46 protein-coding genes (1 of these 46 running past the window's edge) are annotated in these 57,671 nt (G+C 45.9%); 17 read left to right on the top strand and 29 right to left on the bottom strand.

The window, feature by feature from the left end:
• The first annotated feature begins 250 nt into the window (after positions 1-250).
• From secE to rpoC, 8 genes are all read left to right on the top strand, one after another.
• Positions 251-628, top strand: coding sequence for a preprotein translocase subunit SecE (secE, locus tag AB4161_RS09070; RefSeq protein WP_010435558.1), 378 nt, complete (start codon positions 251-253; stop codon positions 626-628).
• A gap of 13 nt (positions 629-641) precedes the next feature.
• Complete coding sequence (gene nusG, locus AB4161_RS09075) at positions 642-1,190, top strand: transcription termination/antitermination protein NusG (RefSeq protein WP_010435556.1); 549 nt, start codon at positions 642-644, stop codon at positions 1,188-1,190.
• Positions 1,191-1,403: 213 nt separating this feature from the next.
• On the top strand, positions 1,404-1,832 hold the full coding sequence (gene rplK, locus AB4161_RS09080) for a 50S ribosomal protein L11 (protein ID WP_010435555.1): 429 nt from the start codon (positions 1,404-1,406) through the stop codon (positions 1,830-1,832).
• A 4-nt stretch (positions 1,833-1,836) separates the two neighbouring features.
• Positions 1,837-2,541: a 50S ribosomal protein L1 gene (gene rplA, locus AB4161_RS09085; protein ID WP_017063651.1), complete on the top strand. Its 705-nt coding sequence runs from the start codon at positions 1,837-1,839 to the stop codon at positions 2,539-2,541.
• Between the two features lie 250 nt (positions 2,542-2,791).
• Entirely contained in the window at positions 2,792-3,286 is a 495-nt protein-coding gene (gene rplJ, locus AB4161_RS09090; RefSeq protein WP_017060524.1) for a 50S ribosomal protein L10, read from the top strand.
• A 57-nt stretch (positions 3,287-3,343) separates the two neighbouring features.
• Positions 3,344-3,712, top strand: a complete 369-nt coding sequence (gene rplL / locus AB4161_RS09095) for a 50S ribosomal protein L7/L12 (RefSeq protein ID WP_017060525.1) — start codon at positions 3,344-3,346, stop codon at positions 3,710-3,712.
• Between the two features lie 235 nt (positions 3,713-3,947).
• Positions 3,948-7,976, top strand: coding sequence for a DNA-directed RNA polymerase subunit beta (gene rpoB, locus AB4161_RS09100; protein ID WP_017060526.1), 4,029 nt, complete (start codon positions 3,948-3,950; stop codon positions 7,974-7,976).
• 92 nt (positions 7,977-8,068) lie between these two features.
• Positions 8,069-12,271, top strand: coding sequence for a DNA-directed RNA polymerase subunit beta' (gene rpoC / locus AB4161_RS09105; protein ID WP_017060527.1), 4,203 nt, complete (start codon positions 8,069-8,071; stop codon positions 12,269-12,271).
• A 330-nt stretch (positions 12,272-12,601) separates the two neighbouring features.
• Here rpoC and AB4161_RS09110 read toward each other — a convergent pair whose 3' ends face one another.
• Positions 12,602-13,099 (bottom strand): Rsd/AlgQ family anti-sigma factor, encoded by a 498-nt coding sequence (locus AB4161_RS09110; protein ID WP_032546263.1) that lies wholly within the window; start codon positions 13,097-13,099, stop codon positions 12,602-12,604.
• A 165-nt stretch (positions 13,100-13,264) separates the two neighbouring features.
• On the opposite strand from AB4161_RS09110, the gene nudC reads away from it, so the two are divergent.
• Positions 13,265-14,074, top strand: a complete 810-nt coding sequence (gene nudC, locus AB4161_RS09115) for an NAD(+) diphosphatase (protein WP_017060529.1) — start codon at positions 13,265-13,267, stop codon at positions 14,072-14,074.
• Positions 14,075-14,373: 299 nt separating this feature from the next.
• Positions 14,374-15,441, top strand: coding sequence for a uroporphyrinogen decarboxylase (hemE, locus tag AB4161_RS09120; protein WP_017060530.1), 1,068 nt, complete (start codon positions 14,374-14,376; stop codon positions 15,439-15,441).
• Between the two features lie 103 nt (positions 15,442-15,544).
• On the opposite strand, the gene AB4161_RS09125 is transcribed toward hemE, so the two are convergent.
• Positions 15,545-16,138, bottom strand: a complete 594-nt coding sequence (locus AB4161_RS09125; RefSeq protein ID WP_137001876.1) for a uracil-DNA glycosylase family protein — start codon at positions 16,136-16,138, stop codon at positions 15,545-15,547.
• The gene (locus AB4161_RS09130) at positions 16,138-17,064 is read right to left on the bottom strand and encodes a D-2-hydroxyacid dehydrogenase (RefSeq protein ID WP_017063654.1); all 927 of its coding nucleotides are present in this window, start codon (positions 17,062-17,064) and stop codon (positions 16,138-16,140) included. Before AB4161_RS09130 ends, AB4161_RS09125 begins: the two co-directional genes overlap by 1 nt.
• A gap of 71 nt (positions 17,065-17,135) precedes the next feature.
• On the opposite strand from AB4161_RS09130, the gene AB4161_RS09135 reads away from it, so the two are divergent.
• Positions 17,136-17,723: a YjaG family protein gene (locus tag AB4161_RS09135; protein ID WP_017062699.1), complete on the top strand. Its 588-nt coding sequence runs from the start codon at positions 17,136-17,138 to the stop codon at positions 17,721-17,723.
• Positions 17,724-17,803: 80 nt separating this feature from the next.
• Here AB4161_RS09135 and AB4161_RS09140 read toward each other — a convergent pair whose 3' ends face one another.
• Positions 17,804-18,970 carry a CNNM domain-containing protein gene (locus AB4161_RS09140; RefSeq protein ID WP_017068860.1) on the bottom strand — a complete coding sequence of 389 codons (1,167 nt, stop codon included), beginning with the start codon at positions 18,968-18,970 and terminating at the stop codon, positions 17,804-17,806.
• 270 nt (positions 18,971-19,240) lie between these two features.
• Between AB4161_RS09140 and hupA the strand changes: the two genes are divergently transcribed.
• Together hupA and AB4161_RS09150 are read left to right on the top strand one after the other, a co-directional pair.
• Positions 19,241-19,513: a nucleoid-associated protein HU-alpha gene (hupA, locus tag AB4161_RS09145; protein ID WP_004729753.1), complete on the top strand. Its 273-nt coding sequence runs from the start codon at positions 19,241-19,243 to the stop codon at positions 19,511-19,513.
• Positions 19,514-19,560: 47 nt separating this feature from the next.
• Positions 19,561-20,259 carry a DUF1481 domain-containing protein gene (locus tag AB4161_RS09150; protein WP_372083250.1) on the top strand — a complete coding sequence of 233 codons (699 nt, stop codon included), beginning with the start codon at positions 19,561-19,563 and terminating at the stop codon, positions 20,257-20,259.
• A 181-nt stretch (positions 20,260-20,440) separates the two neighbouring features.
• On the opposite strand, the gene purD is transcribed toward AB4161_RS09150, so the two are convergent.
• Both purD and purH read right to left on the bottom strand, forming a co-directional pair.
• Positions 20,441-21,730, bottom strand: coding sequence for a phosphoribosylamine--glycine ligase (purD, locus tag AB4161_RS09155; protein ID WP_017062702.1), 1,290 nt, complete (start codon positions 21,728-21,730; stop codon positions 20,441-20,443).
• A 133-nt stretch (positions 21,731-21,863) separates the two neighbouring features.
• Entirely contained in the window at positions 21,864-23,474 is a 1,611-nt protein-coding gene (purH, locus tag AB4161_RS09160) for a bifunctional phosphoribosylaminoimidazolecarboxamide formyltransferase/IMP cyclohydrolase (RefSeq protein WP_372083251.1), read from the bottom strand.
• Between the two features lie 325 nt (positions 23,475-23,799).
• Between purH and zntR the strand changes: the two genes are divergently transcribed.
• A complete protein-coding gene (zntR, locus tag AB4161_RS09165) occupies positions 23,800-24,240 on the top strand; it encodes a Zn(2+)-responsive transcriptional regulator (protein ID WP_017062704.1) in 441 nt (146 codons plus the stop codon).
• An 88-nt stretch (positions 24,241-24,328) separates the two neighbouring features.
• Here the strand turns inward: zntR and fis are convergent, their stop codons facing one another.
• The 9 genes from fis to AB4161_RS09210 all read right to left on the bottom strand — a co-directional run bounded on the left by fis (position 24,329) and on the right by AB4161_RS09210 (position 34,117).
• Positions 24,329-24,625, bottom strand: a complete 297-nt coding sequence (gene fis, locus AB4161_RS09170; protein WP_004729744.1) for a DNA-binding transcriptional regulator Fis — start codon at positions 24,623-24,625, stop codon at positions 24,329-24,331.
• Positions 24,626-24,648: 23 nt separating this feature from the next.
• The gene (gene dusB, locus AB4161_RS09175) at positions 24,649-25,617 is read right to left on the bottom strand and encodes a tRNA dihydrouridine synthase DusB (RefSeq protein WP_086775595.1); all 969 of its coding nucleotides are present in this window, start codon (positions 25,615-25,617) and stop codon (positions 24,649-24,651) included.
• A gap of 140 nt (positions 25,618-25,757) precedes the next feature.
• Positions 25,758-26,645, bottom strand: coding sequence for a 50S ribosomal protein L11 methyltransferase (prmA, locus tag AB4161_RS09180; RefSeq protein WP_017055901.1), 888 nt, complete (start codon positions 26,643-26,645; stop codon positions 25,758-25,760).
• A gap of 170 nt (positions 26,646-26,815) precedes the next feature.
• Positions 26,816-28,159 (bottom strand): acetyl-CoA carboxylase biotin carboxylase subunit, encoded by a 1,344-nt coding sequence (gene accC, locus AB4161_RS09185; protein WP_017062706.1) that lies wholly within the window; start codon positions 28,157-28,159, stop codon positions 26,816-26,818.
• Between the two features lie 15 nt (positions 28,160-28,174).
• Positions 28,175-28,627, bottom strand: coding sequence for an acetyl-CoA carboxylase biotin carboxyl carrier protein (gene accB / locus AB4161_RS09190; RefSeq protein ID WP_017062707.1), 453 nt, complete (start codon positions 28,625-28,627; stop codon positions 28,175-28,177).
• Positions 28,628-28,704: 77 nt separating this feature from the next.
• Positions 28,705-29,151: a type II 3-dehydroquinate dehydratase gene (gene aroQ / locus AB4161_RS09195; protein WP_372083252.1), complete on the bottom strand. Its 447-nt coding sequence runs from the start codon at positions 29,149-29,151 to the stop codon at positions 28,705-28,707.
• Positions 29,152-29,473: 322 nt separating this feature from the next.
• Positions 29,474-31,423, bottom strand: a complete 1,950-nt coding sequence (gene acs, locus AB4161_RS09200) for an acetate--CoA ligase (protein WP_009844693.1) — start codon at positions 31,421-31,423, stop codon at positions 29,474-29,476.
• Between the two features lie 218 nt (positions 31,424-31,641).
• Positions 31,642-32,274, bottom strand: a complete 633-nt coding sequence (locus AB4161_RS09205) for a 3'-5' exonuclease (RefSeq protein WP_102320310.1) — start codon at positions 32,272-32,274, stop codon at positions 31,642-31,644.
• A 10-nt stretch (positions 32,275-32,284) separates the two neighbouring features.
• The gene (locus AB4161_RS09210) at positions 32,285-34,117 is read right to left on the bottom strand and encodes a DUF294 nucleotidyltransferase-like domain-containing protein (RefSeq protein WP_372083271.1); all 1,833 of its coding nucleotides are present in this window, start codon (positions 34,115-34,117) and stop codon (positions 32,285-32,287) included.
• 232 nt (positions 34,118-34,349) lie between these two features.
• On the opposite strand from AB4161_RS09210, the gene AB4161_RS09215 reads away from it, so the two are divergent.
• The gene (locus tag AB4161_RS09215) at positions 34,350-35,546 is read left to right on the top strand and encodes a 3-phenylpropionate MFS transporter (protein WP_017062710.1); all 1,197 of its coding nucleotides are present in this window, start codon (positions 34,350-34,352) and stop codon (positions 35,544-35,546) included.
• 118 nt (positions 35,547-35,664) lie between these two features.
• Entirely contained in the window at positions 35,665-39,096 is a 3,432-nt protein-coding gene (locus tag AB4161_RS09220; RefSeq protein WP_102320316.1) for a PAS domain-containing hybrid sensor histidine kinase/response regulator, read from the top strand.
• 116 nt (positions 39,097-39,212) lie between these two features.
• Here AB4161_RS09220 and AB4161_RS09225 read toward each other — a convergent pair whose 3' ends face one another.
• From AB4161_RS09225 to AB4161_RS09240, 4 genes are all read right to left on the bottom strand, one after another.
• Positions 39,213-40,598 carry a class II fumarate hydratase gene (locus AB4161_RS09225; protein ID WP_372055020.1) on the bottom strand — a complete coding sequence of 462 codons (1,386 nt, stop codon included), beginning with the start codon at positions 40,596-40,598 and terminating at the stop codon, positions 39,213-39,215.
• A 12-nt stretch (positions 40,599-40,610) separates the two neighbouring features.
• Positions 40,611-40,997, bottom strand: a complete 387-nt coding sequence (locus AB4161_RS09230) for a hypothetical protein (protein ID WP_137001886.1) — start codon at positions 40,995-40,997, stop codon at positions 40,611-40,613.
• A gap of 200 nt (positions 40,998-41,197) precedes the next feature.
• Positions 41,198-42,901 (bottom strand): sodium:solute symporter family protein, encoded by a 1,704-nt coding sequence (locus AB4161_RS09235; RefSeq protein ID WP_017062715.1) that lies wholly within the window; start codon positions 42,899-42,901, stop codon positions 41,198-41,200.
• A 10-nt stretch (positions 42,902-42,911) separates the two neighbouring features.
• On the bottom strand, positions 42,912-43,178 hold the full coding sequence (locus AB4161_RS09240) for a DUF4212 domain-containing protein (protein WP_010435433.1): 267 nt from the start codon (positions 43,176-43,178) through the stop codon (positions 42,912-42,914).
• A gap of 448 nt (positions 43,179-43,626) precedes the next feature.
• Here AB4161_RS09240 and AB4161_RS09245 point away from each other — a divergent pair, with 448 nt between their 5' ends.
• Positions 43,627-45,378, top strand: a complete 1,752-nt coding sequence (locus tag AB4161_RS09245; RefSeq protein ID WP_372083253.1) for a potassium/proton antiporter — start codon at positions 43,627-43,629, stop codon at positions 45,376-45,378.
• Here the strand turns inward: AB4161_RS09245 and AB4161_RS09250 are convergent.
• The 10 genes from AB4161_RS09250 to AB4161_RS09295 all read right to left on the bottom strand — a co-directional run.
• The gene (locus AB4161_RS09250) at positions 45,375-46,004 is read right to left on the bottom strand and encodes a response regulator transcription factor (protein WP_017062717.1); all 630 of its coding nucleotides are present in this window, start codon (positions 46,002-46,004) and stop codon (positions 45,375-45,377) included. The two genes, AB4161_RS09245 and AB4161_RS09250, sit on opposite strands and share 4 nt — an antisense overlap.
• A 212-nt stretch (positions 46,005-46,216) precedes the next feature.
• A complete protein-coding gene (locus AB4161_RS09255) occupies positions 46,217-48,067 on the bottom strand; it encodes a protein-disulfide reductase DsbD (protein ID WP_372083254.1) in 1,851 nt (616 codons plus the stop codon).
• 175 nt (positions 48,068-48,242) lie between these two features.
• Positions 48,243-48,731: an arginine repressor gene (locus AB4161_RS09260; protein ID WP_017063664.1), complete on the bottom strand. Its 489-nt coding sequence runs from the start codon at positions 48,729-48,731 to the stop codon at positions 48,243-48,245.
• Positions 48,732-49,058: 327 nt separating this feature from the next.
• Positions 49,059-49,523, bottom strand: a complete 465-nt coding sequence (pyrI, locus tag AB4161_RS09265) for an aspartate carbamoyltransferase regulatory subunit (RefSeq protein ID WP_059021942.1) — start codon at positions 49,521-49,523, stop codon at positions 49,059-49,061.
• 15 nt (positions 49,524-49,538) lie between these two features.
• Entirely contained in the window at positions 49,539-50,468 is a 930-nt protein-coding gene (gene pyrB, locus AB4161_RS09270; protein WP_372083255.1) for an aspartate carbamoyltransferase, read from the bottom strand.
• Positions 50,469-50,958: 490 nt separating this feature from the next.
• Positions 50,959-51,969 carry an ornithine carbamoyltransferase gene (locus AB4161_RS09275; protein ID WP_017062722.1) on the bottom strand — a complete coding sequence of 337 codons (1,011 nt, stop codon included), beginning with the start codon at positions 51,967-51,969 and terminating at the stop codon, positions 50,959-50,961.
• A gap of 141 nt (positions 51,970-52,110) precedes the next feature.
• On the bottom strand, positions 52,111-53,022 hold the full coding sequence (gene arcC, locus AB4161_RS09280) for a carbamate kinase (protein WP_017062723.1): 912 nt from the start codon (positions 53,020-53,022) through the stop codon (positions 52,111-52,113).
• A gap of 73 nt (positions 53,023-53,095) precedes the next feature.
• Complete coding sequence (gene arcA, locus AB4161_RS09285) at positions 53,096-54,319, bottom strand: arginine deiminase (RefSeq protein WP_372083256.1); 1,224 nt, start codon at positions 54,317-54,319, stop codon at positions 53,096-53,098.
• Between the two features lie 805 nt (positions 54,320-55,124).
• Positions 55,125-56,573, bottom strand: coding sequence for a YfcC family protein (locus AB4161_RS09290; protein ID WP_081229736.1), 1,449 nt, complete (start codon positions 56,571-56,573; stop codon positions 55,125-55,127).
• 510 nt (positions 56,574-57,083) lie between these two features.
• Positions 57,084-57,671, bottom strand: partial view of an anaerobic C4-dicarboxylate transporter gene (locus AB4161_RS09295; protein WP_017061168.1) — the final stretch only. The gene runs 720 nt beyond the window's last position; the window shows 588 of its 1,308 coding nt (coding positions 721-1,308); its start codon lies off the right edge, out of view; its stop codon occupies positions 57,084-57,086.

Here is a 57,671-nt window from a genome sequence, read left to right on the forward strand (position 1 = left end):
GGTGTTGTAGCTAAAATCTTTGCATAAGATTTGACGAACCACTAGTAAAAAGGGCATCATTTGATGCCCTTTTTCTGCGCTAAAAAAAGAGTTGGATGTTTTGACATCGATTTTTGCTCTTAGCAAAGAATTAAACGGTCTTTTTGACTAAAATGACTGTTAGATGTGTTGTTTTGCAACGCAAAGGAATGTGCCCTGCAACAGCGGGGTTATTGTCGTCTATATTTAAGACTTATCACAGGTTGGTTTTATGAAAGCAAACGCTGAAACTCCTGATAGCTCAGGTGCAGCAGATACAATGAAGTGGATTGTCGCTTTTGTTCTGTTGGCTGCTGCTGTTGTGGGTAATTACCTGTATGGTGAATTGTCTGTTGTAATTCGCGCTGCAGGTGTAGTTGTGCTGATTGCTGCCGCACTAGGCGTTGCAGCAACAACAACTAAAGGTAAAGCTGCGATCGATTTTGCAAAAGAATCTCGTATGGAGATTCGTAAAGTTGTTTGGCCTACTCGCCAAGAAACTATGCAAACTACATTGATCGTTTTAGCTGTATGTATTGTTATGTCTCTAGTGCTTTGGGGAATTGACGGCATTATGGTCCGTCTAGTTTCTCTAGCAACTGGGGTGTAGAGGGTTCTGATTCATGAGTGAAGCTCCAAAAAAACGTTGGTATGTAGTTCAAGCCTTTTCTGGCTTTGAAGGTCGTGTTGCACAGTCGCTACGCGAGCATATTAAAATGCACAACATGGAAGAACTATTTGGCGATGTGCTAGTACCTACTGAAGAAGTAGTGGAAATGCGTGCAGGCCAACGCCGTAAAAGTGAACGTAAATTCTTCCCTGGCTACGTATTAGTTCAAATGATCATGAATGATGAATCATGGCACTTAGTACGCAGCATTCCGCGTGTTATGGGCTTCATTGGTGGTACCTCTGATCGTCCTGCACCAATCACTGATAAAGAAGCTGATGCTATCTTGAACCGTCTAGAGAAAGCGAGCGAGTCTCCACGTCCTAAGACAATGTTCGAAGCGGGTGAAGTGGTTCGTGTGAACGATGGTCCATTTGCTGACTTCAACGGTACTGTTGAAGAAGTAGATTACGAGAAAAGCCGCATTAAGGTATCTGTATCGATCTTTGGTCGTGCAACACCGGTTGAGCTTGAATTTGGTCAGGTTGAAAAACTGGACTAAAACTCTAAGTTTTGAACAAGCTGTGGATAAATACTTCATAAGTTGTTCAAAATAAAAGAGTATAAAAAATCACCTTTTTAGGGTTGTTAAAGGCGCGAATTATGATTATAATTTCGCGCCTTTTTGCTTCTGTGGAAGTGAAAAAGAGTTAATTGAATTTATGGGGAGCTCGCCTTGCGGCTAGCGCATGTACCCAAAATATTAGGAAATATCATGGCTAAGAAAGTTGAAGCTTATATCAAACTGCAAGTTGCAGCTGGTATGGCAAACCCAAGTCCACCGGTTGGTCCTGCTCTAGGTCAACACGGCGTGAACATCATGGAATTCTGTAAAGCGTTCAACGCAAAAACAGAATCTGTTGAGAAAGGTCTACCTACTCCAGTAGTTATTACTGTTTACAACGACCGTTCTTTCACGTTCGTAACTAAGACTCCACCTGCTGCTGTTCTTCTTAAGAAAGCTGCTGGCGTTAAGTCTGGTTCAGGTCGTCCAAACACTGAGAAAGTTGGTACTGTTACTGACGCTCAAGTTCAGGAAATCGCAGAAACTAAAGCTGCTGATATGACTGGTGCTGACATCGAAGCAATGAAACGTTCTATTGCTGGTACTGCTCGTTCAATGGGCCTAGTGGTAGAGGGATAAGATCATGGCTAAACTTACTAAGCGTATGCGCGTAATCCGCGACAAAGTTGACTCAACTAAAGAATACGAAATCAGCGAAGCTGTTGCTCTTCTTAAAGAACTAGCGACTGCTAAATTCGTTGAGTCTGTAGATGTTGCTGTTAACCTAGGCATCGATGCTCGTAAATCTGACCAAAACGTTCGTGGCGCAACAGTGCTACCTCACGGTACTGGCCGTGACATCCGCGTTGCTGTTTTCACTCAAGGTGCAAACGCAGAAGCTGCTAAAGCTGCTGGCGCAGATATCGTTGGTATGGAAGATCTTGCTGAGCAAGTGAAAAAAGGCGAAATGAACTTCGACGTAGTTGTTGCTTCTCCAGATGCAATGCGTGTTGTTGGTCAACTAGGTACAATCCTAGGTCCACGCGGCCTTATGCCAAACCCTAAAGTTGGTACTGTAACTCCTAACGTTGCTGAAGCGGTTAAGAACGCTAAAGCTGGTCAGGTTCGTTACCGTAACGACAAGAACGGCATCATCCACACTACTATCGGTAAAGCATCTTTCGAAGCTAACCAGCTTCAAGAGAACCTAGAAGCACTTCTAGTTGCTCTTAAGAAAGCTAAGCCTTCTTCAGCTAAGGGTTCTTACCTGAAGAAAGTAAGCATCTCTACTACGATGGGTGCTGGTGTTGCTGTTGATCAAGCTAGTCTTGATACTCAAGCAAACTAATTTGCTTAGGCGCAGATTTAGTGTATACTTCTGCGCCTAATATTTGTGGTTGGGTGGTTTTAAAGCAATTTGAAATCATCTATCCCAAGACCGTAGGCGCTGTCGATTTTCATTAGATTATTGATAGCTTAATAAAACCTACGTAGGCGATGTTGTGGTTTGAAGTGGATTTATTCATTTTTAAATAACATCGTAAACGCTCAATACATTTTGTATTGGGTGCTGTAATCACAACCAGAGGTTAATCCAAATGGCTTTAAATCTTCAAGACAAAAAAGCAATTGTTGCTGAAGTCAACGAAGCTGCCAGTGGTGCACTTTCTGCAGTTGTAGCTGATTCTCGTGGCGTTGAAGTTGGCGCAATGACTTCTCTACGTAAACAAGCTCGCGAAGCGGGTGTTTACATGAAAGTTGTTCGTAACACACTAGCACGCCGTGCGGTTCAGGGTACAGACTACGAGTGTCTAGTAGACACTTTCACTGGTCCAACTCTGATCGCGTTCTCTAACGAGCACCCAGGTGCTGCAGCGCGTCTTTTCAAAGACTTCGCTAAAGAGAACAAAGATTTCGAGATCAAAGCTGCTGCATTTGAAGGCGCAGTTACTGATGCTGAAGTACTAGCGACACTACCAACTTACGACGAAGCTATCGCACGCCTAATGATGTGCATGAAAGAAGCTTCTGCTGGCAAGCTGGTTCGTACTATCGCTGCACTACGTGACCAAAAAGAAGAAGCAGCGGCTTAAGCCTTGCTTTTCACTGGTTGCAAATTAAACTTATTGTTGACTTAAAAGAGAATTGTTATGTCTATTACTAACGAGCAAATCCTAGACGCAGTTGCAGAAATGTCTGTAATGCAAGTTGTTGAGCTTATCGAAGCTATGGAAGAGAAATTCGGCGTTTCAGCTGCAGCTGCAGTTGTAGCTGGTGGCGCAGCTGGCGGCGACGCTGCTGCTGAGCAAACTGAATTCGACGTTATCCTAACTGCTGCTGGCGCTAACAAAGTACAAGTTATCAAAGCTGTACGTGGCGCAACTGGCCTAGGTCTTAAAGAAGCTAAAGGTCTTGTAGACTCAGCTCCTGCAGCGCTTAAAGAAGGCGTTGACAAAGCTGAAGCTGAAGCTCTTAAAGCACAGCTAGAAGAAGCTGGCGCTTCTGTTGAAATCAAGTAATTATTACTTAATTTCATAGCCGCAAGGCTAATGGCTGGTGGTTTATTAACCACCGGCCTTTTTGCGCTGTAGGGCTATGACGAAATTTCCGCTGTTTAACCGTCATAATCCGAGCAAAAAAACAGTCATTTTTTCGAAATGATTGTTCACTACCACTAAACAGCTGTTTGTCACCACCCCCTCTGAAGAGTGTTTTGGGTGGTTTGGGTCACTTATCAGCGAGCTGAGGAACCCCATGGTTTACTCTTATACCGAGAAAAAGCGCATCCGTAAGGATTTTGGTACTCGTCCACAAGTTTTGGACATTCCATACCTGTTATCGATCCAGCTTGATTCTTTCGACAAATTCATCGAACAGGATCCAGAAGGTCAATACGGTCTTGAAGCTGCTTTCCGTTCTGTATTTCCAATTCAGAGCTACAACGGCAATTCTGAGCTGCAATACGTTAGCTACCGTCTTGGTGAGCCAGTTTTTGACGTTAAAGAATGTCAAATCCGCGGTGTTACTTACTCAAAGCCACTACGCGTAAAACTACGTCTAGTTATCTTTGATCGAGATGCACCAGCAGGTACTGTAAAAGACATTAAAGAACAAGAAGTCTACATGGGCGAAATTCCGCTTATGACAGACAATGGTACTTTCGTAATTAATGGTACCGAGAGGGTTATCGTATCCCAGCTGCACCGAAGCCCAGGCGTGTTCTTCGACAGTGATAAGGGTAAGACCCACTCATCAGGTAAAGTTCTTTATAACGCACGTGTAATTCCTTACCGTGGCTCATGGTTAGACTTTGAGTTCGATCCTAAGGATAACTTATTCGTACGTATCGACCGTCGTCGTAAGCTACCAGCATCGATTATTCTTCGTGCACTTGGTAAATCGACTGAAGAGATCCTAGATCTGTTCTTCGACAAGGTGAACTTCGAAGTTAAAGACCAAACTCTTCTTATGGAGTTGGTTCCTGATCGTCTACGTGGTGAAACTGCGTCATTCGACATCGAAGCAAACGGTAAAACTTACGTTGAGACTGGTCGTCGTGTTACTGCTCGCCATATCCGTCAACTTGAAAAAGATGGCGTTGAGCACATCGAAGTACCAGTAGAGTACATCGTTGGTAAAGTTGCATCTAAAGATTACATCAACGAAGCAACTGGCGAGATCATCGTTGGCGCGAACCAAGAGATTAGCCTAGAAGCTCTTGCTAACCTGTCTCAAGCAGGCCACAAGGCTCTACAAACTCTGTTCACGAATGACCTAGATCACGGTCCATTCATGTCAGACACTCTACGTGCAGATAGCACAGTAGATCGCATCTCTGCATTGGTAGAAATCTACCGCATGATGCGTCCTGGCGAGCCACCAACGAAAGAAGCTGCAGAGTCTCTATTCGAAAGCCTATTCTTCTCTGAAGAACGTTACGACCTATCAACTGTAGGCCGTATGAAGTTCAACAGCTCTATCGAGCGTGAAGAAGAAGAAGAGCGCGGTACTCTGGATGAATCAGACATCATCGAAGTGATGAAGAAACTGATTGGTATCCGTAACGGTATTGGTGAAGTGGACGATATCGACCACCTTGGCAACCGTCGTATCCGTTCTGTAGGTGAAATGGCAGAAAACCAATTCCGTGTTGGTCTAGTTCGTGTAGAACGTGCCGTTAAAGAGCGCCTAAGCCTTGGTGACCTTGATGCAATCATGCCTCAAGATCTTATCAACGCTAAGCCGATCTCTGCTGCAGTTAAAGAATTCTTTGGCTCTTCACAGCTTTCACAGTTCATGGACCAAAACAACCCATTGTCAGAAGTTACGCACAAACGTCGTATCTCTGCTTTAGGTCCTGGTGGTCTTACTCGTGAGCGCGCAGGCTTCGAAGTACGTGACGTTCACGTAACTCACTACGGTCGTCTATGTCCGATCGAAACGCCTGAAGGTCCAAACATCGGTCTAATTAACTCACTATCTGCGTTTGCACGTTGTAACGATTACGGTTTCCTAGAAACTCCGTACCGTCGTGTAGTAGATGGTGTAGTAACAGAAGAAGTTGATTACCTGTCTGCAATCCAGGAAGGTCAATTCGTAATCGCGCAAGCAAACACCATTCTTACTGAAGAAGGTACGTTTGCAGATGAGCTAATCACAGCTCGTCAAAAAGGTGAATCTGGTCTTCACCCACGCGATCACGTTGACTACATGGACGTTGCGACAAACCAAGTAGTATCTATCGCTGCTTCGCTTATCCCGTTCCTAGAACACGATGATGCGAACCGTGCATTGATGGGTGCCAACATGCAACGTCAAGCTGTACCAACACTTAAGGCTGATAAGCCTCTAGTAGGTACTGGTATCGAACGTAACATCGCAGTTGACTCTGGTGTTACAGCGGTTGCTAAACGTGGTGGTCAAGTTCAGTCTGTAGACGCTTCTCGTATCGTAGTTAAGGTTAACGAAGATGAATTGGTACCTGGCGAAGCTGGTATCGATATCTACAACCTAACTAAGTACACGCGTTCGAACCAAAACACATGTATTAACCAACGTCCAACTGTACTTCCTGGTGAACCAGTTGCACGTGGCGATGTTCTTGCTGATGGTCCTTCAACAGACCTTGGTGAACTAGCTCTTGGCCAAAACATGCGTATCGCATTCATGCCTTGGAACGGTTACAACTTCGAAGACTCGATCTTAGTATCTGAGCGCGTAGTTCAAGAAGACCGTTTCACGACAATCCACATCCAAGAACTATCTTGTGTGGCTCGTGATACTAAGCTGGGTTCTGAAGAGATCACAGCTGATATTCCAAACGTAGGTGAGTCTGCTCTGTCTAAACTAGACGAGTCAGGTATCGTTTACATTGGTGCTGAAGTTAAGGGTGGCGACATCCTAGTTGGTAAAGTAACCCCTAAAGGTGAAACTCAACTGACTCCTGAAGAGAAGCTACTACGTGCTATCTTCGGTGAGAAAGCATCTGATGTTAAAGATACTTCTCTACGTGTACCAAACTCTGTTTCGGGTACTATCATCGATGTACAAGTCTTCACTCGCGATGGCGTAGAGAAAGACAAGCGTGCACTTGAAATCGAACAGATGCAGCTTAAAGAAGCTAAGAAAGACCTAACTGAAGAGTTCCAAATTCTTGAGGGTGGTCTTCTTAACCGTGTTAAAGCTGTACTTCTGTCAGGTGGTTACTCTGAAGCTAAGCTTGATACTATCGGTCGTAAGCAATGGCTAGAGCAAGTTCTAGAAGACGATGCGCTACAAACACAGCTTGAGCAACTTGCTGAGCAGTGGGATGAGCTAAAAGCAGACTTCGATAAGAAGTTTGAAACTAAGCGTCGTAAAATCACTCAAGGTGATGATCTAGCGCCTGGCGTTCTTAAGATTGTTAAAGTTTACCTAGCGGTTAAACGTCGTATCCAGCCTGGTGATAAGATGGCCGGTCGTCACGGTAACAAAGGTGTAATCTCTAAGATTAACCCTGTTGAAGACATGCCATACGATGAGAAAGGTCAGCCTGTAGACATCGTACTTAACCCGCTGGGTGTACCATCGCGTATGAACATCGGTCAGATCCTAGAAGTTCACTTAGGTTTGGCTGCGAAAGGTATCGGTGACAAGATCAACCAAATGGTTAAGGAACAACAAGAACTGCATAAGTTCCGTGAGTTCCTACAGAAGGTTTACGATCTTGGTGATACTCGTCAGAAAGTTGATATTGCTGAACTGTCTGATGATCAAGTTCGTACACTGATCAAGAACCTACGTGGCGGTCTACCGATTGCTACTCCTGTGTTCGACGGTGCTTCTGAGTCTCTAATCAAAGAACTACTTAAACTGGGTGATCTGCCAGAATCTGGTCAGCTTAAACTGTTTGATGGTCGTACTGGTGATTCGTTTGAGCGTCCTGTAACTGTTGGTTACATGTACATGCTGAAACTGAACCACTTGGTTGATGACAAGATGCATGCGCGTTCAACTGGTTCTTACAGCCTAGTAACTCAGCAACCACTTGGTGGTAAAGCTCAGTTCGGTGGTCAGCGTTTCGGTGAGATGGAAGTATGGGCACTAGAAGCATACGGTGCTGCATATACTCTACAAGAAATGCTAACAGTTAAGTCAGATGACGTTAACGGCCGTACTAAGATGTATAAGAACATCGTAGACGGTAACCATAGCATGGAACCTGGTATGCCTGAGTCGTTCAACGTACTGTTGAAAGAGATTCGCTCGCTAGGTATCAACATCGAGCTAGAAGACGAAGAGTAATCCCTCCTTCTTTTTAAAAGAAGATAGGATTATTTGGTAAAAGGGAGCTTGCTACAGCAGTGAGCTCCTTTAACTCCTTACAGGAGCTGAATGTGAAAGACTTATTAAACTTTCTAAAAGCACAGCATAAGACCGAAGAATTTGATGCAATCAAAATCGGTCTATCTTCACCAGACATGATCCGTTCATGGTCTTTTGGTGAAGTTAAAAAGCCGGAAACAATTAACTATCGTACGTTCAAACCTGAACGTGATGGTCTGTTCTGTGCACGTATTTTTGGTCCAGTTAAAGACTACGAATGTCTTTGTGGCAAATACAAGCGCCTGAAGCACCGTGGTGTTATCTGTGAGAAGTGTGGCGTTGAAGTTACACAAACTAAAGTTCGTCGTGACCGCATGGGCCACATCGAGCTAGCTTCACCAGTTGCTCACATCTGGTTCCTAAAATCACTGCCGTCTCGTATCGGTCTACTAATGGATATCCCTCTACGTGATATCGAACGTGTTCTTTACTTCGAGATGTACGTAGTAACTGAACCAGGTATGACTGATCTAGAAAAATCTCAGATGCTTACTGAAGAAGAGTATCTGGATCGTCTAGAAGAGTGGGGTGACGAATTTACTGCTAAGATGGGTGCTGAAGCGATCAAAGATCTGCTTGCAACAATGGACCTTCATCAAGAAGTGGAAGAAATGCGCGAAGAGTTAGAAACGACTAACTCAGAAACTAAGCGTAAAAAAGTTACTAAGCGCCTGAAGCTAGTTGAAGCGTTCATTGCATCGGGTAACGATCCGCAATGGATGATTCTGACTGTACTTCCGGTTCTGCCGCCAGATCTACGTCCTCTAGTACCACTAGATGGCGGTCGTTTTGCGACTTCAGATCTGAACGACCTTTACCGTCGTGTGATTAACCGTAACAACCGTTTGAAGCGCCTTCTAGAGCTAGCTGCTCCGGACATCATCGTACGTAACGAAAAGCGTATGCTGCAAGAGTCTGTTGATGCACTTCTAGATAACGGTCGTCGTGGTCGTGCTATCACTGGTTCTAACAAGCGTCCTCTGAAATCTCTTGCTGATATGATCAAGGGTAAACAAGGTCGTTTCCGTCAGAACCTTCTAGGTAAACGTGTAGACTACTCTGGCCGTTCTGTAATCACAGTAGGTCCATACCTTCGTCTACATCAGTGTGGTCTTCCTAAGAAGATGGCACTTGAGCTATTTAAGCCGTTCATCTACAGCAAGCTAGAAACTCGTGGCATGGCTACGACAATCAAAGCTGCTAAGAAGATGGTAGAGCGCGAAGAAGCTATCGTTTGGGATATCCTGGACGAAGTAATCCGCGAACACCCAGTACTGCTTAACCGTGCACCTACACTTCACCGTCTAGGTATCCAAGCGTTTGAACCAGTACTAATCGAAGGTAAAGCGATTCAGCTTCACCCACTAGTGTGTGCGGCATACAACGCCGACTTCGATGGTGACCAAATGGCGGTACACGTGCCTCTAACTCTAGAAGCACAGCTTGAAGCACGTACACTGATGATGTCGACGAATAACATTCTGTCGCCAGCGTCAGGTGATCCGATCATCGTACCTTCTCAGGACGTTGTATTGGGTCTTTACTACATGACACGTGACAAGATCAACGTGAAAGGCGAAGGTATGTACCTTGCTGGCCCTGCTGAGGCTGAAAAGGCATACCGTACTAAGACTGCTGAGCTACACGCTCGCGTTAAAGTACGTATCACCGAAACTGTAGTAGACGAAGATGGTAACAGCACTACTGAAACGAAGATGGTTGATACAACTGTCGGCCGTGCAATGCTATGGCAAATCGTTCCAGCTGGCCTACCGTACAGCATCGTTAACCAAAAGTTAGGTAAGAAGCAGATCTCTACTCTTCTTAACGAGTGTTACCGTAAGCTTGGTCTAAAAGATACAGTAGTATTTGCTGACCAAATCATGTACGCAGGTTTTGCATACGCTGCACTTTCTGGTGTTTCTGTAGGTATCGACGATATGGTTGTACCTCAAGCGAAATACGATGAAATTGAATCTGCTGAAGAAGAAGTTCGCGAAATCCAAGAGCAATTCCAATCTGGTCTTGTTACTGCGGGTGAGCGTTACAACAAAGTTATCGATATCTGGGCATCTACGAATGACCGCGTTGCGAAAGCAATGATGGATAACCTATCTTCTGAAACAGTTATCAACCGTGACGGCGAAGAAGAACAGCAAGAATCGTTCAACAGCATCTACATGATGGCCGACTCGGGCGCACGTGGTTCTGCAGCTCAGATTCGTCAGCTAGCAGGTATGCGTGGTCTGATGGCGCGTCCAGATGGTTCAATCATCGAAACGCCGATCACAGCGAACTTTAAAGAAGGTCTAAACGTCCTTCAGTACTTTATCTCAACGCACGGTGCTCGTAAGGGTCTTGCGGATACAGCACTGAAAACAGCAAACTCGGGTTACCTAACTCGTCGTCTAGTAGACGTTGCTCAAGACGTTGTAGTACACGAACATGACTGTGGCACGCATGAAGGTATCGACATGATGCCTCACATCGAAGGTGGTGACGTTAAAGTTGCACTTTCTGAGCTTGCTCTAGGTCGTGTAGTAGCTGAAGACGTTCTTAAGCCTGGTACTGAAGATGTACTGATTCCACGTAATACTCTGATTGATGAGAAGTGGTGTCAAATCATGGAAGACAACTCAGTAGATAGCATGAAAGTGCGCTCTGTTGTTACCTGTGATGCAGACTTCGGTTGTTGTGCACAGTGTTACGGTCGTGACCTAGCACGTGGTCACCTAGTGAACCAAGGTGAAGCAGTTGGTGTTATCGCTGCACAATCTATCGGTGAACCGGGTACACAGCTAACGATGCGTACGTTCCACATCGGTGGTGCGGCATCTACTGCAGCAGCAGAGAACAGCATCCAAGCTAAGACAACTGGTACTGTGAAACTTCACAATGCTAAGTTCGTAGTTAACAAAGATAAGAAACTGGTTATCACTTCTCGTGCATCTGAGATGACGATTATTGATGAATTCGGCCGTACTAAAGAGAAGCACAAACTTCCTTACGGTTCGATGCTAACCAAAGGCGACAACGCAGCAGTTACTGCTGGTGAAGTTGTAGCTAACTGGGAAGCGCATACCATGCCAATCATCACTGAAGTGGCAGGTCGTATCCAATTCGTAGATATGATCGATGGTATTACAGTTTCTCGTCAAACTGACGATCTAACGGGTCTTTCTTCAAGTGAAGTTACAGACGCAGCAGCTCGCCCAGCAGCAGGTAAAGATATGCGTCCAGCTATCAAACTTGTTGATGAGCAAGGTAACGACGTAATGATCCCTGGTACTGATATGCCAGCTCACTACTTCCTACCTGGCAAAGCGATTGTAAACATCGAAGATGGCGCTGAAGTTGGCATCGGTGACACACTATCTCGTATCCCTCAAAAATCGAGCGGAAACAAAGATATCACCGGTGGTCTACCACGCGTAGCTGACCTATTCGAAGCTCGTAAGCCTAAAGAGCCTGCGATCCTTGCTGAGCACACAGGTACTGTGTCTTTCGGTAAAGAAACGAAAGGTAAGCGTCGTCTAGTAATCACTCGTGAAGGCGGTGACGCTTACGAAGAGATGATTCCTAAGCATCGTCAATTGAACGTGTTCGAAGGTGAGAAGATTGAACGTGGTGATGTAATCGCCGACGGTCCTGAAACTCCACACGATATCCTGCGTCTACGTGGTATCCACGCAGTAACTCAGTACATCGCGAACGAAGTTCAAGAAGTTTACCGCTTACAAGGCGTAAAGATTAACGATAAGCACATCGAGACTATCGTTCGTCAAATGCTACGTAAGTGTACAATCACTCATTCTGGTGACTCTCCGTTCCTACCTGGCGAACAAGTTGAGTACCACAATGTTAAGATTGCTAACCGTAAGCTAGAAGCTGAAGGTAAAGAACTAGTACGTTTCGAACGTGATCTACTAGGTATTACTAAAGCATCTCTTGCAACTGAGTCATTCATCTCAGCTGCATCGTTCCAAGAAACGACTCGCGTACTAACAGAAGCTGCGGTTTCTGGTAAGCGTGATGACCTTCGCGGTCTGAAAGAGAACGTAATTGTTGGTCGTCTGATCCCAGCTGGTACTGGTTTCGCATACCACCAAGAGCGTCAAAAACAACGTGAAGAAGAGCAAGAAGGTCCTTCAGCTGAACAAGCTACTGACAATCTAGCAGCACTTCTAAACGCTGGTTTCTCTTCAGAAGAGTAAGCTCTACGAGTAGTCTCTAAGAGATAAGAAAAAGGCACCTTCGGGTGCCTTTTTTGTATCTGGCGTATTGGTATTTAGCTATGACTTATAAAGTGATAGGTGTGCTTATCTAGCTGGTGAGGTTGGATTTATGTCCTGAAGAGTGCTCTTTGAGGCCAGTAAGATAAAGGGTAGAGATGACTAGGCTGATTAGGGCTGTAACCATATGCTTATGGCTAAAGGTCAGGGCGAGCGAGTAAGCTCTGTCTGAAAGGTTCTGGGTAGTTTGGATAACCTTACAGACAAAACAAAAAGCTTGCACAGAGGCAAGCTTATTAAGGATTCGGCTAACTAAGCGCCTGGTGGAATAGCTAAACTGTCTGCAATAAGCTGGATAAGATTATCTTCTACTTCAAAACGTAGTTCGAGTAGTTCACCTACTTTGGACATATCTCCTTCGAAGTTAGGCAACTCATCGTCTGCATTTACTTTAACGTACTTATCATTGAATTCTAGAAGCGGCTCGGTTGTAAGTACGATCTTCGCGTAAGTTGTATCAATCTCGTCATTGGTTTTAAAGCCTGTTGCTTGCCATTTTTTCATGACCATATCGTAGATCTTAAAATGACCCTCTGAGATATAATCGACAACATGATCACAGAATGAGCTTATTTCTTTAGGGGAAGGGAGTTCAACAACGTTTGATTGCCCGTTGCTAGCTGGCTGCAAGGCACCTAGCTTACAATACTCAACGATTAGAGACTGTCGAGTTTCGAGCCAATGATCGATGACCTCATTAGAGCCACCCCATTGTTCTTGTATTTGTTTGAATTTATTTAGCATGACCATGTCCTCATGATCTGATCACAACCTTGTGATCAAGTAATTGCCTAAGCAGGGTCCGTTTTATTGGTAGCTACTAAAAGTAATAGCTTGAAATATTCTCTGCTACAACTCTAGTATGAAATTAGATTGCCAGTAAAATGAACGAACTGCAAGCAATGAGGCATAGGGATGTTAAAAAAAAGTGATAACAAAATGACAGAGCAAGCTTATTGGTGCGTCGTTTCTGGTAGTGATATTTGGGTTAATAATGATCAGTTTCCGTTTGGCTCTGCTGAAGAGCTTGGGCTGAGTGTGGAGCATGCAATCTGTATTGGTCAGCATCAAGGTCGCAAGGTGTATTGGCTCAACGATTGTGATGTGGAGAATGAGCTGAGCATGGTCAGCCTAAGAGAGTTACTGCACTGGCCTGAAGTGAGTTTCTTGACTGCAAGCAAAGCCATCCAATATGGGCATATGACTCAAAGTATGCGTTTTTGCCCTCAGTGTGGTGGTCGAAATCATCTCAACCATAACCAGGTGGCGATGCAGTGTGGAGATTGCCGCACACTTCATTATCCTCGTATCTTCCCGTGCATCATTGTCGCTGTACGAAACGACAACAAGATATTGCTTGCGCAGCACCCAAGACATAAGACAGGTATGTATACCGTGATAGCGGGCTTCCTAGAGGTCGGAGAGACCTTAGAGCAGTGTGTGGCAAGAGAAGTCAAAGAAGAAACGGGTATCGATGTCGATAATATTCGTTATTTTGGCAGCCAGCCATGGGCGTTTCCATCGAGTATGATGATGGGCTTTCTCGCAGATTATGCTGGTGGTACGCTCAAGCCTGACTACAGCGAGCTATCGGATGCTCAATGGTTTGACGTAACAAGCCTGCCTGATGTTGCTCCTGTTGGAACCATTGCGAGACAGTTGATTGAGAAAACCGTTGATGACGTGATGAAAGATGGTGTGACTGAGCAGATACTAGAGCACTAATTTGCCTGTGATAGTATTTGGCCTATGGGTGATCAAAAGCTAAAAAAAACCCTCCACAAGTGGAGGGGGTAAGTAAGATGTCGTTATGAGATGCTGAGTAGTGACTACTCAGATGTTATAATTGTAATTTTCGCTAGCGAACAAATTTTTAACATGCTCCCGTAATTGGGTGCAAATTAAGCATTGATTTAAAAGTTAATAACTTGATCTAGGTTGCAAAGCACAAAGCTTTTACCCTTCAATCAGTGTTAGAATACTTGCCATCAAAACTAGACAAGATTGAATTGGAATTTAACGGAATGACCGAATTAAAAAACGATCGCTATTTACGCGCACTTTTAAAACAGCCTGTTGATTACACACCGGTATGGATGATGCGCCAAGCTGGCCGCTATCTTCCTGAATACAAAGCAACGCGCGCTGAAGCGGGCGATTTCATGTCTTTGTGCAAAAACGCGGAACTGGCATCAGAAGTAACACTTCAACCTTTACGTCGTTTCCCGCTTGATGCGGCAATCTTGTTCTCAGACATCCTAACTATCCCTGATGCAATGGGCTTAGGTTTGTACTTTGAAACAGGTGAAGGTCCTAAGTTTGAGCGTCCTATCACGTGTAAAGCTGACGTAGAGAAGATTGGCCTACCTGATCCAGAAGGCGAGCTTCAATACGTAATGAATGCCGTTCGTCAGATCCGTAAAGACCTGAAAGGCGAAGTGCCACTGATTGGTTTCTCTGGTAGCCCATGGACTCTAGCGACATACATGGTTGAAGGTGGAAGCTCTAAAGCATTCACTAAGATCAAGAAGATGATGTACGCAGAACCACAAACGCTGCACCTGCTTCTAGACAAGCTGGCTGACAGTGTTATCGAATACTTGAACGCGCAAATTAAAGCGGGTGCTCAATCGGTAATGGTATTTGATACATGGGGTGGTGTACTGACTCCTCGTGACTACAACCTATTCTCACTGCAATACATGCACAAAATCGTTGATGGCCTAATCCGTGAAAACGAAGGTCGTCGAGTACCGGTTACTCTGTTCACTAAGAACGGTGGCATGTGGCTTGAGTCTATCGCAGCAACAGGTTGTGATGCGGTTGGTCTAGACTGGACAATCAACATCGCAGATGCAAAAGCTCGCATCGGCGACAAAGTTGCTCTGCAAGGTAACATGGATCCTTCAATGCTTTACGCTCAGCCTGAACGTATTCGCGAAGAAGTGGGCAGCATCCTTGAAGGCTTCGGCGACGGTGGTACAGGTCATGTATTTAACCTAGGCCACGGTATCCACTTAGATGTACCGCCAGAGAACGCTGGTGTATTCGTTGACGCTGTTCACGAATTGTCTAAGCCTTACCACAAGTAATTCTGAGTAAGATTATTGAAAGCGCTGTTGGGAAACCAACAGCGCTTTTTTATTGCCTGAAATTGGCATTTGATGGCGGTTTAATCTTGTTGTGTGCAGTTAATTAGGTATTTGGATCATGGTAGGCCAAATGCTCAGAGATGTGTTTCCTGATATAAGGAGTGACTTCACTTTCAAACCAAGGGTTCTTCTTGAGCCAGATATTATTGCGTGGCGAAGGGTGGGGTAATGGCAAAAACTCAGGCGCCCACCTTTGCCAATCACGCACGGTTTCGGTCAATGTGCTGGTGGTCTTGTTTGTTAGGTAATGGTTTTGTGCGTACTGGCCAATCAGCAGTGTCATTTGAATATTGGGTAGAGATTGCAGCACTTTGTTATGCCAAAGCTCCGCGCACTCTTTGCGTGGTGGAAGATCACCACTTTTCCCTTTCCCCGGATAACAAAACCCCATAGGCACAATCGCGACTTTTTGCTCGTCGTAAAAAGTATCGCTATCTATCCCTAACCATCCTCTTAATCGTTCGCCACTCGCGTCATTCCAAGGGATGGACGACTCATGCACCTTGATACCCGGCGCTTGACCTATGATCAGCAAGCGCGCGTTTGGATGCGCTTGAATCACCGGGTTAGCACCGTGTGATAGGTGAGGCTCACAAGCTCGGCATTGTCGAATCTCTTTAAGTAACGAAGAGGACATCAGTAACCTTTATCAAAATCGATGACATGATTAAGTGTAAAGCCATCTCGCCACTGTTTGTAATTCTCTGCGAAGATCTCGACTACTTGTCTTGGCTCACTGAGTGCAGCGATGTGTGGAGTGATGGTGACTTGCGGTAGTTTCCAGAAAGGATGTTCCTGAGAGAGGGGTTCACTTTCAAACACATCTAAAAATGCGTGTTCTACCCATCTGTTTTTTATGGCGAGCAACAAGGCTTTATTGTCGATGCTTTCCCCTCGACCGACATTAAACAGCAACACATTAGAGCAGTAACCTAACGTGGTTTGGTTCAACAGCTGATAGGTTTCAGCGGTTGATGGCAAGGTGTTGACCACAATATCGGCCTGCTTAAGGGCAGCCTCTATCTCATTGATGTGGAAAGTCTCTTTAAAGGTTTCTTGTTTGGATGGGATGCCGGTACGGTTGACACCTATGGTATGAATACCAAAAGCCGCCGCGGTTTTTGCCAAATGACTGCCGATTGAACCTGTTCCTAAAATCACCATAGTTTTGTCAGTTAGGCTAGTATAAAGCTGTGGCTGCCAGTTTCGTTGTTGTTGATGCTGGTGGTAATGAGGGAAGTGTCTACAGTGACTGATTGTGTAACCCAATACGTATTCTGCGATAGCCGGACCAAAGATGCCTTTGACGTTGGTTAGCGTATAGTCCTGACGCAGATCTGGCTGAGTGAGTTTATTGATTCCGGCATAGGTACTCTGTACCCAGTCTAGCTCTTTAAACTCGCCGAGGCGCTCTGCGATTAGAGGTGGTGACGCCAAGACAATCTGTGCTGATTTGGGGTTTTGAGTGATTTCTAGGTCGGGTAAATCCTGGTTTAGAATCAGTTGCGTATAGGTATCGTCATGCTCAGTAAGAATATAGAGCTTATTCGTAAAATTGTTCATCGGCTTACCTTTTCCCCCCAGGGTTTATCAAGTACACTTTCGCTGTCTTTTTCTGCAATTATTGAGTGACTATGCTTCAGAATCCACTGCAGGTTCGTCTTGAAAAGTTAGAACCTTGGCAACAAATTACCTTTATGGCGTGTCTATGTGAGCGTATGTACCCTAACTATGCCATGTTTTGTGAGAATACAGAATTTGCGGAAGCTCGAATCTATCGTGATGTTTTGGATAGCATTTGGGAAATCCTGACGGTTAAAACAGCAAAGGTGAACTTTGAGCGTCAACTTGAGAAGGTTGAAGAGCTATTCCCTAGCGGTGATGATTTTGATTTTTATGGTGTTTACCCAGCAATGGACGCATGCCAAGGCCTAGCAACGCTAATTCATGGTCTGCTTGACCGTGAACATATGTTGGAAGCGGTAATTAAAGTGAGTCAACAATCGGTGAAGACGGTTGCTGAGCTTGAGTTTGCTCAAGGCGCTGAAGAAGTGACGAACGAAAACCAGAAAGAAAACGAAGCGGTGTGTGAAGAGTGGGACGTTCAGTGGGCCATTTTCCGACCTCTACGTGAAACGACTGAGCGTGACTTAGAGCTGATCAAAGACCTACGCCACGAACTGCGTGAAGACCCAGTCAGTAACATTGGTGTTGCGCTATAATTCGCAATTGCACCAAGGTACGAATAAAAACAAAGGCTCCCTAGGGAGCCTTTGTGGTATCTGACGGTATCAAATTGAGATTAAGCGTCTTTTTTGTCTTCGTTCTGCACTTTGTCTTTTGATGCGTCGTCGTCATTCGTTGATTTTGCATCTGAAGAGTCGTTGTCTGCTGGAGTTTCTTCCTCTAGCTCGTCCTCGTCATCGCGGTTTTCGATAACACCGTGTGTCTCTTTCCACTTCTCCCAGCGTTGGAACGCCAGTTCTTGCATATCAGTCGTCTTATCCGCTTCATCGACAATCTCTTCGCCCACTAGGTGCTCAAAGATGTCTTCTAGGGTGATGATGCCCTGAATAGTGCCGTATTCGTCCACAACTAAAGACAGTTGCAGGCGGTTTGCCATCATCTGGTCAAAGGCTTTAGCCAAGCCCATGTTGTTCAGCAACACGTGGATAGGGCGCATTACTTCACCCAGAGCTTTCTCACCACAACCGGCTTGCTGCAATCTAAACAGCTCTAAGCGGTGAACAAAACCGATGATGTTGTCACTCTGCTCGCTGTAAACCAGCGGGCGTGAGAATGGCGTGTCTTTATGTTGTTCTAGGAAGGTATTGACACTCATTTCCGCATCAACACGGAATACCACTGGGCGCGGCGTCATTATTTGAGTCACGGGTACATCTTGAATACCCAGTAGGTTGCTCAGGATTTTTGATTCGCCTTCTGCAAACTCGCCGCTCTCTTTTGCCAAAATCGCCATTGCAGATAGCTCATCACGCATTTTTGGTGCTTGGTGGCCACGAGCAAGACGTTTGGTGATCTGTTCTGAGAACCAGACAAACGGTGTTAGGAAGAACACCATCCAGCGCAGCACGCTTGCCGAAGCAGGGGCAAGTTGACGCCAGTAGGTTGCACCAATGGTCTTTGGAACAATCTCAGATAATACCAAGATACCTAGCGTTAGCACGGCAGAGAAGACACCTAACCATTGGCTACCAAAAACGACAGCCGCTTGTGCACCTGCTGTCGCAGCACCGATAGTATGGGCGATGGTGTTGAGCGTTAAAATTGACGCAAGCGGGCGGTCAATATCTGTTTTCAGTTTGTCTAAAGACTCTGCTGCAGGGTGCCCATTTTGTTTTAGTTGAGCAATGTAGCTCGGACTAATACTCAAAAGTACAGCTTCCAAAACAGAACAAATGAAAGAAACTCCAATAGCAATGGAGACGTAAATAGATAGCAGCAGCATGTTTGCCCTTAAATTAAATTGTACGCTTTAGCAGCGATTCAGAGTGGATTATAGTGAAAAAGTAGTGGCTAGGTCATCATTAATTTTGCTCTCAGCCCCTTTTAAACAAGGGCTTGCTTAATAAAATCAGTAACAAATTGTGAGTTATTACTCATATTATGGCTAAAACTACGGCATTAGAGCTAAAGATCGACGACAAACCTTTGCCAGATGGGGCATTTATGTTTTAGAGTGAATTGAATTCAAAAATACAAAGAAGGGAAACCTAAAATGAACAAGACTCAATTAATCGACTTTATTGCTGAAAAAGCGGACCTTTCTAAAGCACAAGCTAAAGCTGCTCTAGAAGCGACTCTTGGCGGTGTTACAGATGCTCTTAAAGATGGCGATCAAGTTCAGCTAATTGGTTTTGGTACTTTTAAAGTAAACCACCGTGCAGCTCGCACTGGTCGTAACCCAAAAACTGGTGATGAGATCCAAATCGCTGCTGCAAATGTTCCAGCATTTGTTGCAGGTAAAGCGCTGAAAGATTCAGTGAAATAATCTAAACTGTACCGAGGTAGTCGTATTCCACCTCGGTACAGGTTTTTATGAAAAAAGCATTTCTTCTCGTTTCACTATTATCTACATTTCTTATTGGCTGTTCTTCAACAAGCCCTCGCAAAAACCTAGAGCAATTTGAAACTCACACTGGCGGCCAAGTCATGGGCGACGCGACGAGTTTCTACTGGGTTACAAACAAGCTAACACAACCTCATACTTCAGCTGACTACGTCACTGTCGGCGATTACGGCTGGTACCAAACTGATTATGCTTGGTCAGAAGGCGTGCTTCGTGAATTCATTCGTGAAGGCGAGCAGCGTAACTCTTCTAATGAGCTGGTTCCCTATCGAGTCCATGTGCGTTTCAATAAGTCAGGCGAAGCTGTGTATCAACAGTATCGTATTGATAGCAAAATCTTACCTATCCAAGCCAAGCAGCTTGAAAACTATCAGAAAGAAGCGACGTCGGTTCTAGAGACCACAACGAAGCAGCATGATGGAGGGCTTAGGCTGATTCAGGGTTACTGGAATGGCAGCTCTTTTAAAACGTGCGCTGGTGGTGAGTTTGATCGCATTGAATTTAACCAGACCTTGCCAGGCTTCGTGATTGACCGATTGGCGTCTGTGGAAAGCTATGCGGCGTTTCTTGGCAGTGACTTACTCGGTAAGATGAGCGTGGAAGAGTTACTGATGCTGGCTGAAGACAGCCATGATTGTGTCGTTAGGCCATCATTGTTGAAAGAATAGCGAGTAATCAAAGGATTGAGAGTATTTGGCCTACTGTAGGCCAAGTGCCTATTTGTCTGTACAAATACAGATTCTTGTGTAAATGAGATAATAAAAGGCGCCTATTGAGGCGCCTTTTTCTGTTATTCACTTGCTGTCATTTGCTTACTGTTATTGAAAAGTAAGCGAGTAACCAGATTGATTACTGCTCTTGCTCGCGCGCAATCGCACGGTAACCAATATCATTGCGGTGGAACATACCATTCCAGCTAACTTGCTTCGTCAACGCGTAAGCGCGCTCTTGAGCCTCAGAAACCGTATTGCCCAGTGCTGTTGCACAAAGTACACGACCGCCGTTTGTCACAACGTCGCCAGCTTCATTATTTGTCGTACCCGCGTGGAAAACCTTTTGGCCTTCAACTTCGCTTGTTGGTAGTGAAATAACGTCACCTTTTGCGTAGTCAGCAGGGTAACCGCCAGCCGCAAGAACAACACCGATAGAAGCGCGTGGATCCCACTTCGATTCTGCTTCGTCGAGCTTCTCGTCGATAGCCATTAGGCAAAGTTCAACAAGGTCTGACTCCATACGCATCATGATAGGTTGCGTTTCAGGGTCGCCAAAGCGGCAGTTGTATTCGATAACTTTAGGTGTGCCGTCAGCATCGATCATTAGGCCAGCGTAAAGGAAACCTGTGTAAGGTGCGCCTTCTGCGTCCATACCACGTACCGTTGGGTAGATAACTTCCTCAAGGATACGGTTGTGGATTTCTGGAGTTACAACCGGCGCAGGAGAGTAAGCACCCATGCCGCCCGTGTTCGGCCCAGTGTCTTTGTCGCCAACACGTTTGTGATCTTGGCTGGTGGCCATAGGAAGCACGCTAGAGCCGTCAACCATTACGATGAAGCTTGCTTCTTCGCCTTCGAGGAACTCTTCGATAACAACGCGGCTGCCTGCTTCGCCAAAGGCGTTGCCCGCTAGCATGTCTTTGATTGCGTCTTCTGCTTCTTCAAGGGTCATCGCAACGATAACGCCTTTACCTGCCGCAAGACCGTCAGCTTTCACTACGATAGGAGCGCCTTGCTCGCGAACGTAAGCGATAGCTGGCTCAATCTCAGTGAAGTTTGAGTAGTAACCTGTTGGGATATCATGACGAGCTAGGAAGTCTTTAGTGAATGCTTTAGAGCCTTCAAGCTGTGCTGCAGCTTGAGTAGGGCCGAAGATTGGCAAACCTACTTCGCGGAATGCATCAACCACACCGATAACCAATGGTGCTTCAGGGCCCACGATAGTCAGTTCGATTTTTTTATCTTGAGCAAACGCGACTAAACCAGCGATGTCTTCAACGCCGATGTTTACGTTCTCTAGTTTTGGCTCAAGTGCAGTACCTGCGTTACCTGGAGCGATGAATACTGTTTCAACGTTTGGGTTTTGTGCTGCTTTCCAACCTAGTGCATGCTCACGACCGCCAGCACCAATAATCAATACATTCATGTTTTAAACCTTCAATCAAAATTGATAGTAGTAGAACTAAAAAATGTCTGAGCAACACTAAATGATAGTGTTGCTCATCTCGGAGCGCAGCGTTCTCGTTTCCCGTAGCGAAGCGCTCTCGTATCTTTTCTTTCTAGTGGCGGAAGTGACGCATGCCTGTAAAGATCATCGCCATGCCGTGTTCGTCTGCTGCTGCGATAACTTCGTCATCACGCATAGAGCCGCCCGGTTGGATAACACACTTGATGCCAGCCTCTGCAGCCGCGTCGATACCGTCACGGAATGGGAAGAATGCATCTGATGCCATCACACAGCCTTCAACCTGTAGACCTTCGTCTGCAGCTTTGATGCCTGCGATTTTCGCAGAGTAAACGCGGCTCATTTGGCCAGCGCCAACACCAATTGTCATGTCGCCTTTCAAGTAAACGATAGCGTTAGATTTAACGTATTTCGCTACTTTCCAGCAGAATAGAGCATCTTTCAATTCTTCAGCAGTAGGTTGGCGCTTAGAAACCACTTTAAGGTCATCTTCAGACACCATGCCTTGGTCGCGGTCTTGAACTAGCAAACCACCGTTAACGCGTTTAACGTCAAAGCCAGTTGTCTTCGTTGTCCACTCACCACACTCAAGTAGGCGAAGGTTTTTCTTAGCCGCTACGATTGCTACTGCTTCAGCAGAAACTGATGGTGCAATGATAACTTCAACGAATTGGCGCTCAGTAATAGCCGTTGCTGTTGCTGCGTCTAGTTCGCGGTTGAATGCGATGATGCCGCCAAATGCAGACGTTGGGTCTGTTTTGAATGCACGGTCGTAAGCTTCTAGGATGTCTTTACCTAGTGCTACACCACATGGGTTAGCGTGCTTAACGATCACACATGCTGGCTGGTCGAACTCTTTCACACACTCAAGTGCAGCGTCAGTGTCTGCGATGTTGTTGTAAGAAAGGGCTTTACCTTGGATTTGGCGAGCAGTAGAAACAGACGCTTCTTCAGGGTTCGCTTCAACGTAGAATGCGGCCGCTTGGTGGCTGTTCTCACCGTAGCGCATGTCTTGCTTCTTCTCGAACTGCTGGTTGAACGTACGAGGGAATTTAGACTCTTCGTCAGCCTTCTTTCCTTCTTCATCAAGTAGAGAGGCACCGTAAGATGGAACCATAGTGCCGAAGTAGTTTGCGATCATGCCGTCGTAAGAAGCGGTGTGCTCGAATGCTGCGATAGCGAGGTCGAAGCGAGTCTCTAGTGTTAGAGATTTATCGTTCGTGTCCATTTCAGCGACAACGCGCTCGTAGTCGTGTGCGTTAACAACGATCGTTACGTCTTTGTGGTTTTTCGCTGCAGAGCGAACCATTGTAGGGCCGCCGATGTCGATGTTCTCAACAGCATCAGCAAGGGTACAACCTTCTTTAGCAACGGTTTCTGCGAATGGGTATAGGTTTACAACAACCATATCGATAGGGTTGATACCGTGAGTTTCCATCACGTCATCATCTTGGCCACGACGGCCTAGAACACCACCATGAACTTTTGGGTGCAGAGTCTTAACACGGCCATCCATCATTTCTGGGAAACCAGTGTAGTCAGATACTTCTGTAACAGAGATGCCTTTATCAGCAAGCAGGCGAGCAGTGCCACCGGTAGATAGGATATCTACACCACGGTTAGCAAGAGCTTGTGCAAATTCAACGATACCAGTTTTGTCTGATACGCTGATTAGAGCGCGGCGAATTGGACGAGCGTTATTCATGCTTCCATCTTCCTCAAATTCATGGGGTTAAAATAAAGATATTTGCCAAAAAAGAACTTGTTTCTATCTTCTTAGCGTGGATTATCTTAGATACCAGTAAGAGATAAAATATTGGCCAGTTTTGGTAAAGACCTTTTGGGTTAGTCTTATGATTAAGCTATAAGATAACCAACTCCAAATTTGATGGCGCAGATTCTAACTAATTTATTACAAAAAAGCTCGCGCAATCGTTTGGCATCTCAAAATTAATTATGAAAAGTGCCATTTCAGCCTGAAAAGTAACGATAAGGTTAATTGTGGAATGGACGAAACAGTAGGAAAAAACATGTTTCAGATCGGTGAATTAGCGAAGCGATGCGGTGTGACAGCCGATACCTTGCGATTTTATGAGAAGAATAACCTGATCGCGCCAGCCAGTCGCAGTGACTCGGGTTATCGCCTATATGATGAAAATAACCAGAAACAGGTGACGTTTATTCTCAAATCTAAAGCGTTGGGGCTGAGTTTGGACGAGATTAAAGAATTGCTTGAGATTCGCCTCGAGGCCACACAGCACAGTTGCGCTGAAGTGAAGTCGATTACCTCAGCAAAATTAGAGATGATTGATGAGAAGATCACTGAGTTAACTAAGATTCGCACCGCACTTAAGAAGATTAATGATGCGTGTTGTGGTCACGTAGACGATGATGCAAGCCATTGTTCGATTCTAGCAGCCTTGGACTCAGCAAACGTCGACAAAGGTCGCTGCTGTCGCACTGGAGAGTAATCAGCGACTATCACGGATCGACAAGCCAAAAAAAAGCCAAACTCAACAATGAGCTTGGCTTTCAATTCAATAAATTACGAAAGAACGATTAGTTCATGCCGTATTTTTTAAGTTTCTTGCGAAGAGTACCGCGGTTAATACCCATCATGGTTGCTGCGCGAGTTTGGTTACCGCGAGTGTACTGCATGATAGTGTCTAGTAGTGGCTGTTCAACTTCAGCTAATACTAATTCGTATAACTCGCTGACTTCTTGACCGTTTAATTGAGCAAGGTAATTTTTCAATGATGCTTTAACTGAGTCACGTAGTGGCTTCTGCGTGATTTGGTCTTGTGATGTAACTGTAGTTACTGTCAATGCTTCTGAAGTCAGATTTTGTTCGAACATATTCGGTCTAGCTCTTCTCGTAATTATGGTGCAACGTTATCAAAAAAACCTTCTAGCGCTTCAAGCTGCAGATCACCTGCTTCGAATGCGTTGAAGGTACGGCGAAACTCACTCGCTTGTTCATGTTCTTTTAGATACCAACCCACATGCTTACGAGCGATGCGAGGGCCTAAAAACTCTCCATAAAATTCATGTAGAGCGTGCACATGACCAAGCATGATGTCTTTCACTTCCGAAATCGGGAGTGGGTCCATCGTGGTGCCGTTTTCCAAATAGTGTAGGATTTCGTTAAAAATCCAAGGACGTCCTTGGGCAGGTCGACCTATCATTAAAGCATCAGCGCCGGTGTACTCCAGCACAAACTTCGCTTTTTCCGGACTATCGATATCACCGTTAGCGATAACCGGAATAGATACTGCTTGTTTCACTGCTTTAATGTGTTTGTATTCTGCCTCACCTTTGTACATACAAGCGCGAGTTCTTCCATGGAGCGCAAGAGCTTGTATGCCGCAGTCTTCGGCTATTTTCGCGATTTGGACACAGTTTCTATTGTCTGTATCCCAGCCTGTGCGCGTTTTCAACGTTACTGGAACGTCGACAGCATTTACCACCGCTTTCAGAATGTCTTCAATGAGTTCTGGATGCTGCAGTAAGGCTGAGCCCGCAAGCTTCTTATTCACTTTTTTGGCTGGACAACCCATGTTGATATCGATGATTTGCGCACCGTTATCGACATTAAATTGAGCAGCCTCGGCCATAAGCTGTGGATCTGCACCAGCGATTTGTACTGAACGAATGCCCGATTCGCCTTCATGTACCATACGCTGCTGAGACTTTGACGTTTTCCAAACTTTCGGATTGGAGGACATCATTTCACTGACTGCCATCCCCGCACCGTAGCGAAGACACAACTCACGGAATGGTCTATCCGTTACGCCAGCCATAGGAGCGACGATTAGATTGTTCTTAAGTTGATAATTTCCGATTTTCAAAAATGTCATCACAGTTCTGTACCAGCAAGGGCGCGCATTTTACGCATTTTTTCGCTGCGTGAAAAGACTAATATTTGAGCATTTACAATTTGTTTTTGTAATTTGTTTAAATTTCAGTCAATTAGCGCCCAAAGTCTTGTCTAGCCTTGCTTGCGACCTGAGATTCGACACCATTCTTGTTGTTCGATGATCGGATCAATGTGAAGCTCATCACGATAATAAGTGGCAACATCTTCTGCTTGTGTATCTAAAACACCCGACATCGCAAGTACACCATTTGGCTTAACTAGGCCCTTGATGATGCCAGAAAGGTCGCGTAATGGACCCGCAAGAATGTTGGCAACAACAACGTCTGCTAGCAAACCTTCTGGTTGATCTTGTGGCAAGAACACCTCTAGTTGCTCAGCAACGCCATTGCGTTGTGCGTTGTCTTTTGATGCAAGCAGAGCTTGAGGATCAATGTCGATCCCGATAACTTTTGCTGCGCCTAGTTTGATCGCAGCGATCGCTAGGATGCCTGAGCCACAACCGAAGTCGATCACGGTTTTGCCTGCAAGGTCTAAGCCTTCAAGCCACTCAAGACACAATGCCGTTGTCGGGTGAGTACCTGTACCAAATGCAAGGCCAGGGTCTAGCATTACGTTAACAGCGTCAGGTTCAGGGATATCGCGCCAGCTAGGGCAGATCCATAAACGCTCACCAAACTTCATTGGGTGGAAGTTGTCCATCCATTCACGCTCCCAATCCTTGTCTTCAATTTGCTCTACTTTATGAGCAAAGTCTGCAGGGAACATGTTGCTTGCTTTAATCTGCGCTAGAACGACACCAGTATCAGTCTCAGCGTCGTAAAGCGCGAGAATGTCAGTATCACCCCAAAGGCGAGTTTCGCCTGGCAGAGGCTCAAATACAGGGGTATCTTGTGCATCCAGGAAAGTTACAGAAAGAGCACCAGTCTCTTCCATTAACATGTCGCCGATTTGTTCGGCATTTTCATTGGTAGCATTAAGCTTGATTTGAATCCAAGGCATGGCTGCATCTTCTATATGAGAAAAATTGGATGGCGAGTCTAGCAGAAAATATGAGCAAATTCACCAAAACCCCACGGAATATAATGGGGATTAAAGATTGATTTTTTCGGCGGTTCAAAAACAAAAATGCTCACCGAAGTGAGCATTTTGACTGTTCTTAAACGAACGGATTATGACAAACCAAGTTTCTTCTCAAGGTAGTGGATGTTTGCACCACCGTGTTGGAAGTTTTCGTCGTTCATAATAGACAGTTGAAGCTCAGTATTAACGTTAATACCTTCAACAATCATTTCACCCAATGCGTTCTTCATACGAGCGATAGCAACATCACGGTTCTCACCGTAAGTGATCAGCTTACCAATCATTGAATCGTAGTGTGGTGGCACTGTGTAACCCGTGTAGATGTGAGATTCCCAACGTACGCCCATGCCGCCTGGTGCGTGGAAACGTTCAATCTTACCTGGTGAAGGTAGGAAACGAACTGGATCTTCAGCATTGATACGACATTCGATTGAGTGGCCACGCAGCTTAATGTCATCCTGAGTGAATGATAGAGGCTGACCAGCTGCAATACGTAGCTGTTCTTTCACTAGGTCGATACCCGTTACCATTTCAGTAATCGTGTGTTCAACCTGGATACGAGTGTTCATTTCGATGAAGTAGAATTCACCGTTCTCGTATAGGAATTCAAATGTACCTGCACCGCGGTAACCGATCTCAATACATGCACGAGTACAACGTTCGCCAATGTACTTACGCATCTCTTCAGTGATACCTGGAGCTGGCGCTTCTTCCACAACTTTCTGGTGACGACGCTGCATTGAACAGTCACGCTCACCTAGGTGGATAGCATTACCTTGGCCATCTGCAAGCACTTGTACTTCAATGTGACGTGGGTTTTCTAGGAATTTCTCCATGTAAACCATGTCGTTGTTGAAACATGCTTTTGCTTCAGCACGAGTCATCGCGATAGCTTCTGTTAATTCTGCTTCAGAACGAACAACACGCATACCACGACCGCCGCCGCCGCCAGATGCCTTGATGATAACTGGGAAGCCAATGCGTTTAGCGTGCGCTTTGTTTTTTGCTTCGTCGTCGTCAAGAGGGCCGTCAGAACCTGGTACACAAGGTACGCCAGCTTTCTTCATTGACGTGATAGCTGACACTTTGTCACCCATCATGCGAATGGTTTCAGCTTTAGGGCCAACGAAGATAAAGCCACTGCGCTCTACCTGTTCTGCAAAGTCTGCATTTTCAGATAGGAAGCCGTAGCCAGGGTGAACAGCTACTGCACCTGTCACTTCAGCTGCGCTGATGATACGAGGGATGTTTAGGTAGCTATCGATACCACGAGCTGGACCGATACAAATGGTTTCGTCTGCAAGCAGTACGTGCTTAAGGTCACGGTCAGCAGTTGAGTGAACCGCTACCGTTTTAATGCCAAGCTCTTTACATGCACGCAGAATACGTAGTGCAATCTCACCACGGTTCGCGATTACTAATTTATCTAACATAATGAGTGCTCTCTATTATTCGATAATTACTAGAGCTTGGTCGAATTCTACTGGTTGACCGTCTTCAACTAGGATAGCTGTTACAACACCAGATTTATCAGCTTCGATTTGGTTCATCATTTTCATTGCTTCAACGATACATAGCGTTTCGCCAGCAGTTACAGATTGACCAACTTTAACGAATGGTTTTGCGTCTGGGCTTGGAGCGCCGTAGAAAGTACCAACCATTGGAGAAAGAACTTGGTGACCAGCTGGAACTGCAGGAGCTGCTGCTTCTGCTGCTACAGGTGCCGCCGCAGGAGCTGCTGCCGCTACAGGTGCTGGAGCAGCTGCATATTGAACAGGTGCTACAGGTGCAGTGCTGTTACGACTGATTCGTACTGACTCTTCACCTTCAGAGATTTCTAGCTCAGAAATACCAGACTCTTCAACCAATTCGATTAGCTTTTTGATTTTGCGAATATCCATTGTTTCTTTCTCTTTATCTGTTAATTGAACTTACTCTATGACTGAGTAGGTTAGTAATAGTTCGTTGTTTATGTTTACTATGAGTTGAGCTTGCTGAGCGCAGCGGTCAAAGCAAATTGATAACCTTGGGCACCTAAGCCACAAATCACACCTTCTGCTTTATCAGATAGGTAAGAGTGGTGACGGAATGGTTCACGCGCGTGAACATTCGATAGATGAACCTCAATAAATGGTATGGCAACGCCAAGTAGTGCATCACGCAGTGCCACACTGGTATGTGTAAAGGCTGCTGGGTTGATAATAATAAAATCAACATTTTGATAAGCACTATGGATAGCTTCAATCAGTTCGTACTCACGATTTGACTGTAAGTGAGATAGCTCAACATCGTGTGCTTTCGCTTGCTCGGTCAGTGAGCTAATAATCTGGTCAAGTGTTTGAGAACCGTAGTGTGCGGGCTCTCTAAGGCCTAACAGGTTAAGGTTTGGGCCATTTAAAACTAGAATGCGAAACTTTGTAGACATCGTGGGGCTATCTTCCTTTATCGTGTTTACGAACGTGAATGTTGCCATTTTATTGAAAATTTGCGGTTAATTTCCAGTGAGAAAAACCCAAATTTAAAAATTAGAACCAGATTATAGCTAATTCAGCGCAAATCGCAGCAATTTACTGGTCTAATCTCCTATTGATACAGCTTGGAATTGTTACCAACTTAACAAAAAAGCGTCTTAGCCTTAATTTGGGGCGGGATATTTGAGATCAAGATCAGCCATAAAAAAACCGCCACATAGGTGACGGTTTAGAAAGTGCTGTTTTAAAGAGTGATTAGCTGCTGTGACTGGTTGCTTATGCCAGTTCTGCTTTCTCGGCAATCAGCTTATCAACCACACTTGGGTCGGCCAGTGTCGAGGTATCACCTAGGTTACCTGTATCGCCAGTCGCGATTTTACGCAGGATACGACGCATGATTTTACCCGAACGAGTTTTTGGTAGAGAGTCGGTCCAGTGCAGTACATCTGGCGTTGCAATTGGGCCAATCTCTTTACGTACCCAGTCTTTTACTTCTTTATGAAGCTCTGCGGTTGGGAACTCACCATCATTCAGCGTGATGTAAGCGTAAATCGCTTGGCCTTTAATATCATGAGGGATGCCCACAATCGCGGCTTCTGCAATCTTATCGAACGCGACTAGAGCCGATTCAATCTCAGCAGTACCCATACGGTGACCTGATACGTTAAGTACATCATCGACACGCCCCGTAATCCAGTAGTAACCGTCTTCATCACGACGAGCGCCGTCACTGGTGAAGTACATGCCTTTAAAGGTCGAGAAGTAAGTCTGTTCGAAGCGGTCATGATCGCCATGAACGGTACGCATTTGGCCTGGCCAAGAGTCAAGAATCACTAGGTTGCCGTCTGTTGCACCCTCAATGATGTTACCCATGTTATCAACCAGTGCCGGTTGCACACCGAAGAATGGACGAGTTGCAGAGCCCGGTTTCAGGTCTGTTGCGCCTGGTAGCGGTGCAATCAAGATACCGCCCGTTTCTGTTTGCCACCATGTATCAACAATTGGAGATTGCTCATTACCGATTGTTTTGTAGTACCACTCCCACGCCTCTGGGTTGATAGGTTCACCCACTGAGCCCATGATTCTTAGGCTGTCACGAGAAGTACCTTCAACGGCTTCATTGCCTTTCGCCATCAATGCACGAATAGCCGTTGGCGCCGTATAAAGAATATTAACTTGGTGCTTATCGACCACTTCGCTCATGCGGCTGGTGTTCGGGTAATTTGGCACGCCTTCAAACAGAATCGTTTTTGCGCCATTAGCAAGCGGTCCGTAAACAAGATATGTGTGACCGGTAATCCAACCCACATCGGCTGTACACCAGAAAGTCTCGCCTTCTTGGTAATCGAATACGTATTTGAAGGTCATCGCAGCATAAACAAGGTAGCCACCTGTGGTGTGCATAACGCCTTTAGGTTTACCTGTTGAGCCTGACGTATAAAGGATGAATAGTGGATCTTCTGCGTTCATCTCTTCTGGTGGGCAATCTGCAGATACATTAGCAATAGCATCGTGCCACCACACATCGCGATGTTCGTGCCATGCCACATCACCGCCAGTGCGTTTGAATACAACAACCTTCTCGATGTTTTTCACTTCAGGGTTCGTCAGTGCTTCATCGACATTCTTTTTCAGTGGAACAGCACGGCCGCCACGCACGCCTTCATCGGCAGTGATAACGACTTTAGAATTTGAATCGATAATACGACCAGACAGTGCTTCTGGTGAGAAACCACCAAATACGACTGTGTGAACCGCACCGATACGGGTACACGCCAGCATGGCTACTGCCGCTTCTGGCACCATTGGCATGTATAAACAAACCACATCACCTTTGCGCACGCCTTGCTCTTTTAGAGCATTCGAAAACAGGCACACTTCTTTATGCAGTTCATTAAAAGTTAGAGTTTTATCATCTGCCGGGTCATCGCCTTCCCAGATGATAGCGACTTCATCACCGCGCTCAGCAAGGTGGCGGTCGATACAGTTAGCCGAAACGTTAAGCGTGCCATCTTCAAACCAGCGAATATCAATGTGGCCAGGGTCGAAAGAGGTGTTTTTTACTTGTGTGAAAGGTTTGATCCAATCAACGATTTTTCCGTGTTCACCCCAAAAGCCTTCAGGGTCAGAAACAGATTGCTGGTACATGGCTAGGTAAGTGTCATTATCCGCGTGTGTGGTTGATTTAATATTTTCTTTTACCGGATAAACGTGGGCTTCACTCATTGCATCTCTCCTTGTGCCTACATTCCTAATGAACTGGCAACTTCCTTTGTGTTCAGTTTCTAGGTCTATTACAGAACCGTCTTTGTGTTATCACTCTCGGCTAGGACGGCGATTTCCACAATTAGACTTTAGGATGAGACGCTGCTTTTCACTTACAAAATAGCGAGTTAAGTTCAATTTTGAGATGTTGCTCTCTATGTGAAGCGCCAGTGGTTGAATTAAGAATAAGAAGAGTTGAAACGGGGAAGATCACCATGTTTCAGGCGCACAAAGATCAGCGCAGCGGAGATAGCGTCTTGTAATGCATCATGTTTATTGACCGGGATAGGTAAATCGAGTTGGCGACAGATGGCATCGATACTGAGATCAAAATAGGCATTGGGCAGCTGTCTTTCGAGTTTGTCTTGATAGAGTTGGCTCACTTCGACTAATCGGTTAGGCAGTGGAAATCCAAGCTGTTTTAAACAGGCGCGGTCGAGAATTTTTTTATCATAGCGGATGTGATAGCCGACTAAAGGACGATTTCCAATGAAGTTCAGTAGCTCGATTAAAGCCTGTTTTTCTTCGATGCCGTGCTTTAGATCTTGATGACGGATACGGTGGATTTTTATTGAATTGCAATCGAGCGATTGGGGGGCGCGCAACCGGACTTCAAAAGGTTGGCTGGTAATGATTCGGTTACCGATGATCTTGGTCGCGGCAATGGTAACTAATTCTGCCTGATTGGGATCTAGGCTGGTGGTTTCACAATCGAGCGATACATATTCATGATCAATAGGCGCAGTAAACAGAGGCTGATAGAGGGAGCCTTTGAGCTTGTGATGCCAGTAATAGCGAACCAACCTATTCATCGTTCAATGCCTAATCCCGTATCTGATAGTGGTAGCCGAGCCATTGCTTGAATTTCTTCACCACGTGCAGGCTATGACGAAGCAGATCCCTGTCTGCTCGTTCCATCAGTTTGACGTTAATCTTGTTGCTGCTGTGCTGCTGAGAAAGCCTTTGGGCTAAGCGCCACTTAAAGAATTGCTTGAGTGCTTCACTGAGATTATCGGCAGTACTTTGCTCTAATACTTTCTTGCTGACCAGCTGCTCAATGCGTTCGAAGGTGTTGTTGACCGTGACACCATGTTCTAGGCAAAGCGCTCTCACACCATGCACGATAGGGAAAATACCGCCTTGTTTGATATCGAGTCCGGACTTGGATTGCTTCACATTACCAAACAGGGTCAGGGGAACTGAGAAGTTCAGCGCCGGGCGGCAGAACTCCGTCAGAATCAATTCTTGTCCGAGCATTAAATCACTGAGGTGCTGCTTTACAGGTTTTAATAACTCTCTATTCCCCGCTACTGCGTGTGCATCTGCCATGATCGCGATATCCATCACGGTGTCTGGCGTGGCTTTTTTTACCCAATGGGTGAGGGTTTGTTTCCACTCTTGTTCTGAATGCACCCATTTCGGATTGTTGACCATTACGTTGCCCGGGCACAGTGGGTAACCCAATTGTTGAAGGGTATGGGTGAGGTCGTTCATGGCACTTTGGCATTGATGCCATTCCAAACCATCTTGAATAATCAGAGCGTTGTCTTGATCGGTTTTGAGAATTTGCTCTCCACGCCCCTCAGAACCCAGCACGATTAGGCAGCAATGATTATGCAGTGCAGGTGGGATCACCAACTCAAAAGCCTTCTCTATGATCTGTTCGTTGACCGCAGAAATCAGCTCCATGATAAAGCGTGTGCGAATCCCATTACTGAGCAAGCTCTCGACCAGTTGACGTTGTTTGTTGGATGCCATTGCCAATTCTTCAACGCTGGTGGCGCGCGCAATACGCAAAGTAAGAACGTGGGAGTGTGTGGAGAATGCACTGAGAATCTGTGTCATATCCACCATGCCGACCGCATTTTTACCATCACAAACCATCAACCTTTTTACTCGATTTCTGGTCATGGTAATCATGGCGTTAAATAAGAAATCGCCTTGGTTCACGTGCATCACCGGAAACGTTGCGATCTCACCGACAGGCGCATCCAGTGTGAAATTATCGAGCATCACAGCATGCAATAAATTGGTTCGGGTGACGATTCCATACGGCAAGGAACATAATGATCCAAAAGCTTTTGGATCATTATGTTCCAAATGGACTAGGGCCGAGTCTAACCCTTGTTCTTTAAGGGTTTGAGTGACTTGGTTGATCGGTTGGTTTGGTTCAAGTATCAGTGGTGGGTGATAGATAGAGTCATCCACTTTGGTTAATATAAACTCGGCAAGATTCTGTTGCTGCTGGGCGGCTTCTATCAAAGCTTTTCGTGTTGATAGGTTGCTATCAAAGTAGGCAGCGAATTGGCCATTGGCGTGGTAAAGCTCAAGAAAAATATCGGTGGGCAGCAGATAACTTAATGTATCTTCGAGTGCGATATATTGGTGTTTGGTGTGGGGTTCAAACTGGCTGCGGACATCAAAAATATCGTCATTGGCATAGTGTGCGTAAATCTCACCATCACTGCTCGCGCGCTCTTCAACAGCTCCTTTGATCAAAATATGCAGGTGTCGGCTCGGCCTTTCAGCTTCCAGTATCACTTCTTGAGAGCGGTAATACACCACGTCTAATGAAGAGCGAAGCTTCAACTGTTCGGCGTCGGACAGGCTATCGAAGGGCGGGTGCTGCATATTAAATTTGTCAGGCATAAGCATCACAAGAAGAAATGGGAGTCTTTAATCAGTCTGACAAAATACCAGCGAAGCTCCAGACGACTTTAGTCTAAATGCGAGTATGAGTATTGATGAGCGTGAAATCTCTTGTTGAAATGCGATATCCAGACCCATTGAATATGGGAATACTATCCCAGTAATAATTCCCTTTTTCATCGTATGCGAGATAGGCATAATTGGTGCTGCCTTTTTCCGCACACTTTATAGGTCATTTATGTTTAGCCCTTCACCCTATGGCTGGATCTCTCAGTATTTTCTTGGTTTCTTTTTTGCGTATGGCGTGTATTTGCCATTTTGGGCGTTGTGGTTTGAAGACCAAGGCGTGTCTGCTGGTGATATTGGCGTATTGATTGGTATCGGCTTTGCGACTCGTTGTGTGGCCAACTTAGTGATTACGCCGCGTATCCATAAAGTGGAACACTTGATGCCAGCGCTACGCTGTTTGAGTTTCGCTGCGCTGCTGTTTGTCGGTTTCCACTTCTTCACCGGTGGCAGCTTTATACTGATGTTGTTGGCAACGGTACTGTTTAACCTCTGTTGTGGGCCGATCATTCCTCTTTCTGATGCGATGGCTAACCATTACAGTCGTTTGAAAATGCTCGACTACGGCCGAACTCGTCTTTGGGGATCAATTGCCTTTATCGCAGGTTCAACGGTTGTTGGCTATTTGGTGGCACAATTCGGCACTGACATGATTTTGTATACTGCGCTTGCCGGTGTGTTGCTGTCATTAATTCTGGCGATGAGAAATCCTAACGTGATGCCAGTAACGCAATCTGAGCAACAAGCGGCGCGACCAAAACTAGGTGAACTGCTGCGTGAGTCGTCAGTGGTAAAGTTTTTAGCCTTGATGGCGCTGCTGCAAGGTAGTCATGCGGCTTACTACAGTTTTAGTGCGATTTATTGGAAAGAAGCGGGTCACTCAGAAGCTATCATCGGTTACTTGTGGAGTTTAGGTGTTGTTGCTGAAGTGGCCGTATTTGCTCTGAGTAAGCGATTATTCTCAGGCTGGTCACTGCGTACTTTGTTTGTCGTCGCGGCTATTGGGGTGATGGCGCGTTGGGGTATTACCGCATCAACGACAGCGATTTTCGCACTGGTTATGGTGCAGCTACTGCATGGCGTGACCTTTGCCATGGCACACATCGCCGCGATTCAATACATCCAATCTGAAGAACAAAACAAGATGGTTGCGCTACAAGCTCTGTATAACGCGATTCCATTAGGTGCCTTTATTGCACTGATGACCACCTTAAGTGGTTGGGGTTATGAGCTTTGGGGTGCAAATATCTTCTGGGGTATGGCTGCTATGGGTGCACTTGCTCTGTTCATTAAGTTGGATGAAAGAAGTTCAGTGGTTGAGATTAATCAATCAGATTCGGAACAGTCAGAATCTCACAGCAAATGCTGATAATTAGAGTCTAAAGCACAGAATTTAAGCGATGCGATTGAGTTAATCACCCATCCTTAGTTAAATGAAACCTCTCCCTTATGGAGAGGTTTTTTTATGGATGAAAAAAGGGTTTTCAATGCAAGGATGGATAGTAATTCCAGTCTCTTTAGCCTACTTGGGCGTGTTATTTCTGATCGCTTGGTATGGAGACAGGCAGGTTCGTTGGCTATCGCGTTGGCGCCCGTGGATCTATAGCCTTTCGATTGCCGTGTATTGTACCTCTTGGACCTTCTATGGAACGGTCGGGCAGGCGAGTAACAACCCTTGGTCTTTTTTACCCATTTACCTCGCCCCGATTCTAGTCTTTACACTAGGCTGGCGGATCTTGGCGCGGCTGATCCTGATTGCGAAGCGGGAACATATCACCTCCATTGCCGACTTTATCGCGGCTCGTTATGGAAAATCTCAGGGCTTAGCGGTGGCGGTGACGGTTATCGCCGTGGTTGGTATCCTTCCTTATATTGCTCTGCAACTGCGTGGTATTACCATGGGGTTGGATATTGTTGCACCCAACCTAGCGGCTGACTTCGGTTATCAGGACTATCATGTGTCTTGGTTTGTGGTCGGTGCTTTGGCTATTTTCACCATGCTGTTTGGTACAAGACACATTGATAACACAGAGCATCACCGTGGCATGATGATGGCGGTGGCGTTTGAATCCATCGTTAAGCTCGCGGCATTCCTGATCGTTGGCCTATTCATCATGTATCTGGCGATGAGCAGCGACAAGATCGACTTGCTTGATGTGGCGGCTTCCACCTACGAATCACCCAATATTCCGACCTTAATTATTCATACCGTTTTAACCATGTTGGCGATTGTCTGTCTGCCACGCCAGTTCCATACCATGGTGGTAGAGAACGAACGTCCTCAAGACCTGCATACCGCTCGTTGGTTGTTTCCGCTTTACCTGATTTTGATGGGACTGTTCGTGCTGCCAATTGCTTGGGCAGGACAAGGACTACTTACTGGTATGCCAGCGGATACCTATGTGATCAGTGTGCCAATGTCAGAAGGCGCTAATCACATTGCCTTGCTGGCTTTCCTTGGTGGTACGTCTGCGGCAAGTGGCATGGTGATAGTGTCGACCATCGCCTTGGCGATCATGGTGTCGAATGATTTAGTGATGCCATTGTTACTGCGCCGTATGCGCCTAACTCAAAGAACCCATCGACACTTTTCTGGCCTGCTATTGGTGATTCGCCGCGGGCTAATTTTACTGCTGTTACTGGGTGCTTGGCTGTTTTATCAGGCGCTCGATACCATCCATTCACTGTCAGCGATTGGCTTTCTTTCCTTTGCTGCGATTGCTCAATTCGCGCCAGCACTTATTGGTGGTTTGTACTGGCGCCCGGGTAACCGCAAGGGCGTGTATGTCGGCTTAATGGTGGGCTCGTTGATTTGGCTGATTACCTTGATGAGCCAAACCAGCATGTTGGCTGGCGACAGTGACAGTAACCTTTTACTGTGGATTATCACGCCGCCAGAACTGCTCAGTAGCTGGAATATCAGCAGTTCAAACTGGGGCATTGTGCTGAGTATTGTACTTAATACCTTGTGCTATGCCGTGGTTTCGATGACGACTCGCCCAAGCCTAAGTGAGCGCTTACAATCAGCAGCATTTGTTGGCACGCCGCTGCCTGAAAACGAGAATATCAGCCTTTACCAGAACCGAGTGACGGTCGCTGAATTAGAGATGCTGGCGTCGCGTTTTGTAGGCCGTAAGCGTGCCAAAAGTGCCTTACACAGCTATTGGCAACAACACGGTCAGCCGCTGCTTCCTAATCAACAAGCGCCTGCAAGTCTGATTCGACACGCAGAGCGCGTGCTCGCCGGAGTATTCGGTGCTTCGTCTGCTAAGTTAGTACTTACTTCCGCTTTACAGGGAAGAAACATGCAGCTTGAAGAAGTCGCGACCATCGTGGATGAAGCTTCGGAACTGTACGACTTCAGCCGTGGTTTACTGCAAGGCGCGATTGAACATATTGGCCAAGGCATCGCAGTAATCGACAAACAAATGAGGCTGGTGGCGTGGAATCAGCGCTATCTAGAATTGTTTGAGTTCCCGGCTGGTTTGATACAAGTGGGCAGGCCGATCTCCGATGTGATTCGCCATAATGCTCAGCAAGGTTTGTGTGGTCCGGGTGACCCTGAAGATCATGTGCGTCGCCGTGTTTATCATTTGGAGCAAGGCACTCGACATACCTCTTCTCGCATTCGTCCTGATGGTCGAGTGATTGAAGTGCAAGGTAACCCGATGCCAAGTGGTGGCTTTGTGATGAGCTTTACCGACATCACGGTATTCCGACAAGCAGAGCAAGCGCTAAAAGATGCCAACGAAAGTTTGGAATCGAGAGTGCATGAGCGAACTCAAGAACTCGAAAAACTGAACCATCGCTTGGTAAAAGCCACGCAGATTTCGGATCAAGAATCACAATCTAAGAGTCGTTTTCTAGCCGCGGTAAGCCACGATTTGATGCAGCCGCTCAATGCCGCGCGTCTATTTGCTTCGTCACTGTCTGAGGTGGCAAAAGAGCAAGAGGTGAAGCAATTGTCATCTCACATCGAGAGTGCACTTGGCGCCGCAGAAGATTTGATTGGTGACTTGCTGGATATCTCTCGATTGGAGTCCGGAAAGTTAGAAACCAACATTCACGCGATTGCCGTGCATGACGTATTAACCAATTTGAACGCGGAATTTAGCGCTCTAGCGAGACAACAGAAAATTGAGTTTAAGATGATTCCGTCGTCATTGTTCATTCATTCAGACCCTAAGCTGTTGAGGCGTGTGATTCAGAACTTTTTGACCAATGCGTTCCGCTATAACCCGGAAGGGAAAGTGGTACTGGGTGCGAGAAGAGTGAATGGACAGGTTCGAATTGATGTGTGGGATAATGGAACCGGTATCGATGAAGACAAGCAACAAGAAATCTTTGAAGAGTTTACTCGTGGCAGCCAAGTACGAGCCGATCAAGGATTGGGGTTAGGGCTGGCTATCTCGAAAGGTATTGCTCATGTGCTTGGCCATCAAATTTCGATGCGCTCATGGCCGGGGCAAGGCAGTGTCTTTTCCATCACCTTAGCTAGAGCGGAAAAAGTGGCTCCAGTTGTGCAAGCTTCGACGCCAATGGCGACCAGCGACATCGAACATCTCAAGATATTGTGTGTCGATAATGAACGAGAAATCTTAGTCGGTATGGAAAACCTGATCGGACGTTGGGGCTGTGAGGTTAAGACGGCGGTTGATTTGGTCGAAAGCTTGCAGTGCCTAGATGAGGGTTGGCTACCTGATGTGATTTTCTCTGATTACCGTTTAGATAATGGCAGAACGGGTCTCGAAGTCCTGCAGCAGTGTCGCTTGCGCCTTGGAGATTCTTTTGAAGGTGTCATCATCAGTGCCGATAGAACCGATGACATGTTGGCAGCGATAAAGGCCAACAGCTTTAGCTTTATTGCCAAGCCAGTGAAACCACTTAAGTTAAGAGCGGTCTTGAATCGAGTGAGCTAGTTTGGGTTAACAGGCTCGGATTAGTACGTTCGTGAGCGGATAGTGAAAAGGCCTCAGATGAGGCCTTTTTGTCTCTGTTTTTTTTGCGAACGCCGATTCGCTTGTTAATTCAATAACTAACCAGCAATGCCACCTTGTGTCAGTGTGGTTGGATCAAGCAGTTTACTGAGCTCTTCTCGGCTAAGATCGGTTTCTCTTTCTGCGACATCCAGAATTGGTAAGCCTTCTTTGTAAGCTTTCTTGGCAATATCAGCCGCCTTCAAGTAGCCAATCACAGGGTTAAGTGCGGTCACTAGGATTGGGTTCTTTGACAGTGCCAAATCGAGATTGTCTTGGCGTACCGTGAAGGTCGCGATGGCTTTGTCCGCTAAAGCGACTGAGCTGTTTGCCAATAACTCAATACTTTCCAACACGTTATGAGCAATCACTGGCAGCATCACATTAAGTTGGAAGTTACCTGATTGTCCGGCTACGGTAATGGTGGTGTCGTTGCCAATGACTTGCGCCGCCGCCATAGCTGCAGCTTCAGGAATCACAGGATTTACCTTGCCAGGCATGATCGATGAGCCTGGTTGTAGAGCCTGTAATTCAATTTCCCCTAAGCCAGCCAACGGCCCAGAGTTCATCCAGCGAAGATCGTTTGAGATCTTCATGATCGCAACTGCTGCCGTTTTGAGCTGACCTGACAGCGCAACGATCGCGTCTTGACTGCTGAGGCTAAAAAAGAAGTTTTCACTCGAGCTAAAACTGATCTTTGTCGATTGAGACAGGTTACTCGCAAACTTATCGGCAAAGCGTGGGTCAGCATTGATCCCTGTTCCAACCGCAGTACCACCTTGTGCTAAAGCCTTGATAGCGGGCAGGGTGTTCTCTATTGCTTGCTTAGCGTGTTCTATCTGAAATTTCCAACCACCTAGCTCTTGAGCAAAGGTCATTGGCATCGCATCCATTAGATGAGTGCGGCCGGTCTTCACGACCTCCGCAAGTTCCTGTTGTTTGATGGTGAGTGCTTCAGAAAGGTGAGTTAATGCAGGTAATAGCTTATTTTCAGCCATCAAAGCAACGCTCACTTGAATTGCGGTTGGCACCACATCGTTACTGCTTTGGCCCATGTTGACGTGATCATTGGGGTTCACGTCGCCTTGCAAGCTTCTTGAGGCAAGCGTAGCAATCACTTCATTGGCATTCATGTTGGAACTGGTACCTGAACCGGTTTGGTAGACATCGATAGGGAATTGATCGAGGTGTTTACCCTCAATGATCTCTTGGCTGGCTTCGGCTATCGCGTTGGCAATATCACCTTCCAGTAGACCTAACTGAGCATTGGTATCTGCCGCTGCCTGTTTAATTAACGCCAGTGCTTGAATAAAACTGGTCGGCATCTTGTGAGAGCTAAACGCGAAGTTATACGCTGCACGCTGAGTTTGTGCTTGGTATAGCGCATCGGCAGGGACTTTCACTTCGCCCATGCTGTCTTTTTCAATCCGAAATTGTAGGGTCATGTTCTATCCTTGTTAGCCAAGTGGGGCTTGGACTTGTTGTAGTGTTTGGCTGAGATTCAAAAAACGCGCTTGGCCTTGAGGTTGCTGGCAGTAGTGGCGCTTCAAATAAAATAGTGGTGAGTGAATAGAGTCTAGGCAGATATGACGAAAGGCGAAACTGCGCTGAGGAGACTCAATCGCTTCAATCAAATGAAAGAAAACTTGGCGTAGATACAGCTCGCACAACAAGATGTTTTCTTGAGCGGCATGCTTTTCATAGTAAGCCGAAAGCGTCTGTGCACACTCGATATACTCTCGAATTACAAACGGCTCATGGCCTTGAACTTGTTCTAATGAAGCAAAGCGATCCTGTGCTTTGTAAAATCTCGAATAGAGAACCTGCTGCTCTTTCATCATCATCTGCATCTCTTTATTGGATGTTAATGATAATTATTATCAAATAAAATTTTAAAAACAACCCTTTGTTTATCTTTTTATAAAGTGAGCAGAAAAAGAAAAAGCCGATACACGAAGTATCGGCTTTCTGGAGTCAGTACCTAATCCCTACAATGTAAGTACTGATTCATTTTTTGCTAAACATCTTTGTTTAATGGTCGTGCTTAGTGGTCGTGAGCTTCACCTGCACCTTTCGGGTAACGGATGTTCTCAACCATATCTTGTACATCTTGTGGTACTTCAGCAGTTACTTTGTTTACAGCAATCGATACTACGAAGTTTAGACACATACCTAGCGTACCGATGCCTTCTGGGCTGATACCAAACCACCAGTTTTCAGGTGTGCTTGCTGCTGGGTTAATGAACTTGAAGTAGATGATGTAGCTTGCTGTGAAGGCAATACCTGACAACATACCTGCAATTGCGCCTTCCTTGTTCATCTTCTTGTAGAAGATACCTAGGATAATCGCTGGGAAGAAGGATGCTGCGGCTAAGCCGAAGGCAAACGCTACTACCTGTGCTACAAAGCCTGGTGGGTTAATACCTAAGTAACCGGCACCGACAATCGCGACCATGGCTGCCAGACGAGCGGCTAACAGCTCCTGCTTGTCGGTCATGTTTGGTCTGAAGCCTTTCTTCAACAAGTCATGTGAAATCGACGTTGAGATGACCAATAGTAGACCCGCGGCTGTTGATAGTGCGGCTGCTAGGCCACCGGCTGCAAGCAGTGCTACAACCCAGTTTGGTAGTTTCGCTAGCTCTGGAGAAGCCAGTACGATGATGTCACGGTTAATCTTCATCTCGTTGCGCTCATCGCCCGAGTAGAACATTTTGCCATCGCCGTTCTTATCTTCCCAACCTACTAGGCCAGTGCTTTCCCAGTTTTTGTACCAGCTTGGTGCGTCCGCTGCAGCGACACCTTGCATGTCAGGGCCGTTGATTGTTTCGATCATGTTTACACGAGCGAATGCTGCAACGCCTGGTGCTGTTGTGTATAGCAATGAGATGAACAGTAGTGCCCAACCCGCTGAGATACGAGCATCACGTACTTTTGGTACCGTGAAGAAACGAATGATTACGTGTGGAAGACCCGCAGTACCGACCATTAGAGCCGCACAGATGAAGAATACATCTACCATGCTCTTGTTACCTTCGGTATAGGCGGTAAATCCGAGTTCTTCGGTCAGTCCATCCAGTTTATCAAGAAGGTAAACATCTGTGCCTGATAGCGTAGAGCCCATACCAACTTGTGGAAGTGGGTTACCTGTCATCATGATTGAGGTAAAGATTGCTGGAACAAGGAAGGCGAAAATGAGGACACAGAATTGAGCTACCTGCGTATAAGTGATGCCTTTCATGCCACCTAGTACTGCGTAGAAGAACACAATACCCATACCAATGATGATGCCTAGGTTAATATCAACTTCTAGGAAACGAGAGAATACAACGCCCACACCACGCATCTGGCCTGCAACGTACGTAAACGATACGAAGATTGCACAGAATACCGCTACCATACGTGCCGTTTTCGAGTAGTAACGCTCACCGATGAAATCAGGAACCGTAAACTGACCGAACTTACGTAGGTAAGGTGCTAAACATAGCGCAAGTAGTACATAACCACCTGTCCAACCCATTAGGTAAACCGCACCGTCGTAACCAACGAATGAGATGATACCTGCCATTGAGATGAATGATGCTGCCGACATCCAGTCAGCGGCGGTCGCCATGCCGTTTGCTACTGGGTGTACACCACCGCCAGCAACGTAGAACTCACTAGTAGACCCTGCACGAGCCCAGATTGCGATGCCGATATATACCGCGAAAGTAATACCGACGAGAATAAACGTCCAAGTTTGAATATCCATGTTCTAGCCTCTAGTCTTCCTGTACGTTGTATTTTTTGTCGAGCGCATTCATGCGGACAACGTAAATAAATATCAGCGCCACGAAGGTGTATATCGAACCTTGCTGAGCGAACCAAAATCCTAGCTTGAACCCGCCAAACTGAACGGTATTGAGGGCATCCACAAATAAGATGCCAGCGCCGTAAGACACCGCAAACCAGACCGCGAGCAGTGTTCCCATAATTCCCAAGTTTTCCTTCCAGTAGGCTTGAGCATGTTCCGTAGATTCGAACGCCATTGCCTTCTCCTTTATTCCGTTTTCGTAGAAACTGTTTTTGTGAAACCGTTTTGTAAAATAGCGTGTTAACGTAATGTTACGATTTAGAATGTAGCAAGGATAAGTCAAGGGATCTGTGCAACTTTAGTCGGGATGGTATTAGCGCTAATGTACTGAAATATGGGAGCTAGGAGACATAACCATAGAAAAATGTGATGTTACAATGTTGTTAAATTAGCCAAAGGTCTAACAAAAAGGGATGAATTAGACTGCGAGTCATAAAATTTAACAACTAAATGACCGAGAAACGGTATTTAGCCCTGCTTATGACACGAAGCGAAACATAAGTTTGTTATAGTAACAACGGCACTTTCACCGACCGTGCCTTGCTAAACGGCAGAAGATCAACAAGCTAGTGGCAAAAGATCAACAGGCTTAAAGCTCGGATTTTATTCTTTGGGGGAACGAATTGGACGCAATAACCATTAACCACTTATTCTTGACTGGTGCCGTACTCATCGCCATCAGCGTGCTTTTCTCACAAGTGTCCTCTCGATTGGGCGTTCCTATTCTTTTGATCTTTTTGTTCGTTGGTATGTTAGCGGGTGAAGATGGACCCGGTAATATTCATTTCGATGATTATTCACTGACCTACTTGGTGAGTAACCTTGCGCTTGCCGTGATTCTGTTGGATGGCGGTATGCGAACCAAGGTGGCGAGCTTCAAGGTCGCTTTCTGGCCTTCGCTCTCGCTGGCGACGATAGGTGTCGCATGTACAGCAACCTTAACCGGATTAATGGCGGCTTGGCTGTTTGACTTGTCATTAATGCAGGGCATCTTGGTCGGGGCGATTGTTGGTTCAACCGATGCGGCAGCGGTATTCTCTTTGCTGAAAGGACAGAGTCTCAATGAGCGTGTTGGCTCAACCCTAGAGATCGAATCGGGCACTAACGACCCAATGGCGGTGTTCCTGACGGTAACCTTAATTGCGCTGTTGGGCACGCCTGATGCTGAAATGGGGATGAACTTCCTACTGCAAAGTTTTGCGATGCAGTTTGGTATCGGTACTCTTGTTGGTATTGGCGGCGGCTGGGTTCTATGGAGCTTAATCAATCGAGTACAATTGGCTGATGGCCTTTATTCCATTCTGGTACTCAGTGGGGGCGTGGCGCTGTTTGCGTTCTCTAACATGCTTGGCGGCAGCGGCATCTTATCGATTTACCTAGTGGGCTTGTTCATTGGTAATCGTCCGACGCGCTCTCGACACTCTATTCTTAATGTTCTTGATGGCATGACGTGGCTAAGCCAGATCGTGATGTTCTTGGTATTGGGTTTATTGGTGACGCCATCAACGTTGATGGACATTGCTCTGCCTGCGCTGGCACTGGCCTTCGGTATGATTTTGTTTGCTCGTCCGCTGTCGGTTTGGTTGGGTTTGCTGCCGTTCAGAAGCTTTACCACCAAGGAACGTTGGTTTGTTTCTTGGGTCGGTCTACGCGGCGCGGTACCGATCATTCTGGCGGTGTTCCCGATGATGGCTGGCCTGCCTAATGCTCAGCTTTACTTCAACATCGCGTTCTTCGTGGTTATGGTGTCGCTGATTGTTCAAGGCGGCAGCTTGATGAAAGTCGCGAGATTGGCTCAAGTGACGCTACCTCCAACGCCGACACCGATTTCTCGTACTGGCATTGAAATTTACCCTGCTAGTGAGTGGGAGATGTTTGTCTACAAGCTGAAAGAAGAGAAGTGGTGTGTGGGCGAACCACTAAAGCGTTTGTCTATGCCGGAAGGAACGCGAATTACTGCACTGTTTAGAAAGGATGCCTTGCTTCACCCATCAGGCAGCACCGTGTTAGAGGCGAACGATATCTTATGTGTGCTTGGTCAAGACAAAGATTTGGACAGCTTAAGTTCGTTGTTCAGTGAGGCGCCTCTAGCAGAAGAGGCGGCACGATTCTTTGGTGACTTCTTCTTGGATGTTGAGCTATCAGTTGCGGCAGTGAGTGATTGTTATGGTATTGAACTTGGCTCGGAAGAAGAGCGAGAAATGACGCTAAAACAATTGGTTGCTCAAGAGCTTGGCGCACACTCTGTATTGGGTGATAGCTTTGAGTGGCATGACATCACTTGGGTGGTTGCAGAGATAGATGATCATAAAGTCGTCAGGTTGGGTTTATGTTTACCTAAGACGACTTTAGAAGAGGATATCAGTGAAGCTTAATTGTGGACTTCTTGTAGCAAGATAACCGCTTGAGTACGATTTTTCACATCCAGTTTACGGAAGATGGCCGTCATATGTGCTTTGATGGTCGCTTCCGAAACATTCAATTCATACGCGATTTGCTTGTTAAGCAAGCCGTCAGAAAGCATCCCTAATACCTTGTATTGCTGAGGCGTCAGTGTGGAAATCTTTTCTGCAAGGTCGCTACACGCTGCATTATTGGTGATAAGCCCTTCAGGGAAGAACGGGTCGCCATTCAGCACTTGATTCAGTGCACTCACCAACTCACGCATATCACTCGACTTAGGAATAAAGCCAAACGCACCGTGGCTCTTCACCTGAGTGACCACGCTGGCATCTTCACTGGCAGAAACCACCACAATCGGTAGATCTGGGTATTCAGCGCGCAGTTGAATTAAGCCTGACATGCCATTGGCGCCCGGCATTTTCAGATCGAGCAGTAATAGATCCGGCTCGCCTTCTTTCTTTAGCAGAGTCAGTAAGGCATCGAGAGAATCGGCCTCAAGCAGGTTCGCACCACTGATCGCCATATGAACTGACTGAAACAGGGCGTTGCGAAAGAGAGGGTGGTCATCAGCAATGATGATGGTATAGGTCGAGTCCATGACGTTCATACTTTTAACAATTTAGTTAATATTTATTATCATCCTGATTGAGTATGTGGACAATATCTATGCATTAAAAGTCTGAACCATATCGACTTTTATGCCCGGAATAAGAAAGCGTTACTCTGAATAGCAAAAAAGCCGCACTGCCATCTCGTTACGGAGGGGCGGTGCGGCTTTCGATTCGGCTTATATTTTAGTGAATATTGCCGTTATAGCTGGTGGTTTTGTATGTGTTTTAAGAATACATCGGCAGGCATAAAACCGGTTACACGAGCATTTGGAACATGGTTACCCTCGCCATCCCAGAACTCAATCGTCGGTAAGCCAAGTACCTGTAATTGTTTAAGCAGTTCAATGTCTTGAGGCATGTTTCTCGTTACATCGGCTTGTAGCAGTACAAAGTCAGAAAGCTTGTTTTCCACATCAGCTTGATGGAAGGTGTACTTCTCGAACTCTTTACACGCCACACACCAATCGGCGTAGAAGTCGAGCATCACAGGCTTACCGAGTTTCTTCGCTTCGATGAGTTGGATTTCTAGCTCTTCAACCGTGTTGATGCGTGCAAATTGGATGTGCTGTTGTTCTACCGTTACGCTCTTCTCCGCAAACCAATAGTTCAATGCAGGCTGTGCCGAAGCAAACAAGCCAAGCATCGCGATGATGCCTACCGCACTCTGCTTCCAGCCGCCGAATGGCAGTGCATTCTTGCTATGGTACAGCCAACCAAAGGCGATGAAGCCAAGGCCAGACCAAAGCACGGTTGCCCACAATTCAGGAATGATGCGCTCTAGCAGGAAGATAGGTGCTGCCAGCAAGATAAAGCCGAATACGATCTTCACCTTGTCCATCCAGCTGCCCGCTTTAGGCAATAGCTTATTACCAAATACCGCAACTAAAATCAGCGGAATACCCATACCCATGGCTAATGCATACAGAGCAATCGCACCGGTAAATAGGTCGCCACTCTGAGCCACATACAGCAGCGCGCCTGACAATGGCGCCGTGGTACAAGGTGAACACACCAAGCCAGAGATAGCGCCCATTGCGAATACGCCCAAGGTATTGCCACCTTGCTGCTTATTGCTTTGATTGTTGAGCCAAGTTTGAATGCTGCTTGGCAGTTGCAGGTTATAAACGCCAAACATCGACATTGCCAACGCCACGAACAGAACACTCAGCGCGATCAGCACGTAAGGGTGCTGCATAGCGGCTTGGAACTGCATGCCTGCTGAAGCAACCACTAAACCTAATAAGGTGTAGGTTAACGCCATGCCTTGCACGTAAATAAAGGACAGCATCAGCGCGCGACCTTGGCTGAGTTTGCCACCACCTAAAACGATACCCGTTAGAATCGGATACATAGGCAGCACACACGGCGTAAAGGCTAAACCAACACCGAGTGCTAAGAATAATAGAGGGGTCCACCAACTGTCACCGAGCTTATCGGCTAAGCCTGCTTCTTTTGAAACAGGGGCATTTGGCTGTTGAGTCGTGTTACTTACAACGTCTGCTTTCGGAGATGTTGGTTGCGTAGAAACATCGGTTTCGTTGCCAGCAGAAGATGAAGCTTGTGAGTCACTACCTTGCGAATTAGCAGAACCTGTTGCTGTGAAAGGTTCAATGTCGATGATACGAGTCTCTGGTGGGTAGCAGAACCCTGCGTCCGCACAGCCTTGATACTTAACGATCAGCTGTGAGCCATCTTGGTAACTCTGCAGAGGAACTTGCACGAATAACGGCTGAGTATAAATGCTCACCTCACCGAAGAATTCATCTTGGTGCGGCTTACCATCTTCTAATTCAACATTACCGATAGCGAGATTTTGCCCGGTGAACGAGAGGCTATGTTGATAGAGGTAGTAGCCCTCTTTTACTTGCCAGTCGAGAAGGACTTTGTCGTCTTGCTGGTAGTAATTGAAAGGGAAAGCTTGGTCTACAGGGACAAAACCATTGTTATTGCCTCCGAAGCTTGGCTCGGCGTTGTCGTTCCCAAATAGCGCCCACGCAGGCTGGGTGAATAGGGAAACACAAACAAAAAGTAATGTGGCAAGTCGTCGCATACTATTTAGTCATCAAAATGGAGTTGAAGGTATCTTAACTCAATCAGACCGTAATAGTTTGCTATTAGTTTCATCGGCAAACAAATATCCCCTAAGGCGGGATAGCGATTTTATTGGGTAATCGAGTGGGGAGCTGCAATTCAACTTGAGTGACTTGCCTTTGTAAAAGAGACATTTAAGCTACACCCAAGCGTGCTTTTACTACTTGTTCGCAAGCATCAATATTCATCGTATCTTTTGGAATAATAAGCACGGTATCATTACCGCCAACGGTGCCGATAATCTCAGTATGTGGGTCGATATCGACTAATCTTGCGACTAATTGAGCACAACCTGGATGAGTTTTTACGATGACCATCGCTTGGTTATGAGTGATGAATTCGATTTGCGATGAGATGGATGCATCGACACGAACCGGTGCACTTTCAACCGTGATGCAGTAAACCTTTTTACCGCAAGCATTCTGAATTTTGACAACACCAAGCTGTGACAAAATACGAGATACGGTCGATTGGCTGATACCGGTATAGCCAATATCGACGAGTTTCTCTCGCAGTTGATTTTGGGTCGAGAAGCTTTGTTGTTGTAGTAAGCGTTTGCACGCTGCAGTCAGTGTTTTATCTTCAGCTGAATACAAGCAACCGTGCTCAGTGATTGGGTTCATGAACAACTCCTTAAGGTCAACATGTGGTTATCGCTTGTCCATAGCGCCGAGCGTACTCCCAAAGCCGTAGAGTACGATTGTTAAATAGGGCTTACCGATGAATCCCGAAATAAAGAGGGAAGGTATGCGTGATGTATGATCGTCTACCCATTGAGTCTACCACTAAAGGATAGTTGTCTTTTTGAAGGGGATCACCAAATAAAATTCTAGTTAATTGCTTTTATTTTGGAGTTTTATTCTTTTGTTAAATGGATATTTATTCCAAGTTTGGCATAAATATCCATCGGTATTAGGGTGCTTTGGAGACCGTGATAATGGCGCTAAGGGTTAGCGAATTTCACTCATGATCTCGCGAGAGAATACTTTTTCACAGTAGTGACATTTTAGCTGCACGTTTTCCTGTTTTAGCTGCACTTTAAAGCTGCTTTCGACTGGCTCACCGTGCGAAATACAGTTGCTATTCGGGCAAGAGTAGACACTGTTGATTTGGTCTGGCAGCACTAATGTTAGCTTGTTAACCACCTTGTACTCTTCAATCTGATTGACCGTCGCTTGCGGGGCGTACAGAGCCAATTGGTTGGCTTGTTCCTTGGTCAGAAAGATGTTCTCAATCTTGATTAGGTCTTTGTTGCCGAGCGCTGATGATGGCAGGTTTAACCCCATAGTGATGCGCTGTTCTGTTTTATGCAGCTTGAACAGTTTGAGAATTTTAATCCCAAGATGAGCAGGGATGTGGTCAATGACGCTGCCATTACGGATCGCTTCTACTTGTAGCTGAGTTTGTTTAACCATGACTGTATCTCCTGCTTATAAAGTGTCGTTTAGAACTAGGGCTAATAAAGCTTCACGTGCATACACACCGTTTTCAGCTTGTTCGAAGTAGTAAGCGTGTGGCGTTTTATCGACGTCAGTTGTGATTTCGTCGACACGTGGCAGTGGGTGAAGCACCTTCATGTTTTGGCGAGCGTCTTTCAGCGTATCGGCCGTCAGAATGTAAGCCGATTTCATGTGCGCGTATTCTGACGCATCAAAGCGCTCTTTCTGTACGCGAGTCATGTACAGAACATCCAGTTCAGGCACCACTTCTTCAATGCTGCTGTGGGTGCTGTATTGGATGCCCATCTCTTCCAGTTCTTCACAAATGTAATCCGGCATGGCTAACACTTCTGGCGCGATAAAGAAGAAACGCACGTTGTTGAATTTTGATAGTGCTTGCGTCAATGAGTGCACGGTGCGGCCATATTTTAGGTCGCCAACAAATGCCACATTGAGGTTGTCGAGCGTGCCTTGCGTCTCGTAAATCGAGAATAGATCCAACAAGGTTTGCGTTGGGTGCTGATTGGCACCGTCGCCACCATTTACAATTGGCACACCGTTAGAGAACTCAGAGGCTAAACGTGCTGCGCCTTCTTGTGGGTGACGCATCACAAAGGCGTCAACGTAAGAAGAGATAACCTGTACCGAATCGGCAAGTGTTTCGCCTTTTTTCGCCAGCGATGTGTTACCGCCATTATCAAAACCGATGACCGTGCCACCTAGGCGTTGAACTGCGGTTTCAAATGAAAGGCGAGTTCGAGTTGAAGGCTCAAAGAAGCAGCTCGCCACCACCTTATTTTTCAGCAGCTCTGGATTTGGCTCTGCTTTGAGTCTTGCGGCAGTATCGACGATAAGCTCCAGTTTATCACGAGAGAGCTCTGGAATGGAGATGATGTGCTTGTTAAATAACGAATGCGCCATAACGGGTCTTCCTTCTATGCATACAGTCAAATTGCGGACAAAAAAAAAGCCCCCTAAAAATAGGAGGCTTCGAAACGATCAATAGAGCAAAATAAAAATGACACCACCGCCACTCTTTGGCGTGTAGTTTGACAATCATGTGCGACAGAATTGCAGTTCATTTTTTGCTCTCTTAAGACAAATTGCGGAGGATTATACTCAGATAAAAACGGCATGCAATACTTTCTGTAAAGTATTCATTTAATGGATTTTTATGCGAAATAACCTCTACATTTTGCTTTGATTTAAGCCCTTGTTGAGACAGAAAATCTCAGGGTTTTTGGGGCGATAATGCCCTCAAGTACATGAAAAAAAATGCGGGCTTTATCCAAGGGCTAAATCCCAAGTTCGCCGCCCGCATTTCCCTGTCATTACACTTAACTTGTCAATGTCTCGCGAACAAGTGAGTGCTTAACTTCTTAGTTGTTTCGATTCTTAGCTGTTTAGGTAATTAACTGCCTAGTGTTGCAACCATTACTGCTTTGATGGTGTGCATGCGGTTTTCAGCTTCATCGAACACGATAGAGTATTCAGACTCAACTACCTCATCAGTCACTTCCACACCGTCTTTTAGCTGTGGATATTCAGCCGCAAGTTGTTTGCCTACCGTGGTATCTTCGCCATGGAAAGCTGGCAGACAGTGCATGAATTTCACATGTGGGTTACCCGTTGCTTTCAGCATTTCCATGTTCACTTGGTAAGGCATCATTAGGTTGATACGCTCAGCCCATGCTTCTTTCGCTTCGCCCATAGATACCCAAACGTCGGTGTACAGGAAGTCACAACCTTGCACGCCTTCTTGAACATCTTCAGTCAGTGTAATTTTGCCACCTGTGTGCTCTGCGATTTCACGACACTGAGCCAATAGTTCTTCTTGTGGCCAGAACTGTTTTGGAGCAACAAGGCGAATGTCCATGCCCATTTTCGCTGCGCCAACCATCAGAGAGTTACCCATGTTGTTGCGAGCATCACCTAGGTAAGCAAAGCTGATTTCATGCAGTTGTTTACCACGGCCGTATTCCGTCATGGTTAGGAAGTCAGCAAGAATTTGTGTAGGGTGGAATTCGTCAGTCAGACCATTCCATACTGGAACTCCAGCGTAAGCGCCTAGCTCTTCAACAATCTCTTGACCGAAGCCGCGGTATTCAATGCCATCGTACATACGGCCAAGAACGCGAGCGGTATCTTTCATTGATTCTTTGTGGCCAATTTGAGAGCCAGATGGGCCTAAGTAAGACACGCGAGCGCCTTGGTCGAATGCCGCTACTTCGAATGCACAGCGAGTACGAGTTGAGGTTTTCTCAAAGATAAGCGCAATGTTTTTGCCAGTTAGTGTTGGCTGTTCGTAACCGTTGTACTTCGCTTTTTTTAGCTCCATAGAAAGATCTAATAAGTGTTGAATTTCGCGTGGAGTGAAATCTAGTAGTTTTAGGAAGTTACGATTGCGTAGGTTAAAAGCCATGATGTATTCCTTCTTAGATTTAGGCGCTTTCTTGTTACAGGGAAAGAAAATTCAAGAAAGCGCGATTCAATTTTTGTGTATTAATTTCAGTTCAAACGGTGATTCAGTTTTCTAGCAAGGTTTGAAAAGCTCGCGAGTAGATTAATCTTTGGTGATGTTGGTGCCCGCCAAGCCTTGCAGGATTTGCAAACCATCTTCGAGTGCACCAATACCGACGACTTTGCCGCCTTGCTGAATGAATTCGCACGATGCTTCAATTTTTGGTCCCATAGAGCCTGCATCAAATTCGAATTTCGCCAGTTCACTTGGTGTGGTGCTGCGCAGTGCGTGTTGAGTCGGTTTGCCCCAATCAAGGTAAACAGCGTCCGCGTCGGTCAAAATAAGCAGTGCATCCGCATCCAGTTGTTTCGCTAAGAAAGCCGCTGACATGTCTTTGTCGATAACCGCTTCAACACCCACTAATTTGCCGTTCTCTTTTTTCACTGGGATGCCACCGCCGCCAGTACAAATCACTAGGTGGCCTGCATCGATAAGTTGGGTGATCGCTTCGTGCTCAACAATGCCAGTAGGGCGTGGGCTTGGCACAACGCGACGGAAGTGTTGGCCGTCTGGTTTGACGATCCAGTGGAATTTCTCCGCCAATTCACGCGCTTCCGCTTCTTCGTAGATCGGGCCAATCGGCTTCGTTGGATCGGCGAATGCAGGATCGTTTGGATCAACGGTCATTTGCGTCAACATGCACGAGATGTTGCGGTTAGGTAGATAGTTCTTGAACTCTTGCATCAGCATGTAGCCGATCATGCCTTGAGTCTCACTGCCCAATACATCTAGCGGATACGGGTTTACTTTTTTGTATTCCAAACCTTGCAGAGCCAGTAAACCAACTTGTGGGCCATTACCATGTACTAGAACCACGTTGTACACTTTCGCGATTTCAGAGATGGTTTTAACCGCTGTTTCAATATTACGGCGTTGAACATCGGCTTCTAACGGCTCACCGCGACGAAGTAAGGCATTACCGCCGAGTGCAACAACAACAGTTTGCTTAGTCATAATTGTGTTCTCTCATTTTGGCCAAGCTGAGATTATTTAAGATCATTCAACTTGGCCGTTTTCGTCTTAGTGATTAGATACCATCACGCTCAATTGGGCAGCTCATGCAGCGTGCGCCACCGCGACCGCGGCCAAGTTCATCTCCAGGGATAGGAAGAACTGTGATGCCTGCTTTATCGTATTTTTCATTGGTGTAGGTGTTGCCTTCGTAGCCAATCACAACGCCAGGTTTAACCGTTAGAACGTTGTTTGCATCGTTCCACTGCTCACGTTCTGCATGGAAGTTGTCACCACCGGTCGTGATTAGGTTTAGCTTGTCTACGCCAAGTGCTTTTTCGATAGCTGTTACGAAGTAGCCTTCTTCTTTCATTTTCACTGCGCCAGACTCATCACCAGTTAGGTTCCAGCACTGTACGTCTTTACTCACCACTTCAGGGTAAACAGAGAACGTATCTTCGTTCATGTGCGTCATAACGGTGTCTAAGTGCATGCAAGAGCGGTGTTTTGGTAGCTGCATTGCGATAACTTGTTTCGCTTGACCGTGTTTGAATAGGCTAGATGCTAAGTGCTCAACACCTTGTGCTGTTGTACGCTCAGACATACCGATAAGAACCGTACCGCGACCGATTACAAGAACGTCACCGCCTTCAATGGTTGAGTTGTCGTAGCTGATGTTTTCTTCATCGCCGAAGTACTTAATGAAGTCTTGGCCAGCAAATGTTGGGTGCCAGCGGTAAATAGCGCGAACGTGGTTGGTTTCACGTTGACGAGCAGGTTTCGCCATCGGGTTGATGGATACGCCACCGTATACCCAGCAAGATGTGTCACGAGTAAATAGGTGGTTTGGTAGCGGTTCGATAATGAAGTCGGTTGGTGCGTGCATGCCTTGCATCATTGAAGATGATTTCATTGGCATCTCAGCGTAAGACAGACCACCCGTTAGGATTTTTGCTAGTTCTAGGTTTGGTAAGTCGCCCAAGTAGCAGCGCACATCATTAGCAAAGGTTTTGCCTAAGCGGTAATCAGAAACTTGATGATTCAAAAGCCAATCTTTCGCTTCTGGCACTGCTAGCGTGTCTGCTAGTAGGTCAGTAAGAAGAAGAACTTCAACACCTTGATCACGCAGCGTTTGAGTAAATGCGTCATGCTCTTTACCAGCACGTTCAACAGCCAGTACGTCATCAAATAGTAAATCGTGACAGTTAGAGGGTGTTAGGTGAGTCAGTGCGCGTCTTGGACGGTGAACTAGAACGCGGCGTAATTGACCTATTTCAGAACCTACATAGAACTTACTCATGATCGTCTCTCTCTTATATATTTGAATTACTTTTATCGCTAAGAGTAATTATTTATTTTCAGTTGAGAAGAATGAATTATTTATTCATATCTCTTGTCTGGAATTAATATTACGCCTGCTAGTCAGGTATTCTTAGAGATCTATCACAAATCGTTTTTTATCCCGCAGCCCTTTAAAATTAAGGGTTTTAACAAACTTTATGCACTTTCAGTTATGAATAATACATTCTAAATAGTTAGCAGTTAGGGAACTTTATGCACGCTTTTTTGACGAAACTTACTAGAATCTAATTTACGAGGGATTATATGCAGAATAGTTTTATTGATAAGAGTGTACTTAGCTTGGAAGTATGCAGTGTTTTTATTTAGATATTTAATTTTGGATGTGGAATTAATTGTTTATTAACAAAGTAAATGCGAATAAAGCTGTTGCGATCACATTTTAAAATCGGCTGTTTAAGTGTGTTTTTTGATAGAAAAGGGCATTAATCCTCGTCTGTTTATTAGGCTATTAATTACTTTAAATATAATTAACGCTAATAAGTGACTAACTATTTGTTTAAAAATCATGGTTGAAAATAGAGTGTTATTTCATCAAGAAAATTAGATGTTTAAAAGTAGGATTGATTCTTCTATTGCGAGTGCTTTGAGTTTAGTTGAGCTTGGCTACGAACAGAAGAACCTTGAATATCGCGTGTATGGCTTTGAGGAGCTGTTTCAGTGGCAGAGGGTTACATTGAGAGGGAACAATAAAAAAGCCGCTGTGAGAAGCGGCTTTGGATGAGAAAGGAGTGAAGTGCTGTTAGTTAGATCAGCGCACCAATACTCAGTACAACAATGCAGAACACCATCAATATACCGACTAGTGGCATCACCCATTTAACCCAGCGCACGTAAGGGACACGAGCAATCGCCAAACCACCCATCACCACCGCGGAGGTTGGGGTGATTAGGTTCACCAAGCCAGATGCAGATTGGTACGCAGTGATAACCAAGTCACGACCTACGCCAGCAAAGTCGGCCAGTGGTGCCATGATTGGCATGGTCAGTACCGCTAAGCCAGAGGTCGATGGCACTAAGAACGACAGTAGAATCTCTAAGAAGAACATCACGTTAATGAAGATAACCGAAGAAAGCCCCGTTACCATCTGTTCTGCTGAGAAGAGAATGGTATCGGTGATCATACCGCGGTCCATCACCACTACGATACCACGTGCAATACCTATGATGAGCGCAACGCCAAGTAGGTCGCGGGCACCATCAATGAAGCTGGTGGTAAACTCTTCTTCGCTCATGCGAGCCACAATACCAACGATGATGGTTGCTGCTAAGAACATCGCTGAGATCTCAGCCATCCACCATCCAGCAACGGATACACCGTAAATCATTACCGCGAATGAACCACCAAAAATGGTCAGAATCAGTTTACGAGTTGCGGTGAATTCCAGTTTTTCGCCACTTGCGTTGCCAAGGAAGTGCGCTTTGTTCTCTTCGTATTTGTCGTACACAATGGATTTGCTTGGATCGGCTTGAACCATTCTTGCGTAGCGCATCACGTAGGCGACACAGATACCCCAACCAATAATCAACATCGCAATACGCAACACGATACCGTCGGTAAATGGAATGCCAGAGGCGTTGGCAGCGATCACGGTTGCGAATGGGTTAATGGTTGAACCTAGTACCCCAATCCCTGCGCCAAGTAGTACCGTCGCAGCAGCCACCAGAGGGTCAAAGCGAGCAGCCATCATTACAGGCACCAACAATGTATAGAATGGTAGTGATTCTTCCGCCATGCCGTAGACAGTACCGCCTGCGGCGAACAGTGCCATCAGTATTGGTATCATCAACTCTTCTCGCCCTTCTAATCGGGCGGTAACGCGTTCGATACCGGCATCAATCGCCCCCGTCTTAGTTACTAGTCCTAAGAAGCCACCAATGATTAGGATGAACAGCGAAACGTCGATTGCCGCAGCTTCATAGCTATTGTGGTCGTAGAAGCCGTCAATAGGCGCGAGCAGTACATCAATCACGCCTTGAGGGTTACCTTCTACCGCTTGATAGGTTCCGGTTACGGGTACTTCTCGGCCTAGCTCTTCATTCATTGCACGGTCGTATTGGCCTGCTGGAACAATCCAGGTAAGCAGTGCGACGAACGCAATCAGAATAAATAGAATGGTGTAGGCAGAAGGGAATTTAAAGTTGGCAAAGAAGCCGCCCTTTTTTTTCTCGCTTGGTATCGTTTGAGTTGTCATGGCTATCTCCTTACATCATCTTAAATAGAAGTGATGTGAATTAGCGACTAATGATTTATAGATTGTAAATACACGGACACTTATAAAGCACTCAACGATATAAAGTTGCTGACTTTAAATTAAGGTTGTTTTTATATTTACTAATCCAAATGAAGTTAGATTTAATTTAGCTGCGGTTATTTTATTCCTTACTCCGGTGTTTAAGTTTGGTGCTGTTCACAAAAATAATGGCTAATAAAAGGGCTAAAAAATGGCAGAAAATCGTCAAGGTTTTTTGGTTAGTTAGCTTGGATTAATATTCGTTTTGGATTAACTGGAAGTGGAAGGAGATTGATTTGGTAGGTGTTGTTTATGATTAGGCAGAATAATCTTGGAATTTTATTCAAACTTTATTTTTAGGCGGTTTTTAAAGTTTATAATGGTTATTTGATGCGTATCAAATAACACATTGAGCAGAAAACAAAAAAGGAAGCCGAAGCTTCCTTTTAAATGTTCAATCACCAGCGAATGTTAGATAAACAGACCGCCGAATGCGAAGCCGAGTGCTACCGCAGTACTGATTGTTACCACACCTGGAATGAAGAATGGGTGGTTGAATACGTAGTTACCGATACGCGTTGAGCCTGTGTCATCCATCTCAACCGCTGCTAGTAACGTAGGGTAAGTTGGAAGTACGAACAGCGCACTTACCGCAGCAAAAGAAGCAACGGCTGTTAGTGGTGCTACGCCAATCGCTAGTGCTGCAGGCATCAGTGCAACTGTTGTTGCGCCTTGAGAGTAAAGCAGCATAGAAGCGAAGAACAGAACAAGAGCCAGCATCCATGGGTAGTCAGCCAGTAGAGCGCCTGCTACGTCTTTGATTTCAGCAACGTGTGCGTTTACAAACGTTGAACCTAACCAAGCCACACCAAGTACACATACACATGCCGTCATACCAGAACGGAACGTTGGTGCTGAAGAAATCTTCGCTGCATCAATCTTAGTGAACATCACGATAGCCGCTGCTGCTGCCAGCATTACAGACATGATCGCTTCGTTACGACCTAGCGCCGGGTTTTCAATTAGGCCAACAGAGCTAGAGATAGCCGCTGCGTAACA

Source organism: Vibrio sp. 10N.286.51.E5 (assembly GCF_041469125.1).
GTDB classification, from domain to species: Bacteria; Pseudomonadota; Gammaproteobacteria; order Enterobacterales; family Vibrionaceae; genus Vibrio; species Vibrio crassostreae_C.

Excerpts from the sequence above, each read along its gene's own strand:
- AB4161_RS09250 (WP_017062717.1), bottom strand. The coding sequence starts at position 46,004 with ATGGACTCGACCTATACCATCATCATTGCTGATGACCACCCTCTCTTT.
- AB4161_RS09225 (WP_372055020.1), bottom strand. The coding sequence starts at position 40,598 with ATGACCCTACAATTTCGGATTGAAAAAGACAGCATGGGCGAAGTGAAA.
- secE (WP_010435558.1), top strand. The coding sequence starts at position 251 with ATGAAAGCAAACGCTGAAACTCCTGATAGCTCAGGTGCAGCAGATACA.
- rplK (WP_010435555.1), top strand. The coding sequence starts at position 1,404 with ATGGCTAAGAAAGTTGAAGCTTATATCAAACTGCAAGTTGCAGCTGGT.
- rplJ (WP_017060524.1), top strand. The coding sequence starts at position 2,792 with ATGGCTTTAAATCTTCAAGACAAAAAAGCAATTGTTGCTGAAGTCAAC.
- AB4161_RS09210 (WP_372083271.1), bottom strand. The coding sequence starts at position 34,117 with ATGCTTATGCCTGACAAATTTAATATGCAGCACCCGCCCTTCGATAGC.
- accC (WP_017062706.1), bottom strand. The coding sequence starts at position 28,159 with ATGTTAGATAAATTAGTAATCGCGAACCGTGGTGAGATTGCACTACGT.
- acs (WP_009844693.1), bottom strand. The coding sequence starts at position 31,423 with ATGAGTGAAGCCCACGTTTATCCGGTAAAAGAAAATATTAAATCAACC.
- AB4161_RS09140 (WP_017068860.1), bottom strand. The coding sequence starts at position 18,970 with ATGCTGCTGCTATCTATTTACGTCTCCATTGCTATTGGAGTTTCTTTC.
- AB4161_RS09110 (WP_032546263.1), bottom strand. The coding sequence starts at position 13,099 with ATGGTCATGCTAAATAAATTCAAACAAATACAAGAACAATGGGGTGGC.
- pyrB (WP_372083255.1), bottom strand. The coding sequence starts at position 50,468 with ATGGCGCATTCGTTATTTAACAAGCACATCATCTCCATTCCAGAGCTC.
- hupA (WP_004729753.1), top strand. The coding sequence starts at position 19,241 with ATGAACAAGACTCAATTAATCGACTTTATTGCTGAAAAAGCGGACCTT.
- rplL (WP_017060525.1), top strand. The coding sequence starts at position 3,344 with ATGTCTATTACTAACGAGCAAATCCTAGACGCAGTTGCAGAAATGTCT.
- AB4161_RS09230 (WP_137001886.1), bottom strand. The coding sequence starts at position 40,997 with ATGATGATGAAAGAGCAGCAGGTTCTCTATTCGAGATTTTACAAAGCA.
- purD (WP_017062702.1), bottom strand. The coding sequence starts at position 21,730 with ATGAATGTATTGATTATTGGTGCTGGCGGTCGTGAGCATGCACTAGGT.
- AB4161_RS09130 (WP_017063654.1), bottom strand. The coding sequence starts at position 17,064 with ATGAACAATTTTACGAATAAGCTCTATATTCTTACTGAGCATGACGAT.
- AB4161_RS09260 (WP_017063664.1), bottom strand. The coding sequence starts at position 48,731 with ATGAACCCAATCACTGAGCACGGTTGCTTGTATTCAGCTGAAGATAAA.
- AB4161_RS09255 (WP_372083254.1), bottom strand. The coding sequence starts at position 48,067 with ATGCGACGACTTGCCACATTACTTTTTGTTTGTGTTTCCCTATTCACC.
- nusG (WP_010435556.1), top strand. The coding sequence starts at position 642 with ATGAGTGAAGCTCCAAAAAAACGTTGGTATGTAGTTCAAGCCTTTTCT.
- AB4161_RS09125 (WP_137001876.1), bottom strand. The coding sequence starts at position 16,138 with ATGTCCTCTTCGTTACTTAAAGAGATTCGACAATGCCGAGCTTGTGAG.
- AB4161_RS09240 (WP_010435433.1), bottom strand. The coding sequence starts at position 43,178 with ATGGCGTTCGAATCTACGGAACATGCTCAAGCCTACTGGAAGGAAAAC.
- purH (WP_372083251.1), bottom strand. The coding sequence starts at position 23,474 with ATGAATAACGCTCGTCCAATTCGCCGCGCTCTAATCAGCGTATCAGAC.
- AB4161_RS09235 (WP_017062715.1), bottom strand. The coding sequence starts at position 42,901 with ATGGATATTCAAACTTGGACGTTTATTCTCGTCGGTATTACTTTCGCG.
- AB4161_RS09275 (WP_017062722.1), bottom strand. The coding sequence starts at position 51,969 with ATGGCTTTTAACCTACGCAATCGTAACTTCCTAAAACTACTAGATTTC.
- hemE (WP_017060530.1), top strand. The coding sequence starts at position 14,374 with ATGACCGAATTAAAAAACGATCGCTATTTACGCGCACTTTTAAAACAG.
- zntR (WP_017062704.1), top strand. The coding sequence starts at position 23,800 with ATGTTTCAGATCGGTGAATTAGCGAAGCGATGCGGTGTGACAGCCGAT.
- nudC (WP_017060529.1), top strand. The coding sequence starts at position 13,265 with ATGTTAAAAAAAAGTGATAACAAAATGACAGAGCAAGCTTATTGGTGC.
- AB4161_RS09135 (WP_017062699.1), top strand. The coding sequence starts at position 17,136 with ATGCTTCAGAATCCACTGCAGGTTCGTCTTGAAAAGTTAGAACCTTGG.
- AB4161_RS09215 (WP_017062710.1), top strand. The coding sequence starts at position 34,350 with ATGTTTAGCCCTTCACCCTATGGCTGGATCTCTCAGTATTTTCTTGGT.
- arcA (WP_372083256.1), bottom strand. The coding sequence starts at position 54,319 with ATGAGTAAGTTCTATGTAGGTTCTGAAATAGGTCAATTACGCCGCGTT.
- prmA (WP_017055901.1), bottom strand. The coding sequence starts at position 26,645 with ATGCCTTGGATTCAAATCAAGCTTAATGCTACCAATGAAAATGCCGAA.
- rplA (WP_017063651.1), top strand. The coding sequence starts at position 1,837 with ATGGCTAAACTTACTAAGCGTATGCGCGTAATCCGCGACAAAGTTGAC.
- AB4161_RS09150 (WP_372083250.1), top strand. The coding sequence starts at position 19,561 with ATGAAAAAAGCATTTCTTCTCGTTTCACTATTATCTACATTTCTTATT.
- accB (WP_017062707.1), bottom strand. The coding sequence starts at position 28,627 with ATGGATATTCGCAAAATCAAAAAGCTAATCGAATTGGTTGAAGAGTCT.
- pyrI (WP_059021942.1), bottom strand. The coding sequence starts at position 49,523 with ATGGTTAAACAAACTCAGCTACAAGTAGAAGCGATCCGTAATGGCAGC.
- rpoB (WP_017060526.1), top strand. The coding sequence starts at position 3,948 with ATGGTTTACTCTTATACCGAGAAAAAGCGCATCCGTAAGGATTTTGGT.
- AB4161_RS09205 (WP_102320310.1), bottom strand. The coding sequence starts at position 32,274 with ATGAATAGGTTGGTTCGCTATTACTGGCATCACAAGCTCAAAGGCTCC.
- arcC (WP_017062723.1), bottom strand. The coding sequence starts at position 53,022 with ATGACTAAGCAAACTGTTGTTGTTGCACTCGGCGGTAATGCCTTACTT.
- AB4161_RS09220 (WP_102320316.1), top strand. The coding sequence starts at position 35,665 with ATGCAAGGATGGATAGTAATTCCAGTCTCTTTAGCCTACTTGGGCGTG.
- aroQ (WP_372083252.1), bottom strand. The coding sequence starts at position 29,151 with ATGTCTACAAAGTTTCGCATTCTAGTTTTAAATGGCCCAAACCTTAAC.
- fis (WP_004729744.1), bottom strand. The coding sequence starts at position 24,625 with ATGTTCGAACAAAATCTGACTTCAGAAGCATTGACAGTAACTACAGTT.
- AB4161_RS09290 (WP_081229736.1), bottom strand. The coding sequence starts at position 56,573 with ATGACAACTCAAACGATACCAAGCGAGAAAAAAAAGGGCGGCTTCTTT.